The organism is Herbiconiux sp. FW305-C-125 (genome assembly GCF_058783455.1).
Genome location: NZ_JBYSYO010000007.1, coordinates 1 through 57,671, shown reverse-complemented (window position 1 = coordinate 57,671; position 57,671 = coordinate 1). Strand labels below are relative to the sequence as shown.

General features: G+C 70.4%; 47 protein-coding genes, 1 pseudogene and 2 riboswitches (1 of these 50 running past the window's edge). Of the genes and pseudogenes, 35 read left to right on the top strand and 13 right to left on the bottom strand.

The features are described 5' to 3' along the window. The 6 genes from AC3WLB_RS16930 to AC3WLB_RS16905 form a co-directional block, all read left to right on the top strand. A protein-coding gene (locus AC3WLB_RS16930; RefSeq protein WP_022897772.1) for a fatty acid desaturase crosses the window boundary here: on the top strand, window positions 1-429 show its 3' end. It extends 672 nt beyond the left edge of the window; 429 of the gene's 1,101 nt are visible here — the last part of the coding sequence; its start codon lies off the left edge, out of view; it ends in the stop codon at window positions 427-429. A 29-nt stretch (window positions 430-458) separates the two neighbouring features. Next, entirely contained in the window at window positions 459-1,193 is a 735-nt protein-coding gene (locus AC3WLB_RS16925) for a copper resistance CopC family protein (RefSeq protein ID WP_492507956.1), read from the top strand. 67 nt (window positions 1,194-1,260) lie between these two features. Beyond that, window positions 1,261-1,355, top strand: a riboswitch (glycine riboswitch). A 1-nt stretch (window position 1,356) separates the two neighbouring features. After that, a riboswitch (glycine riboswitch) is annotated at window positions 1,357-1,454 on the top strand. Window positions 1,455-1,486: 32 nt separating this feature from the next. Then, window positions 1,487-2,617: a glycine cleavage system aminomethyltransferase GcvT gene (gcvT, locus tag AC3WLB_RS16920; RefSeq protein WP_492507954.1), complete on the top strand. Its 1,131-nt coding sequence runs from the start codon at window positions 1,487-1,489 to the stop codon at window positions 2,615-2,617. Window positions 2,618-2,622: 5 nt separating this feature from the next. Further along, window positions 2,623-2,994, top strand: coding sequence for a glycine cleavage system protein GcvH (gene gcvH / locus AC3WLB_RS16915; protein WP_022896427.1), 372 nt, complete (start codon window positions 2,623-2,625; stop codon window positions 2,992-2,994). A gap of 7 nt (window positions 2,995-3,001) precedes the next feature. Continuing rightward, a complete protein-coding gene (gene gcvP / locus AC3WLB_RS16910) occupies window positions 3,002-5,887 on the top strand; it encodes an aminomethyl-transferring glycine dehydrogenase (protein WP_492507952.1) in 2,886 nt (961 codons plus the stop codon). A 51-nt stretch (window positions 5,888-5,938) separates the two neighbouring features. Continuing rightward, window positions 5,939-6,700 carry a pentapeptide repeat-containing protein gene (locus AC3WLB_RS16905; RefSeq protein ID WP_022896425.1) on the top strand — a complete coding sequence of 254 codons (762 nt, stop codon included), beginning with the start codon at window positions 5,939-5,941 and terminating at the stop codon, window positions 6,698-6,700. 15 nt (window positions 6,701-6,715) lie between these two features. On the opposite strand, the gene AC3WLB_RS16900 is transcribed toward AC3WLB_RS16905, so the two are convergent. Further along, window positions 6,716-7,489: a CPBP family intramembrane glutamic endopeptidase gene (locus AC3WLB_RS16900; RefSeq protein WP_492507949.1), complete on the bottom strand. Its 774-nt coding sequence runs from the start codon at window positions 7,487-7,489 to the stop codon at window positions 6,716-6,718. 200 nt (window positions 7,490-7,689) lie between these two features. On the opposite strand from AC3WLB_RS16900, the gene AC3WLB_RS16895 reads away from it, so the two are divergent. From AC3WLB_RS16895 to typA, 5 genes are all read left to right on the top strand, one after another. Then, window positions 7,690-9,303, top strand: coding sequence for an ABC transporter substrate-binding protein (locus tag AC3WLB_RS16895; protein ID WP_022896424.1), 1,614 nt, complete (start codon window positions 7,690-7,692; stop codon window positions 9,301-9,303). A 104-nt stretch (window positions 9,304-9,407) separates the two neighbouring features. After that, a complete protein-coding gene (locus AC3WLB_RS16890) occupies window positions 9,408-10,337 on the top strand; it encodes an ABC transporter permease (RefSeq protein WP_022896423.1) in 930 nt (309 codons plus the stop codon). Next, window positions 10,327-11,274 carry an ABC transporter permease gene (locus AC3WLB_RS16885; RefSeq protein WP_022896422.1) on the top strand — a complete coding sequence of 316 codons (948 nt, stop codon included), beginning with the start codon at window positions 10,327-10,329 and terminating at the stop codon, window positions 11,272-11,274. The genes AC3WLB_RS16890 and AC3WLB_RS16885 overlap by 11 nt, the downstream gene beginning before the upstream one ends. Continuing rightward, window positions 11,271-13,046 carry an ABC transporter ATP-binding protein gene (locus AC3WLB_RS16880; protein ID WP_022896421.1) on the top strand — a complete coding sequence of 592 codons (1,776 nt, stop codon included), beginning with the start codon at window positions 11,271-11,273 and terminating at the stop codon, window positions 13,044-13,046. The genes AC3WLB_RS16885 and AC3WLB_RS16880 overlap by 4 nt, the downstream gene beginning before the upstream one ends. Window positions 13,047-13,098: 52 nt before the next feature. Next, complete coding sequence (gene typA / locus AC3WLB_RS16875; RefSeq protein ID WP_492507946.1) at window positions 13,099-15,009, top strand: translational GTPase TypA; 1,911 nt, start codon at window positions 13,099-13,101, stop codon at window positions 15,007-15,009. Here the strand turns inward: typA and AC3WLB_RS16870 are convergent. The 4 genes from AC3WLB_RS16870 to efeU are packed head-to-tail and all read right to left on the bottom strand — an operon-like array spanning window position 15,006 to window position 19,806. Beyond that, complete coding sequence (locus AC3WLB_RS16870; protein ID WP_492507944.1) at window positions 15,006-16,382, bottom strand: MFS transporter; 1,377 nt, start codon at window positions 16,380-16,382, stop codon at window positions 15,006-15,008. The two genes, typA and AC3WLB_RS16870, sit on opposite strands and share 4 nt — an antisense overlap. A 33-nt stretch (window positions 16,383-16,415) precedes the next feature. Then, window positions 16,416-17,720: an iron uptake transporter deferrochelatase/peroxidase subunit gene (efeB, locus tag AC3WLB_RS16865; RefSeq protein WP_492507942.1), complete on the bottom strand. Its 1,305-nt coding sequence runs from the start codon at window positions 17,718-17,720 to the stop codon at window positions 16,416-16,418. A gap of 18 nt (window positions 17,721-17,738) precedes the next feature. Beyond that, complete coding sequence (gene efeO / locus AC3WLB_RS16860) at window positions 17,739-18,932, bottom strand: iron uptake system protein EfeO (protein WP_492507940.1); 1,194 nt, start codon at window positions 18,930-18,932, stop codon at window positions 17,739-17,741. A gap of 7 nt (window positions 18,933-18,939) precedes the next feature. Next, window positions 18,940-19,806 carry an iron uptake transporter permease EfeU gene (gene efeU, locus AC3WLB_RS16855; protein ID WP_492508193.1) on the bottom strand — a complete coding sequence of 289 codons (867 nt, stop codon included), beginning with the start codon at window positions 19,804-19,806 and terminating at the stop codon, window positions 18,940-18,942. 120 nt (window positions 19,807-19,926) lie between these two features. Between efeU and AC3WLB_RS16850 the strand changes: the two genes are divergently transcribed. The 5 genes from AC3WLB_RS16850 to AC3WLB_RS16830 all read left to right on the top strand — a co-directional run bounded on the left by AC3WLB_RS16850 (window position 19,927) and on the right by AC3WLB_RS16830 (window position 25,255). Continuing rightward, window positions 19,927-21,726 carry a helicase HerA-like domain-containing protein gene (locus AC3WLB_RS16850; protein WP_492507938.1) on the top strand — a complete coding sequence of 600 codons (1,800 nt, stop codon included), beginning with the start codon at window positions 19,927-19,929 and terminating at the stop codon, window positions 21,724-21,726. A 30-nt stretch (window positions 21,727-21,756) separates the two neighbouring features. Beyond that, a complete protein-coding gene (locus tag AC3WLB_RS16845) occupies window positions 21,757-22,272 on the top strand; it encodes a hypothetical protein (RefSeq protein ID WP_492507936.1) in 516 nt (171 codons plus the stop codon). A 37-nt stretch (window positions 22,273-22,309) separates the two neighbouring features. Continuing rightward, entirely contained in the window at window positions 22,310-22,633 is a 324-nt protein-coding gene (gene fdxA / locus AC3WLB_RS16840) for a ferredoxin (protein WP_022896413.1), read from the top strand. Window positions 22,634-22,649: 16 nt separating this feature from the next. Then, window positions 22,650-23,765, top strand: a complete 1,116-nt coding sequence (gene dapC, locus AC3WLB_RS16835) for a succinyldiaminopimelate transaminase (RefSeq protein ID WP_492507933.1) — start codon at window positions 22,650-22,652, stop codon at window positions 23,763-23,765. A gap of 197 nt (window positions 23,766-23,962) precedes the next feature. Next, a complete protein-coding gene (locus tag AC3WLB_RS16830) occupies window positions 23,963-25,255 on the top strand; it encodes a citrate synthase (protein ID WP_492508191.1) in 1,293 nt (430 codons plus the stop codon). 83 nt (window positions 25,256-25,338) lie between these two features. Here AC3WLB_RS16830 and dapD read toward each other — a convergent pair whose 3' ends face one another. Further along, a complete protein-coding gene (dapD, locus tag AC3WLB_RS16825) occupies window positions 25,339-26,298 on the bottom strand; it encodes a 2,3,4,5-tetrahydropyridine-2,6-dicarboxylate N-succinyltransferase (protein WP_492507931.1) in 960 nt (319 codons plus the stop codon). A 39-nt stretch (window positions 26,299-26,337) separates the two neighbouring features. Between dapD and dapE the strand changes: the two genes are divergently transcribed. From dapE to AC3WLB_RS16810, 3 genes are read left to right on the top strand one after another with little or no spacing between them, the layout of a single operon-like run. Then, entirely contained in the window at window positions 26,338-27,459 is a 1,122-nt protein-coding gene (dapE, locus tag AC3WLB_RS16820) for a succinyl-diaminopimelate desuccinylase (RefSeq protein WP_022897334.1), read from the top strand. An 8-nt stretch (window positions 27,460-27,467) separates the two neighbouring features. Further along, on the top strand, window positions 27,468-28,736 hold the full coding sequence (locus AC3WLB_RS16815; RefSeq protein WP_492507929.1) for a mannosyltransferase family protein: 1,269 nt from the start codon (window positions 27,468-27,470) through the stop codon (window positions 28,734-28,736). A gap of 46 nt (window positions 28,737-28,782) precedes the next feature. Beyond that, window positions 28,783-28,956 (top strand): DUF3117 domain-containing protein, encoded by a 174-nt coding sequence (locus AC3WLB_RS16810; RefSeq protein WP_022897336.1) that lies wholly within the window; start codon window positions 28,783-28,785, stop codon window positions 28,954-28,956. Window positions 28,957-29,035: 79 nt separating this feature from the next. Here AC3WLB_RS16810 and AC3WLB_RS16805 read toward each other — a convergent pair whose 3' ends face one another. Continuing rightward, window positions 29,036-29,668, bottom strand: coding sequence for an O-methyltransferase (locus tag AC3WLB_RS16805; RefSeq protein ID WP_492507926.1), 633 nt, complete (start codon window positions 29,666-29,668; stop codon window positions 29,036-29,038). 94 nt (window positions 29,669-29,762) lie between these two features. Here AC3WLB_RS16805 and AC3WLB_RS16800 point away from each other — a divergent pair. After that, window positions 29,763-30,062: pseudogene (locus tag AC3WLB_RS16800) on the top strand (twin-arginine translocase TatA/TatE family subunit); the annotation flags it as partial. A 277-nt stretch (window positions 30,063-30,339) separates the two neighbouring features. Here the strand turns inward: AC3WLB_RS16800 and AC3WLB_RS16795 are convergent. From AC3WLB_RS16795 to AC3WLB_RS16780, 4 genes are read right to left on the bottom strand one after another with little or no spacing between them, the layout of a single operon-like run. Further along, window positions 30,340-31,302, bottom strand: a complete 963-nt coding sequence (locus AC3WLB_RS16795; RefSeq protein ID WP_492507924.1) for a hypothetical protein — start codon at window positions 31,300-31,302, stop codon at window positions 30,340-30,342. Beyond that, window positions 31,299-32,468, bottom strand: coding sequence for a P-loop NTPase (locus AC3WLB_RS16790; RefSeq protein WP_492507922.1), 1,170 nt, complete (start codon window positions 32,466-32,468; stop codon window positions 31,299-31,301). The genes AC3WLB_RS16795 and AC3WLB_RS16790 overlap by 4 nt, the downstream gene beginning before the upstream one ends. Then, entirely contained in the window at window positions 32,465-32,995 is a 531-nt protein-coding gene (locus tag AC3WLB_RS16785; protein ID WP_022895587.1) for a DUF1003 domain-containing protein, read from the bottom strand. Before AC3WLB_RS16785 ends, AC3WLB_RS16790 begins: the two co-directional genes overlap by 4 nt. Beyond that, window positions 32,982-34,322, bottom strand: coding sequence for a magnesium transporter MgtE N-terminal domain-containing protein (locus AC3WLB_RS16780; RefSeq protein WP_492507919.1), 1,341 nt, complete (start codon window positions 34,320-34,322; stop codon window positions 32,982-32,984). Before AC3WLB_RS16780 ends, AC3WLB_RS16785 begins: the two co-directional genes overlap by 14 nt. Before the next feature lie 113 nt (window positions 34,323-34,435). On the opposite strand from AC3WLB_RS16780, the gene AC3WLB_RS16775 reads away from it, so the two are divergent. From AC3WLB_RS16775 to AC3WLB_RS16715, 13 genes are all read left to right on the top strand, one after another. Continuing rightward, window positions 34,436-34,933: a general stress protein gene (locus AC3WLB_RS16775; protein ID WP_022895585.1), complete on the top strand. Its 498-nt coding sequence runs from the start codon at window positions 34,436-34,438 to the stop codon at window positions 34,931-34,933. A gap of 131 nt (window positions 34,934-35,064) precedes the next feature. Further along, on the top strand, window positions 35,065-36,450 hold the full coding sequence (locus AC3WLB_RS16770) for a type 2 periplasmic-binding domain-containing protein (protein WP_492507917.1): 1,386 nt from the start codon (window positions 35,065-35,067) through the stop codon (window positions 36,448-36,450). A gap of 6 nt (window positions 36,451-36,456) precedes the next feature. After that, window positions 36,457-37,467, top strand: a complete 1,011-nt coding sequence (locus AC3WLB_RS16765) for an ABC transporter permease subunit (protein WP_022895583.1) — start codon at window positions 36,457-36,459, stop codon at window positions 37,465-37,467. Continuing rightward, on the top strand, window positions 37,464-38,372 hold the full coding sequence (locus AC3WLB_RS16760) for a carbohydrate ABC transporter permease (protein ID WP_492507915.1): 909 nt from the start codon (window positions 37,464-37,466) through the stop codon (window positions 38,370-38,372). Before AC3WLB_RS16765 ends, AC3WLB_RS16760 begins: the two co-directional genes overlap by 4 nt. Then, on the top strand, window positions 38,369-39,511 hold the full coding sequence (locus tag AC3WLB_RS16755; protein ID WP_492507913.1) for an N-acetylglucosamine kinase: 1,143 nt from the start codon (window positions 38,369-38,371) through the stop codon (window positions 39,509-39,511). Before AC3WLB_RS16760 ends, AC3WLB_RS16755 begins: the two co-directional genes overlap by 4 nt. After that, complete coding sequence (locus tag AC3WLB_RS16750) at window positions 39,508-40,776, top strand: 6-phospho-beta-glucosidase (RefSeq protein ID WP_492507911.1); 1,269 nt, start codon at window positions 39,508-39,510, stop codon at window positions 40,774-40,776. Before AC3WLB_RS16755 ends, AC3WLB_RS16750 begins: the two co-directional genes overlap by 4 nt. After that, window positions 40,773-42,623, top strand: a complete 1,851-nt coding sequence (locus tag AC3WLB_RS16745; protein ID WP_492507909.1) for a hypothetical protein — start codon at window positions 40,773-40,775, stop codon at window positions 42,621-42,623. The genes AC3WLB_RS16750 and AC3WLB_RS16745 overlap by 4 nt, the downstream gene beginning before the upstream one ends. Beyond that, window positions 42,620-44,533: an MBL fold metallo-hydrolase gene (locus tag AC3WLB_RS16740; RefSeq protein ID WP_492507907.1), complete on the top strand. Its 1,914-nt coding sequence runs from the start codon at window positions 42,620-42,622 to the stop codon at window positions 44,531-44,533. Before AC3WLB_RS16745 ends, AC3WLB_RS16740 begins: the two co-directional genes overlap by 4 nt. A gap of 25 nt (window positions 44,534-44,558) precedes the next feature. Beyond that, window positions 44,559-45,605 (top strand): LacI family DNA-binding transcriptional regulator, encoded by a 1,047-nt coding sequence (locus tag AC3WLB_RS16735; protein ID WP_492507905.1) that lies wholly within the window; start codon window positions 44,559-44,561, stop codon window positions 45,603-45,605. 141 nt (window positions 45,606-45,746) lie between these two features. Continuing rightward, window positions 45,747-46,793 carry an ROK family protein gene (locus tag AC3WLB_RS16730; RefSeq protein ID WP_492507903.1) on the top strand — a complete coding sequence of 349 codons (1,047 nt, stop codon included), beginning with the start codon at window positions 45,747-45,749 and terminating at the stop codon, window positions 46,791-46,793. Next, window positions 46,786-47,382, top strand: a complete 597-nt coding sequence (locus AC3WLB_RS16725; RefSeq protein WP_492507901.1) for a D-sedoheptulose-7-phosphate isomerase — start codon at window positions 46,786-46,788, stop codon at window positions 47,380-47,382. The genes AC3WLB_RS16730 and AC3WLB_RS16725 overlap by 8 nt, the downstream gene beginning before the upstream one ends. Then, window positions 47,379-50,030 carry an alpha-mannosidase gene (locus tag AC3WLB_RS16720; RefSeq protein WP_492507899.1) on the top strand — a complete coding sequence of 884 codons (2,652 nt, stop codon included), beginning with the start codon at window positions 47,379-47,381 and terminating at the stop codon, window positions 50,028-50,030. Before AC3WLB_RS16725 ends, AC3WLB_RS16720 begins: the two co-directional genes overlap by 4 nt. Before the next feature lie 23 nt (window positions 50,031-50,053). Then, window positions 50,054-52,072, top strand: coding sequence for a hypothetical protein (locus AC3WLB_RS16715; RefSeq protein WP_492507897.1), 2,019 nt, complete (start codon window positions 50,054-50,056; stop codon window positions 52,070-52,072). An 81-nt stretch (window positions 52,073-52,153) separates the two neighbouring features. Here AC3WLB_RS16715 and AC3WLB_RS16710 read toward each other — a convergent pair whose 3' ends face one another. Next, window positions 52,154-53,680: an aminopeptidase P family protein gene (locus tag AC3WLB_RS16710; protein WP_492507895.1), complete on the bottom strand. Its 1,527-nt coding sequence runs from the start codon at window positions 53,678-53,680 to the stop codon at window positions 52,154-52,156. Window positions 53,681-53,764: 84 nt separating this feature from the next. On the opposite strand from AC3WLB_RS16710, the gene AC3WLB_RS16705 reads away from it, so the two are divergent. Beyond that, window positions 53,765-54,634 (top strand): PHP domain-containing protein, encoded by an 870-nt coding sequence (locus AC3WLB_RS16705; RefSeq protein ID WP_492507893.1) that lies wholly within the window; start codon window positions 53,765-53,767, stop codon window positions 54,632-54,634. A gap of 434 nt (window positions 54,635-55,068) precedes the next feature. Here AC3WLB_RS16705 and AC3WLB_RS16700 read toward each other — a convergent pair whose 3' ends face one another. After that, entirely contained in the window at window positions 55,069-56,613 is a 1,545-nt protein-coding gene (locus AC3WLB_RS16700; protein WP_492507891.1) for a DEAD/DEAH box helicase, read from the bottom strand. A gap of 229 nt (window positions 56,614-56,842) precedes the next feature. On the opposite strand from AC3WLB_RS16700, the gene AC3WLB_RS16695 reads away from it, so the two are divergent. Beyond that, entirely contained in the window at window positions 56,843-57,559 is a 717-nt protein-coding gene (locus AC3WLB_RS16695) for a ferritin-like fold-containing protein (protein ID WP_492507889.1), read from the top strand. Window positions 57,560-57,671: the final 112 nt, after the last annotated feature.

The following is a 57,671-nucleotide window of genomic DNA, read 5'->3' as shown; positions in this document are numbered from 1 at the left end:
CTGCCGCTCGGCATGGCCTTCGCCTTCATCGGTGTGCAGCTGGCCGTGTTCGGCCTCTACATGGGGGCGTCGTTCGCCCCGAACCACGTCGGCATGACCGTGTTCCCGGCGGGCTCCCGCATCGACTTCCTCAGCAAGCAGGTGCTCTCCTCCCGCAACATCGCGGGCGGCTGGGGCATGACCGTGTTCATGGGCGGGCTCAACCTCCAGGTCGAGCACCACCTCTTCCCGAACATGGCCCGCCCGAACCTCCTGAAGGCGCGGCCCATCGTGCAGGAGTACTGCGCCACCCACAAGATCCCCTACACCCAGACGTCGCTGCTCGAGGCGCACGCCGCTGTCGTGGCGTACATGAACCGGGTGGGCAAGGCTGCGCCCGATCCCTTCGACTGCCCGGTCGTGAACCAGTACCGTCTGCGCCGCAGCTGACCCGAGCACCGACCCCGTATCGTTGTCGGGTGAGCATCTCGAGCAGCCGACCGCGATCCGTTCTCCGACTCGTCGCCCTCGGTGCCGCAGCGATCGGGATCGGCGCTCTGCTGCTGGCCGGTCCCGCCGCCGCCCAGGCGCACGACGCGCTCGAGTCGTCCTCACCCGCCGCGGGCGACTCGGTCACCACCGACCCGGGCACCGTCTCGCTCACCTTCTCGGACGCGCTCATCACCATCGGCGACGACACCAGCGGATTCGCGGTGCAGGTCGTCGACAGCGAGGGCCTGCACTACGAGTCCGGATGCGTGTCGATCGAGGGCACCTCGGTCGCCGCCCCTGTCGCGCTCGGTCTCGCAGGGGGCTACGTCGTGCTCTGGCAGGTGGTCTCCTCCGATGGGCACCCCACCTCCGGCCAGTACGACTTCGACTACGAACCCGCCTCGCAGGACGGCGCGCACGACGGACTGACCGACCCGCCCGTCTGCGGCGAGGCCTGGTCGGGGGAGCCCGACGGCGGCCCGACGGCCACCGCCACTCCGCCGGCGACGGCGGGGTCACCCGCCGCGACCGCGACCGCCGCACCCGCACCACTCGCGACGGCGGCTGCGGAGAGCGCCCCGGCGACGGATGCCCCGAACGAACCCGCCCCCGCGCTGCCCTGGCCGGTCGTCGTGCTGATCGCGCTGGCCGGGCTCGGTGTCATCGCCGCGATCGTGGTGCTCGTGCTGCGCCGGAACCAGGGCGGAACCGGCGCGGAGTGAGCCGCGCGACACCCGGGCGCGCTATGCTCGGTGGCGTAGCACCATCCAACTGAATACCGCCGGTCATTAGTCCGACGCGGGAGAGCCGAACCCTTCGTGGAACGGCACCGAAGGAGCAATCCTCCCCGATAATCTCTCAGGTCCTCGTACCGCCTCGAACTGGCCACTCTGGAAAGCAGTCCGCAGCATTGCCAGCGGCTCGCCCACGGTGAAAGCGTCGTCCCGCGACGTGAAACTCTCAGGCACGATGACAGAGGGGGAGTTCTCAGAGCAATCGCCTACCCGGAGAACTCATGCCCCCATCGACGGATTCCCCTACCCGCTATTCACCGCTGCACGCCGTGCACGTCGCGGCCGGCGCCACCTTCACCGACTTCGCCGGCTGGCAGATGCCGGTGCGCTATTCGAGCGACCTCGCCGAGCATCACGCGGTGCGCCAGGCGGCCGGCCTGTTCGATCTCTCCCACATGGCCGAGTTCCAGGTGTCCGGAACAGACGCGGGTGCCTTCCTCGACCACGCGCTGGCCGGCCTGCTCTCCGCCATCGAGATCGGGCAGGCGAAGTACTCGCTCCTGCTGGCTCCGGCCGGCGGCATCATCGACGACGTCGTGGTCTACCGCACGGGCGAGAGCGACTACCTCGTGGTCGCCAACGCGTCGAACCACGATCCCGTCGCGGCGGCGCTGGCCGAGCGGATCGACGGATTCGACGCGCAGCTGCGCGACGTCAGCGACGAGACGGCACTGATCGCCGTACAGGGGCCGGCCGCCCGGTCGATCCTGGAGCAGACGGGCGGGTTCTCCGCCCCGGGCCTTGACGGCCTGCGCTACTACCGAGCCATCGAGGGCGAGTTCCAGGGCGAGCGCGTGCTCGTGGCACGCACGGGCTACACGGGCGAGGACGGGTTCGAGCTCTACGTGCATCCGCGGTTCGCCGAAGCGCTCTGGCAGGCGGTGGCCGAGGCCGGCGCCGACGCCGGGCTCGTGCCCGCGGGTCTCGCCAGTCGCGACACCCTGCGCCTCGAAGCCGGCATGCCGCTCTACGGCCACGAGCTCTCGCTCGAGACTCTGCCGGCCCAGGCCGGCCTTGGCCGCGTGCCCGCCCTCGCCAAAGCCGAGTTCGTGGGGCGCGCCGCCGTCGAGCAGGGGCCGGCGGCGGATGCTCCGGTGCTGGTCGGTCTCACCGCCGACGGCCGGCGCGCCGCCCGCGCCGACTACCCGGTCTACGCCGACGCCGAATCCACCGAGTCGATCGGGGTGGTCACGAGCGGGGCGCTCTCGCCGACGCTCGGGCAGCCGATCGCCATGGCCTATGTCGACCCCGCCCTCGCCGAGCCGGGCACCGAGCTCAGCGTCGACATCCGCGGCACGCGTCTGGCGTACCGCACCACGACCCTCCCGTTCTACCGCCGGAAGAAGGATTGACAGACATGACTGACCAGAACGCACTCCGCTACACCGCCGAGCACGAATGGGTGCTCGTGGAGGGAAGCATCGCCACCGTCGGCATCACCGCGTACGCCGCGGCGCAGCTGGGCGACATCGTCTACCTCGACCTGCCCGCCGCCGGCACCGCCGTGGCCGGAGGCACGGTCGTGGGCGAGATCGAATCGACCAAGTCGGTGGGCGAGCTCTTCGCGCCGGTCGACGGCACCGTGGTGGAGAAGAACACCGCCGTCGAAGACGCTCCCGAACTCGTCAACAGCGATCCGCTGGGTGCCGGGTGGTTGCTCAAGGTGGAGTTCACCGAACTGCCCGAGCTGCTCACGCTCGAGCAGTACAACGCTCTGATCGGGGAATGACCGCGCGATGACGGAACAGCGTCCTTTCTCCGCCCGACACATCGGCACCGACGCGGCCGCCAAGGCCCGCATGCTCGAGACGGTGGGCTACGGCAGCCTCAGCGATCTGATGGCGGCGGCCGTGCCGAGCGCCATCCAGTTCGACCGGTCGCTCAGCGACTCGCTGGTGCCGCCCGCGGCCACCGAACGCGAGGCGGTCGACGAGCTGCGCGCCCTGGCCGGCCGCAACCGCGTCTCCACCTCCTACCTCGGGCTCGGCTACTACGACACCATCACGCCCGCCGTGATCAAGCGCAACGTGCTCGAGAACCCGAGCTGGTACACCGCGTACACGCCGTACCAGCCCGAGATCTCCCAGGGCCGGCTGGAGGCGTTGATCAACTTCCAGACCATGGTGGCCGACCTCACCGGGCTCGCCACCGCGAACGCCTCCATGCTCGACGAGTCGACCGCAGCGGTGGAGGGCATGCTGCTCGCGCGTCGTGCGAGCAAGTCGGCCTCGCACCGGTTCATCGTCGACGCGGATGCCTTCCCGCAGACGAAGGCGCTCCTGCGTTCGCGCGCGGAGGCTCTCGGCATCGAGATCGTGGAGACGGCGCTCGACGCGGTCGATCACCCCGCGCATCCGGCCACCGACGCGTTCGGCGTGTTCGTGCAGTACCCGGGGGCGTCTGGGCGGGTGTGGAACCCGGCCGACGTCATCGAGATCGTGCACCAGGCGGGCGGCATCGCCGTGGTCGGTGCCGACCTCCTCGCCCTCACCCTCCTCACCTCGCCCGGCGAGCTCGGTGCCGACGTGGCGATCGGCACCAGTCAGCGCTTCGGTGTGCCGATGGGCTTCGGTGGCCCGCACGCGGGCTACCTCGCGGTGCGCGCCGGGCTCGAGCGGCAGCTGCCGGGCCGCCTGGTCGGCGTGAGCGTGGATGCGGCCGGTCACCCCGCCTACCGGCTCAGCCTCCAGGCGCGCGAGCAGCACATCCGGCGCGAGAAGGCCACGTCGAACATCTGCACCGCGCAGGTGCTGCTGGCGGTGATGGCGGGCATGTACGCGGTCTACCACGGTCCCGATGGGCTCCGGGCCATCGCCGCCGAGGTGAACCGCGTGGCTCGCTCGCTCGCGGGGCAGCTCGCCGCGGCGGGCTACGAGGTCGTGCACGCCGACTTCTTCGACACGCTGCAGGTGCGGGTTCCGGGCCGGGCCCACGGCCTCGCCGAGCACGCGCACGGTCAGGGCATCCTGCTGCGCGTGGAGGACGACGACACGATCGGGATCGCGGTCGACGAGACCACCGGCGACGCCGAGCTGCTCGCGCTGGCGCGCGTGTTCGACGCCGCCGCGACCGAGGTGCCCGCCGTGGAGCCGGCCACGAGCATCCCGGCCGGTCTTCTGCGCACCAGCGAGTACCTCACGCATCCGGTGTTCAACACGCACCGCTCGGAGACGAGCATGATGCGCTACCTCAAGCGCCTGGCCGATCACGACTACGCGCTCGACCGGGGGATGATCCCGCTCGGCTCCTGCACGATGAAGCTCAATGCGGCCAGCGAGATGGAGGCGGTGACCTGGCGCGAGTTCGCGGGCATCCACCCGTTCGCGCCGAAGAGCGACGTCGAGGGCTACCTGGAGCTCATCCGCCAGCTCGAGCGATGGCTGGCCGACGTGACCGGCTACGATTCCGTGTCGTTGCAGCCGAACGCGGGGAGCCAGGGTGAACTGGCAGGCCTCCTCGCCATCCGCGGCTACCACCGTTCGCGCGGGGACCTCGAGCGCACCGTGTGCCTCATCCCGTCCAGCGCCCACGGCACCAACGCGGCCTCCGCCGTGCTCGCCGGCATGAAGGTCGTGGTCGTGGCCTGCGACGATCTCGGCAACGTCGATCTCGGCGATTTGCGCGCCAAGATCGAGCAGCACGCCGACGACCTGGCGGCGCTCATGATCACCTACCCGTCGACGCACGGCGTGTACGAGCACGAGGTGACCGAGATCTGCCGGCTGGTGCACGAGGCCGGCGGCCAGGTGTACGTCGACGGCGCGAACCTCAACGCCCTCCTCGGGTACGCGCGGTTCGGCGACTTCGGGGGCGACGTGTCGCACCTCAACCTGCACAAGACCTTCTGCATCCCGCACGGCGGCGGCGGCCCCGGCGTCGGGCCGGTCGCGGCGAAGGCGCACCTGGCTCCATTCCTGCCGGGGCATATGTTCGCGCAGGACGCCGAGCACCTCCAGGTCGACGGCACGTCGGTGGTGCACGGGGGCGGGGCGGTCTCGGCCGCGCCCTACGGCAGCCCGAGCATCCTGCCGATCAGCTGGGCCTACGTACGCATGATGGGGCTTCAAGGGCTCGCGGATGCGACGGCTTCGGCCGTGCTCGCCGCCAACTACGTCGCCGCGCGGCTGGCTCCGCACTACCCGGTGCTCTACACGGGGGAGAACGGGCTGGTCGCCCACGAGTGCATCCTCGATCTGCGCGCCATCACGGCCGAGTCCGGGGTGTCGGTGGATGACGTCGCCAAGCGCCTGATCGACTACGGCTTCCACGCGCCGACCATGAGCTTCCCGGTGCCGGGAACCTTGATGGTCGAGCCCACCGAGAGCGAAGACCTGGCGGAGATCGACCGGTTCATCGACGCGATGATCCTCATCAAGGCCGAGATCGACGCCGTCGCGGCGGGGGAGTGGCCGGCGGAGGACAACCCGCTGCGCAACGCCCCGCACACGGCGCAGGCCGCGATCGAAGGCGAGTGGACGCATCCGTACGACCGCGCGCGGGCTGTGTATCCCGTGCACTCGCTGGTGCGGGGCAAGTACTGGCCGCCGGTGCGCCGGATCGACCAGGCCTACGGCGACCGCAACCTCGTGTGCGCGTGCCCGCCGCCGGAGGCGTTCGAGTGACCGCGCCGGGTCGGCGTGGCGACGGCACCCCGCTTTGCTAGTGTTCTCGCCATGCCCGTCCCGCGCTCCGGTTCTGTTCGTCTGCTGGCCGGCCTGATCGCGGGTCTCGCGCTCGTGGCGGTGGGTGCTGCACCCGCGCAGGCCGCCGACCCGGTCTTCGCCGAGGGCGACTGCGTGGTGTACCGGCTGAGCGACAACGGCCCCGGCGGGGCGCAGTGCGCCGGCGTCGACCTCAGCGGAACACGGTTCGGCGAGGGCGACTTCCGCGGCGCGGTGCTGACGGGCGCGAGCTTCGCCGGCGGCGACATCCAGGGTGCGAAGTTCGACGGGGCGACGCTCGACGGTGCCGACTTCACCGGCACGCGGGTGGTGGGCGCCGACTTCACGAACGCGGGCATCCTGCCCGGCACGCTCGACGTGACGGCGGATGCGTCGGGGCAGGCCGTCGTCGAGTTCGCGGCCGACCTGCCCGCCGGGCTCACCCTCGACGGCTGCTCGATCGCGGGCGCGCCGGTGGAGTCGGGGCAGTCGTTCCCGCTCGGCACCTCGAACATCCTCTGCCGGTTCTCGACCACTTTCGCCGGGAACGACCCCGGTACCGCACAGGCGGTCGTCACCGTGAACGTGACGGCATCGGCGACCGCGACTCCGACGAGCGAACCCCTCTTCACCCCGGTGGCGCCGACCTCGGCTGCGCAGGGCGATGCGGGCAGCACCCCGAACTACCTGATGATCGGGGGCTTCATCGGCGGGGGCATCCTGGTCGCCCTCGGCATCGTCGCGTTCGTTCTGGCCAACCGCCGCAAGGCGTGACGCGGTCGAGTCGTCTCAGAACAAGCTGGGGAACGTCGCCAGAGCCCAGGCGTAGCCGACGAAAGAGGCGATGTCGATGATCCAGTGGGCGATCACGAGCGGCATCACCCGGCCCCAGCGCCAGTAGCACCAGCCGAACACCACGCCCATCACCACATTGCCGAAGAACGGCCCGATGCCCTGGTAAAGGTGGTAGCTGCCGCGCAGCACGGCGGCGGAGAGGATGATCTGCCACTTCCCCCAGCCGATCTGCCGCAGCCGGGTGAACAGGTAGCCCACCACGATCAGTTCCTCCTGAAGCGCGGCGCGGAGCGCGGAGAGGATGAGGATGGGCGTCGTCCACCAGTACGTGTCGAGGGGTGCCGGCACGACGTTCACCGTGAAGCCGAGGGCACGCCCCACGAAGTAGAGCGCGATGCCGGGAACCCCGATCACGAGCACGAGAAGCAGGCCCCGCCCGAGGTCGCTCACGGGCTTCTTCGCGTCGAACCCGATGCGCCGGAACGGGTTGCCGCCGGAGATCGCCAAGAGGTAGAAGGCCAGGGCGACGGGCACCAGATCGAAGAAGATCGCCAGCAGCTGGTAGGTCAGATCGAGCCACGCGCGGTCGCTCAGGGAGCCGTTGATGGTGGCGGTCTGATCGGCCAGAGCGGTCTCGGCCGTGAGGCGGCCGATGAGGTTCACGACCGAGTAGACGGCGGATGCCCCGAGCGAGACCCCGAGCACGATCGCGATCTCGGTGAAGAGGCGGCGGCGCCGAAAACGGGCCCAGTCGACGGCTCGGCTCATCGCTCTACTTTCTTGCGTCAGGCGCCTGAATTCCACGGAAACTGTGGGGAATCCACAATAAACCAGCGGAGATAGTTTCGTGTGTGTAACTTTTTTGGCCACCATTTTGCCGATGCCGGTACCCCCACTTAGGGTACTTCCTTAGGCTGCGCCCTCCATAAGGGGGTATCGCCTTGCCCGCATTTTGCACAGGAGGAAAATTGAAAATCAGACGGTTAGGCATCGGCGCGATCGCGCTTGCTGCCGCGAGTGCACTCGCACTGTCCGGCTGCGCCAGCGGCAGCTCGGACTCGTCCACGGGAAGCTCTTCCGCGGTCATCACGGCAAACGGTTCTGAACCTCAGAACCCGCTGATCCCCACCAACACGAACGAGACCGGTGGCGGACGCATCATCGACTCGATCTTCGCCGGCCTCGAGTACTACGACGCCACCGGAGCGCCGCAGCTCGACGTCGCCGAGTCGATCGAGACCGACGACTCGCAGACCTTCACGATCAAGATCAAGCCCGACCTGACCTTCACCAACGGTGACCCGGTCGACGCGCAGAGCTTCGTCGACGCCTGGCAGTACGGCGCCCTGCTCTCGAACGAGCAGTTGAACAGCTACTTCTTCGAGGACATCGAGGGCTTCAGCTACGACGAGGACAGCCCCCTCACCGGCCTCAAGGTCGTCGACCCCACCACCTTCACGGTCACGCTGAAGGAGCCGCGCGCGGACTTCCCGCTGCGCCTCGGCTACTCGGCCTTCTACCCGCTGCCCAAGTCGGCCTACGACGACATGGACGCCTTCGGCCAGAACCCGATCGGCAACGGCCCGTACAAGCTCGCCTCCGCCGACGCGTGGCAGCACAACGAGAAGATCGACCTCGTCGTGAACGACGAGTACAAGGGCGGCCGCAAGCCGGCCAACGGTGGCGTGACCTTCGTGTTCTACGCTTCGCAGGACGCCGCGTACGCCGACCTCCTCGGTGGCAACCTCGACGTGCTCGACGCCGTCCCGGACAGCGCCTTCGGCACCTACGAGTCGGACCTCGGCGACCGCGCCGTGAACCAGCCCGCCGCCGTGTTCCAGTCGTTCACCATCCCGGAGCGCCTCGCGCACTTCGGTAACGACGAGGAAGGCAAGCTCCGCCGCGCCGCCCTCTCGATGGCGATCAACCGCGACGAGATCACCGACGTCATCTTCCAGGGCACCCGCACCCCCGCCTCCGACTTCACCTCCCCGGTGATCGACGGCTGGAGCGACTCGCTCGAGGGCGCCGACGTGCTGAAGTACAACGCCGACGAGGCGAAGAAGCTGTGGGCTCAGGCCGACGCCATCTCGCCGTGGTCGGGCACCTTCCAGATCGCGTACAACGCCGACGGTGGCCACCAGGGCTGGGTCGACGCCGTGTCGAACAGCATCAAGAACACGCTGGGCATCGACGCGTCGGGCGCTCCGTACCCGACCTTCGCCGAGCAGCGGACGGCCATCACCGACCGCAGCATCCAGACGGCGTTCCGCACCGGCTGGCAGGCCGACTACCCGGGTCTGTTCAACTTCCTCGGCCCGCTCTACGCGACCAACGCATCGTCGAACGACGGGGACTACAGCAACCCCGACTTCGACGCCCTGCTGCAGGCCGGTTCGAAGACCACCGACACCGAAGAGGCGAACGGTGACTTCCAGAAGGCTCAGGAGATCCTGCTGAAGGACCTCCCGGCCATCCCGCTGTGGTACTCCAACGTCACCGGCGGCTACAGCGAGTCCGTGTCCGACGTGGACTTCGGGTGGAACTCGGTTCCGCTCTACTACGCGGTCACCAAGAGCTAGTACTCGCTCGATCGGGGGCGGCAGCATCGTGCTGCCGCCCCCGTATCATGTCTTACGTCCAGGTGGCGTCCCCGCCCATTAGCTCGATTGGTTCGGTCTGACCTTTGGCCGGTTACATCTTCAGGCGCATCCTCCAGGCGATCCCTGTCCTGTTGGGTACGACCTTCCTCATCTACTTCATGGTCTTCGCGATGCCCGGAGACCCGCTGCTGGCCCTGTTCGGCGACAAGACGCCGAACCCGGCGCTGCTCGAACGACTCCGTCAGGAATACCACCTCGACCAGCCGTTCATCGTGCAGTACTTCCTCTACCTCGGCGGCATCTTCCGCGGCGACTTCGGCACCTCGTTCTCGGGCGAGCCCGTCTCCGCGATCCTCGCCCGCACCTTCCCGGTCACCATCCGCCTCGCCATCATGGCGCTCTTCATCGAGTTCGTCGGCGGCGTGATCATCGGTCTGGTGTCGGGCCTCCGCAAGGGCAAGCTGTTCGACGCGTCGGCGCTCGTCATCAGCCTCATCTTCATCTCGCTGCCGATCTTCGTGATCGCCTTTGTCGCGCAATTCATCTTCGGCATCCAATTGGGCTGGGCCAGGACGACGGTGTCCACGGGTGCGCCCATCCAGGACCTGATCCTGCCGGCGTTCGTGCTGGCGAGCATCACGTTCGCACAGATCGTGCGCCTGACGCGCTCCTCGGTGATCGAGACGCAGTCGCTCGACTTCGTGCGCACCGCCTACAGCAAGGGCTTGAGCCGACGCCGCATCATCCCGGTGCACATCCTGCGCAACTCGCTCATCCCGGTGGTCACCTACGCGGCGACCGACTTCGGCGTGCTGCTCGTCGGTGCCACCGTCACGGAGGGCATCTTCAATGTGCCGGGTGTCGGCCGCACGCTCTACCAAGCCATCATCCGGGGCGAGGGACCGACGGTGGTCTCGTTCGTCACGGTCATGGTGCTCATCTACTTGGTGGTCAACCTCGTCGTCGACCTCCTGTACGGCCTTCTCGACCCGAGGATCCGCTATGTCAAATAACACCCCGAGCCCCAACCACTTCGTCGCGCCCCTGGAGGAGACCCCTCTCGTCGCGATCGACGCGGTCAAGGTGGGCGAACGCCCGAGCAACCTCTGGATCGACGCGTGGCGCGACATGCGCCGCCGGCCGATGTTCTGGATCTCGGCCGCGATCATCGTGCTCATCGTGATCGTCGCACTCTTCCCGACCCTCTTCACGCAGATCGACCCGCGTGAGTGCATCCTGTCCAGGAGCAACGGTGCACCCACGGCGACCAACATCCTCGGCTTCAACAAGCAGGGCTGCGACGTCTTCTCGCGCATCGTGCACGGAACCTCGACGTCGCTCTCGGTCGGCATCATCGTCATCATCCTGACGACGGTGCTCGGCGTGCTGTTCGGCATGTTCGCCGGCTACTACGGCGGCTGGCTCGACTCGGTGCTCTCCCGCGCGGGCGACATCTTCTTCTCGATCCCCTACATCCTGGCCGCCGTGGTCATCATGTCGGTCTTCTCGGCCTACCGGAACGTGTTCATCATCTCCTTGGCCATCGGTATCTTCGCGTGGCCGGCGACAGCACGTGTGCTGCGCGCCGAGATCCTGCGGGTGAAGAACGCCGACTTCGTGATGGCCGCTCAGGCGCTCGGTGTCTCGCGGTTCCGCATCCTGCTGCGCCACGTGCTGCCGAACTCGATCGCGCCCGTCATCGTGGTCACCACGATCTCGCTCGGCGCGGCGATCGTGGCGGAGGCGACGCTGTCGTTCCTCGGTGTCGGCCTGCCGAACTCCACCATGTCCTGGGGCAACGACATCAGCGCCGCGCAGACCGATCTCCGCACCGCGCCGCAGACGCTCATCTACCCGTCCATCGCGCTCTCGATCACCGTGCTGAGCTTCATCATGCTCGGCGAAGTCGTTCGAGACGCTCTCGACCCGAAGGCGAGGGCTCAGCGATGAGCGACCGCACCAGCCAGAACGCTCCCGGCACCGGGGGAGAGCAGCAGCCGCTGCTGCGCATCCGTGACCTCGAGGTCGGCTTCCAGACCACCGACGGCATCGTGCCGGCCGTGCGTGGCGTCGACCTCACCCTCATGCCGGGTCAGACCCTCGCCATCGTGGGGGAGTCGGGGTCGGGCAAGTCGACCACCGCGCACGCGATCATCAACCTCCTGCCCGGCCCCGGCCGGATCACCGGCGGCTCGATCGAGTTCGACGGCAAGGAGCTCACGAAGTACTCCGAGCGCGAGATGGAGGACATCCGCGGCAAGCTCATCGGCTTCGTGCCGCAGGACCCGATGTCGAACCTCAACCCGGTGTGGTCGATCGGCTTCCAGGTCGAGGAGACCATCCGCGCGAACGGCATCGCCACCGGCCGCAAGGACGTGCGAGCGCATGCCATCCAGGTGCTCCGCGAGGCGGGGCTGCAGGATGCGGACAAGCGGCTGAAGCAGTTCCCGCACCAGTTCTCGGGCGGCATGCGCCAGCGTGTGCTGATCGGCATCGGCCTGTCGTCGCGGCCGAAGCTCCTCATCGCGGACGAGCCCACCTCGGCGCTCGACGTCACCGTGCAGCGGCGCATCCTCGACCACCTCGAGACGCTCACCCGCGACATCGGCACCGCGGTGCTCTTCATCACCCACGACCTCGGCCTCGCGGCCGAGCGGGCCGAGCAGCTCGTCGTGATGTACAAGGGCAAGATCGTCGAGGCAGGGCCGTCGAAGGAGATCCTGCAGAACCCGATCCACCCGTACACCCAGCGTCTCGTGGCCGCGGCACCGAGCCTGGCCTCGCGCCGCATCCAGTCGGCCACGCACGAGTCGGCGTCGCACGCGCTCAGCGACCTCGACTACGCGCCCACCCAGGTCACCGAGGGGCTCGACCTCATCGCGGCCGCGGAGGAGCGGCTCGAGCACACCTCCCGCACCAAGCGGCCCGACGCGATCGTGGTCAAGGACCTCACGAAGGTCTACAAGATCCGCGGCCAGGGCAAGGGAGCGTCGGGCGAGCTCATCGCCTCCGACAAGGTGAACTTCACCGTGGAGAAGGGCACCACCACGGCGCTCGTGGGCGAGTCCGGCTCGGGCAAGTCGACCGTGGCGAAGATGATCCTGCGCCTGGAAGATCCGACCAGCGGCTCGATCCTCATCGACGGACAGGACGTGGCGCCGCTGAAGGGCAAGGGGTTGCTCGACCTGCGCCGTCGCATGCAGCCGGTGTTCCAGGACCCGTACGGTTCACTCGACCCGCTGCGCAACATCGGCAACACGATCGGCGAGCCGCTGCACACCCACAACGTGGGCGACCGTGCCTCCCGCAAGGCCCGGGTGCTCGAGCTCCTCGACCAGGTGGCGCTGCCGCAGACGCTCATCACGCGGTACCCGAACGAGCTCTCCGGCGGGCAGCGTCAGCGCGTGGCCATCGCGCGGGCGCTCGCGCTGAAGCCCGACATCGTGGTGCTCGACGAGGCGGTGTCGGCGCTCGACGTGCTGGTGCAGGCCCAGATCCTGAAATTGCTGGCCGATCTGCAGGCCGAACTCGAGCTCACCTACCTCTTCATCACGCACGACCTCGCGGTGGTGCGGGTCATCGCCGACAACGTCTGCGTGATGCAGAAGGGGCGCATCGTGGAGGCGGCTTCGACCGACCAGGTCTTCGACAACCCGCAGGAGCAGTACACTAAGGAGTTGCTGAACGCCATCCCGGGAGCCGGAATAGCCCTGGGGGTTTAGCCATTCGGGGCGTAGCCGCCCGCAACTTCCCCCTGTACTTGAGGACTTTCCCATGGCCAAAGCCACCCGTGACGACCTGCGCAACGTCGCAATCGTCGCCCACGTCGACCACGGCAAGACGACCCTCGTCGACGCCATGCTCACCCAGACCAACTCGTTCGACGCGCACTTCGAGGCCGACGACCGGATGATGGACTCCAACGACCTGGAACGTGAGAAAGGCATCACGATCCTGGCGAAGAACACCGCCATCACCTACAACGGCGTCCATGCGGGAGACAAGCCGATCACGATCAACGTGATCGACACGCCCGGTCACGCCGACTTCGGTGGTGAGGTCGAGCGCGGCCTCTCGATGGTCGACGGCGTGGTGCTGCTCGTGGATGCGAGCGAGGGCCCGTTGCCGCAGACCCGCTTCGTGCTCCGCAAGGCGCTCGAGGCGAAGCTGCCCGTGATCCTGCTGGTCAACAAGACCGACCGGCCGGATGCGCGGATCGACGAGGTCGTGGGCGAGTCGCAGGACCTGCTGCTCGGGCTGGCCTCCGACCTCGCCGACGACGTGCCCGACCTGGACCTCGATGCGATCCTCGACGTACCGGTGGTCTACGCCTCCGGCCGCAACGGTGCCGCGAGCCTCAACAAGCCGGAGAACGGCACGCTGCCCGACAACGACGACCTCGAGCCGCTGTTCGGCGCGATCCTGGAGCACATCCCGGCGCCGACCTACGATGACGAGGCGCCGCTGCAGGCGCACGTCACGAACCTCGACGCCTCGCCCTTCCTCGGCCGGCTGGCGCTCCTGCGCGTGTTCAACGGCACGATCAAGAAGGGTCAGCAGGTCGCCTGGGTCAGGCACGACGGTACCGTGCAGAACCAGCGCATCACCGAGCTCCTGAAGACGGTGGCGCTCACCCGCTTCCCGACCGAATCGGCCGGCCCGGGTGACATCGTCGCGATCGCGGGCATCGAGGACATCACGATCGGCGAGACCATCGCCGACCCCGACGACGTGCGGCCCCTGCCGGCCATCACGGTCGACGATCCCGCCATCTCGATGACGATCGGCACCAACACCTCGCCCCTCGTCGGCAAGGTGAAGGGTCACAAGCTCACCGCGCGCATGGTGAAGGACCGCCTCGACCGCGAACTCGTCGGCAACGTGTCGCTGCGCGTGGTCGACATCGGGAACCCCGCCGCCTGGGAGGTGCAGGGCCGAGGCGAACTCGCCCTGGCGATCCTGGTCGAGAACATGCGGCGCGAGGGCTACGAGCTCACCGTCGGCAAGCCCCAGGTGGTCACGAAGCAGGTCAACGGCAAGACCCACGAGCCGTACGAGCACCTCACGATCGACGCGCCCGAGGAGTACCTCGGCGCGATCACGCAGCTGCTCGCCGCCCGCAAGGGCCGGATGGAGGGGATGTCGAACCACGGCACCGGCTGGGTGCGCATGGAGTTCATCGTGCCCTCGCGCGGCCTCATCGGGTTCCGCACCGAGTTCCTCACCATCACGCGCGGCACGGGCATCGCGAACGCGATCTCGCACGGCTACGACGAGTGGGCCGGTTCGATCGTCACCCGCAACAACGGGTCGATCGTGGCCGACCGCGCCGGCGTGGTCACGCCGTTCGCCATCATCGCGCTCCAGGAGCGCATGACCTTCTTCGTGAATCCCACCGAGGAGGTCTACGAGGGCATGGTGATCGGTGAGAACTCGCGCGCCGACGACATGGACGTGAACATCACCAAGGAGAAGAAGCTGACGAACATGCGTCAGTCGACGGCCGACAACTTCGAGTCGATGACGCCCTCGCGTCAGCTCTCGCTCGAGGAGAGCCTCGAGTTCGCCCGTGAGGACGAGTGCGTCGAGGTGACGCCGGAGAAGGTGCGCATCCGCAAGGTCGAACTCGACCAGAACGCCCGCGCCCGCATGACCGCGAACCTCAAGCGAGCGAACAACTCCTAGGGGGCCAGGCTCGCCCCAGCCGGCTCCGACTGCCGCGCCCCGGTGCGCCCGCTCACCGCGAGCGCACCGAGGGCGACGGCCAGTGCGAGGGCGAACACGGCTGCGAACGCTCCCGTGGTCTGGAACAGCGCACCGGCGACCGAGAGCGCCATGGCCGGCCCGGTCGCATCCGCGATGTTGAGCGCGGCACTGTTGAAGCCCTGGTTGCCCGGCTCGGAGTAGCCGAGCACGAGCACCGACAGCCGCGGGTAGCACATGCCCATGCCGAAGCCCGAGACGGCCCAGCCGGCGATGGCGACCCAGGTGGGGAGCCCGAAGACCGCCGTGCCCACGACGGCGCCGATGGCCAGGCACACCGCCGCCGACCCGAGGCGGAGGCTCGTGCCGGCGGCGAGGCGGTCGGCGACCTGCCCCTGCAGCACCGACGACAGGCCCCAGGCCACACCCGCCACGGTGAGCGCCAGCCCGGCCAGCGCAGGACTCAAGCCGCGCGCGTCGGTGAGGAAGTACGGCAGGTAGATCTCGGCCGAGAAGTAGCCGCCGGCCAGGAGCATCCGCATCAGCACGACACTCGGCAGACCCCGTCCGGCCCGCAGCGCGCGGCGGGGCAGCAGCGGGCGGAGGGCGACGAGGGCGGCGACGAAGGCCACCCCACCGAGGAGGTAGACGGCGGCGCCCTCGAGCTCGGTCGCGACGCTCAGCACGAGAACGGCGGCCGCCAGCAGGAGCGACCACAGGATGCGCGGGACGCTCCACGACGGCCGGTCGCCCGCATCCGTGCTCACCCCGGTGACCGACCGCATCGCGGGCACCACCAGTGCCGCCGCGCCGACCGTGAGCACGGCCACGCCGAGGAACACCCACCGCCAGCCCACCGTCTGGCCGAGGACTCCCGCGACGAACGGGCCCACGAGCGCCGGAACGACCCAGGCGGCGGCGAACATGCCGAAGATCTTGGGTTGCAGGGCAGCCGGGTAGATCCGCCCCACCACGACGTAGAGCGAGACCGTCAGAGCGCCGCCGCCGAGGCCGTGCACGAGCCGGCCGGCCACGACGGCGCCCATGGCGGTGGCCGTGCCGGCGACCAGCAGCCCGATCACGAACAGGGCGACGGATGCGTACAACGGCACCCGCGGGCCGGACCGGTCGGCCCACATCCCCGCCACCACCATCCCGAGCACCGACACGGCGAGCGGCCCGGCGAACGCCACGGCGTAGAGCGAGGCGCCGTCGAGTTCGGCGCTGATCACGGGCATCACCGTGGTGACGGCGAGGTTCTCGAACGCCGCCACGAAGATGAGGGCGACGGCGCCGACGGTGACGAGGCGCAGCCGGGGCGAGAACACCCCGCCCGTCTCCGTCGTCGCACTCACTCTCTCGACCGTATTGCCTCCCGGTCGATCGGGCTAATCGAAGAGGGTCTCGCCGACGTAGCCGCCGTCGCGGGCGCCCGGGGGAACTGCGAAGATCGCCGACCCGACATGGCGGATGTACTCGTTCATCGCGTCGTTCTTGGCCAGGTTGAGCTGGATCGGGATGAACTGCTTGCGCGGGTCGCGCTGGTAGGCGATGAAGAACAGGCCCGCGTTCAGGCGCCCGAGGTCGTCGTTGCCGTCGACGAAGTTGTAGCCGCGGCGCAGCAGCTGGGCGCCGGAGTTCTGCTCGGGGTGGGCGAGTCGCACGTGCGAGTCCGCGGCGATGAGGGGTGCGCCGCCCTGGCCGGTGGCGGCGAAGTCGGGCTCCGAGAACTCGGTGCCGCCCGAGTACGGCGCACCCTCGCCCTTGGTGCGCCCGACGATGGCTTCCTGCTCACGGAGCGAGGTGCGGTCCCAGGTCTCGATGGTCATGCGGATCTTACGCGCGACGAGATACGAGCCACCGGCCATCCAGCCCGCACCGTCGTCGGCGGCGGCCCAGACCTGCTCGTTCACCACGCCGGTGTCCTCGGCCTTGATGTTGGCGGTGCCGTCCTTGAAGCCGAAGAGGTTGCGCGGCGTGTGCTGCGCCTTGGTGGTGGAACTCGTGCGGCCGAAGCCGAGCTGCGACCAGCGGATGCTCGCCCGCCCGAACGCGATGCGGGAGAGGTTGCGGATGGCGTGCACCGCCACCTGCGGGTCGTCGCTGCAGGCCTGGATGCAGAGGTCGCCGCCGGAGAGCGCATCCTGCAGCATGTCGGCGGGGAAGTGCGGCAGGTCGACCAGCGCCGCCGGCCGCTGCGCCGCGATCCCGAAGCGGTCGGTGCCGTCGGCGGCCTGGAAGAGGGTCGGCCCGAAGCCGATGGTGATGGTGAGCCCCGCGGCCGGGAGCCCGAGCGCCTCACCCGTGTCGTCGGGCGGGGCGTCGTACGGTCCGTTCACGGCGCCGTACGTCCCCGCCTGCTGACCCTGGGTCATCAGGGCCGCGGCGGCGCTCCAGTCCTGCAGCAGCTCCACCAGGTCGTCGCGGGAGAGTCCCTCGGCGACATCGAAGCTCGCGAAGTGCAGGCGGTCTTGCGCGGGGGTGACGATGCCGGCCTGGTGGTCGCCGAAGAACGGGTACACGGCTGCGTTCTCCTGCGCCGCGGCCGCCGGCGGGAGCACGAAGCGGTCGATCGCGGCACCGGCCCCCAGACCCACGGCGCCCGCCCCGGCCAGGCCGAGCCCGAGCAACCCCCTGCGGGAGATGCCGGTCCGGCCCGGTTCTGCCGGGGCGGGTGTCGTGGGGTCGGACATGATGCTTGACTCTCCGGGTCAGCCGACGAGGGTCGCCGTGAGCTGGCTGAGCGGCTCGCTGAGGGCGTTGACGCCGTCGGCCAGCTGCTTGACCTGCTCGGTGCTGAGCTCGTTGTAGTAGGTGAAGCCGGAGTCGAGGCTGCCGTACTCCGACAGGGTGTCCTGGAGCGAGGCTAAACGGTCGTCGATCGTCTTCACGAGATCGGGATCCTTCGTCTCCACGATGTCGCGCACGCCCTCGTAGGCGACCTTCGCGCCCTCGAGGTTGGCCTGGAAGTCCCAGAGGTCGGTGTGCGACCAGATCTCCTCTTCGCCCGTGATCTTGCCGGAGGCGACCTCTTCGAGCAGGCCGATGGCGCCGTTGGAGATGGCATCGATCGAGACCGTGTAGTCGGCGGCGTTCACCGCGTCATAGAGGGCCTGGGTGTCGGCGGTGAGCTTGTCGGCGTAGTCCTGGCGCTCCGCCTGGGTGAGCGACACATAGGTGACGCCGCCGTTCTCAGCCGGCGCCGGCGGGAACAGGTCCTTCTCGATGCGGTGCCAGCCGGTCCACTCGTCGCCCTCGGCGACATCGGCCTCGCGGAAGTCGATCTTCGGGTCGAGGTCGCCGAACGACTCCGCCACCGGCTCGATGCGCTCGTAGTTGGCGCGGGTGGTCGCGTAGAGGTCGCGGGCGGTCGCGTCGTCGCCGGCGAGGTAGGCGTCGAGGAAGGTCTGGGTGCCGGTGACCAGCTGACCGACCTGATCCTTCACATAGGCCACGTAGTTGACCGCGGCCTGGTCGACCTGGTCCTGCACGTCGCCCGCGAGCTGCACCTTGTCGCCGGTGACCGTGAAGGATGCCCGGCCGATGCCGTCGCCCACCATGCCCGGCTTGCAGACGGTGAAGTAGTCGCCGGGCTGCGCCTGCACCACGAGATCGCGCGAGATTCCGGGGCCCACGTTCTCGACCTCGCCGATGATGCGCAGACCGTCGTCGGCGAGGAGGTAGAACTCCGTCACCTGGTCGCCGGAGTTCGTGACCGAGAAGGTGAGCGTGCCGCTCGCGGCGGTGGTGGTGCTGACCGCGCATCCGTCGGCCGAGCTGTCGACGGTGATGGCGCCGGCCGCATCCGTCGACCCGGCGTTGTTCGGCACGCAGCCGGCCAGGGCCAGCACGGACAGGGCTGCGCCGGCAGCGATCAGCAGAGGGCGGGCGGGGGCGGATCTCATGGGTCTCCTAGCTGTGAGCGGTGGTGACGGCAGCGGGTGCAGGCGCCGCCTGACGGGTCGTCGTGGGCTTCGATCCGCGCGCCACCGCGCGGATGAACAGGGTCATGGTGGGAACGAAGTAGAGCAACCACACCGTGAGCTCGAGCCAGGTCGTGGCGGGGGAGAAGTTGACGGTGCCCTTCAGCAGGGTGCCGTACCAGCTGTCGGGCGGCACGATCGCCGTCACGTCGAAGGCGAGGCTGTTGAGGCCGGGCAGGATGCCGGCCTCCTGCAGGTCGTGCACGCCGTAGGAGAGCACCCCCGCGGCGACCAGGATGAGGAAGCCGCCCGACCAGGCGAAGAACCGTGCCAGGTTGATGCGCACCAGACCGCGGTAGATGAGGTAGCCGAGCACGACGGCACTGAGGATGCCGAGGGCGGCGCCCAGCAACGGCAACGTCGTCTCTCCGGTGGCCTGCACGGCGGCCCAGATGAACAGCGCGGTCTCGACGCCCTCCCGGCCCACGGCGAGGAATGCGACCAGCACGAGACCCCACCCGGCACCGATCAGCGCCTTGTCGATGTCGCTCTGCAACGTGCCTTTGAGGTTGCGGGAGGTGCGGAGCATCCAGAACACCATCCAGGTCACGAAACCGGTAGCGACGATGGAGAGGGAGCCGCCGAGCGCCTCCTGCGCCTCGAAGCTCAGGCCGTAGGCGCCGAAGGTGAGCACGGCGCCGACGGTCAGGGCGACGAGGACGGCGAGGCCGACGCCGATCCACAGCCGGAACAAGACGTCGCGGCGGCCGAGCTTGCGCACGTAGGCCACGAGGATGCCCACGACGAGCGCGGCCTCGAGGCCCTCACGCAGACCGATCAGATAGTTGGCGAGCACGGGAACCATTCCGGGATTTCGGGTAAGCGTAGCCTTACCAAAGTTCGAGCGTAATCTCGCGGCGGGTAATTGTCCACATGAAACGATCTCGATTCGTGCTCGGCCTTCTAGGCTGAGGTCATGACGGATGACGACGTTCGGCAGGCACAGGCCGATGCCGCCGCCGCGGTGGCGGCAGCGCGAGAGGCCCAGGCGGCTGCGGAAGCGGCCGTGAAACGCGCCGAGGAGGCGCTCGCCGCGGCGACGGCAGGTGCTGCAGCGGCGGCGGAGCCCGCCCCGCCGGCAGCGCCGCCGTCGCCCGCCCCTCCGGCACCGCTCGGCGCCGACGCGGTCGAAGCCATCCGCGCCGGCTACGCGTTCGACGGCCCGGCGCTCGAGATCGGCGCCCTCGTGAACGGTGAGGCGCGACCCGACGTGCAGGTGCGCATCCCCCTCGCCATGACCAACCGGCACGGTCTCATCGCCGGCGCCACCGGAACCGGCAAGACCCGCACTCTGCAGACCCTCGCCGAACAGTTCGCCGCCGCCGGGGTGCCCGTGTTCGCCGCCGACATGAAGGGCGACCTCTCGGGGGTCGCCACGCCGGGCGAGCCGAGCGAGAAGCTGCTCGCCCGCACGGCCGCGATCGGCCAGGACTGGTCCCCACGGGCCAGCCGCACCGAGTACTTCAGCCTCGGCGGCATCGGCAAGGGAGTGCCGATCCGCGCCACCCTGGCGGGCTTCGGCCCGGTGCTGCTCAGCAAGGTGCTGGGGCTCAACGAGACGCAGGAGTCGAGCCTCGGCCTGGTCTTCCACTACGCCGAGCAGGCGGGGCTGCCGCTGCTCGACCTCAGCGATCTCCGGGCGGTGCTCAGCTACCTGACGAGCGCCGAGGGCAAGGGTGAGCTGAAGTCGCTCGGCGGGCTCTCGAACGCCACGGTCGGCGTCATCCTGCGCGAGCTCATCGCCTTCGCCGCTCAGGGCGCGGAGGCGTTCTTCGGCGAGCCCGAGATCGACACCGCCGTGTTCCTCCGCACCGCCGACGACGGCACCGGCATCATCAGCCTGCTCGAGCTGCCCCGGGTCGCCGACCGGCCGGCCCTGTTCTCCACATTCCTGATGTGGCTGCTCGCCGATCTCTACAACGACCTGCCCGAGGTGGGCGACCTCGACAAACCCAAGCTCGTTTTCTTCTTCGACGAGGCGCACCTGCTGTTCCGCGACGCGTCGAAGGATTTCGTGCAGCAGATCGTGCAGACCGTGCGGCTCATCCGCTCGAAGGGCGTCGGCATCTTCTTCGTCACCCAGACGCCGAAGGACGTGCCGGCCGACGTCCTCGGCCAGCTCGGCTCGCGCGTGCAGCACGCCCTCCGCGCCTTCACCCCTGACGACGCGAAGGCGCTGCGTGCGACGGTCTCGACCTACCCCACCTCCGCCTACGACCTCGACCAGGTGCTGCAGAGCCTCGGCACCGGCGAGGCGATCGTGACGGTGATGAACGAGAAGGGCGCGCCGAGCCCGGTCGCCTGGACGAGGGTTCGGGCCCCGCAGGGCTCGATGGCGCCGACACCGGATGCGCAGATCGACCAGACCGTGGCCTCATCTCCGCTCCTACCGCTCTACGGCAGCCCCGTCGACCGCGAATCCGCTCGGGAGCTGCTCGCGGCGAAGCTGAACGCCGCAGCGGCCGCGGCCTCCGCGCAGGAGGCTGCCGACGAGTACGCCCGGCAGCAGGCCGAGTTCGAGAAGCAGGTGCAGCGCGAGGCGAAGGCGCAGGCCGAGAAGGATGCGCGGCGCGCGCCGGCCCCGCGCTCCACGCCGCGCAGCCGCACCACCAAACCGCAGCCCGACCTCCTCGGCGACGTGCTCGGCTCCAAGGCGACCCAGACCATCCTGAGAGGTGTCATCGAAGGCGTCTTCGGAACGCGTCGCCGGCGCTGATCCGGGCGGGTGACGCCGTAGGCTGGGCCGGTGGACAACGAGTCGCGCAGCCCAGAGCCGGCCTACGGCATCCGCACCACGGGTGCCGGGACACCGGGCGGGTCGCCCTACGCATTCCCGCCCGCCGAGGCCCACGCCGGGCCCGACGCGGAGCCCGTCGGCACGTCGCTCGTCACCCGGCTGCTTGGCTACCTCGTCGCCCTGCTGCTCGGTGCTCTGTTCGGTGTGCTCGGCACCATCGTGCACCAGATCACGTTCAGCGTGGCCGGCCTGTTCGACCTGCCGATCGGCCTCGCCATCGCGCTGCCCGCAGAACTGCTGCTGCTCATCGGGCTCCGCATGAGCTTCCTCACGCGGCTCCCGGCCGTCCTCGCCGGGGTGGGTCTCGTGGGGATGACGGCGCTGCTGGCGCTCCCGAGCCCCGGCGGCTCCGTGCTCATCCCCGAAGGGGTGCTCGGCTACTGCTGGCTGCTCGGATCGACCCTGGTCGCCGTCGTCGTGCTCGCCTGGCCGCGGCTGGGCGGAGCACGGTCCGCGACGAAGTAGACTCGAATCCCCGGTCATCGAAGGGACCTGAAGCACTGTGACCTATGTCATCGCCCTCCCGTGCGTGGATGTCAAAGACCGCGCGTGTATCGACGAATGCCCCGTCGACTGCATCTACGAAGGCGAACGCTCGCTCTACATCCACCCCGACGAATGCGTCGACTGCGGCGCCTGCGAGCCGGTGTGCCCGGTCGAGGCCATCTACTACGAAGACGACCTCCCCGAGGAGTGGGCCGACTACTACAAGGCCAACGTCGAGTTCTTCGACGAGATCGGCTCGCCCGGTGGCGCCGCCAAGGTCGGCGTGATCAAGCACGACCACCCGCTCGTCGCCGCACTGCCCCCGCAGGGCGAGCACTGAGCACCCGGGCCTGAGCATGGCCCTCGGCGAGCTGCCCGACTACCCCTGGGACGAGATGGCGCCGTTCGCGGCCCGCGCCCGCGCGCACCCCGACGGCATCGTCGACCTCTCGATCGGGTCACCCGTCGACCCCACGCCGGAGGTGGTGCGCTCGGCGCTGGCCGAGGCGACGGATGCGCACGCCTACCCGCAGACCGCCGGCACCGTGCGGCTGCGCGAGGCCATCGTGGCCTGGTACGAGCGGCGGCGAGGCGTCACCGGCTTGACCGAGGCGAACGTGCTGCCCACCATCGGCTCGAAGGAGTTCGTGGCGTGGCTGCCGTTCATGCTGGGGCTCGGCGAGGGCAACGTGGTGGTGCATCCGCGCGCCGCGTACCCCACCTATGCCATCGGGGCGCAGATCGCGGGCGCCACCGCCTTCGCGTCGGACGACCCCGACGAGTGGCCGGCGAACACGCGCCTGGTCTGGACGAACAGTCCGGGCAACCCGGATGGCCGGGTGCTCGACCTGGCCGCCCTGCAGCGGGCGGTCGCCCGGGCGCGCTCGCTCGGCGCGGTGATCGCGGGCGACGAGTGCTACGCCGAGCTCGGCTGGGACGGACCGTGGGCGAGCGAGCCGGTGCCGAGCATCCTGGATGCGCGGGTCACCGGGGGAGACCTCACCGGGGTGATCGCGGCGTACTCGCTGAGCAAGCAGTCGAACCTCGCCGGGTACCGTGCGGCGTTCGCCGCCGGCGACCCCGCGCTGGTGGCGCGGCTCGTGACGGTGCGCAAGCACGCCGGCATGATCCCGCCCGGCCCGGTGCAGACCGCGATGGTGGCGGCGCTCGGCGACGACCTGCACGTGGCGGAGCAGAAGGAACGGTACCGGGCGCGACGTGACGTGCTGCGGCCGGCGCTCGAGCGAGCGGGGTTGCGGATCGACGAGAGTGCGGCCGGGCTCTACCTCTGGGCCACCGAGGGGCGGGACGCCTGGTCGACCATCGAGGCGCTGGCGACGCGGGGCATCCTGGCCGGGCCCGGTCATTTCTACGGGCCGTACTTCCCCGAGCACGTGCGGTTCTCGCTCACCGCGAGCGACGAGCGAATCGCCGCCGCGGCGTCGCGACTGGCGGCGTCGGGGCTTCGTTAGTCGCATTCCTCCAACGCCGCCGGGCAAGCGTGATCGAATGCAACAGTAGGGTTCGGGTCACATTAGGCTGTATGAGGGTCAACGCGGTCACGGTTCACAAACACCTCACTGCGTCCCGCCACTGACACGCAGGCAGGATCACTCAGGGAGGCGCCGTGACGGACGTCGGTCAAGAAACCACCAGCTCGATCGAGGAGATCGACGAGGTCGAGGTTCCGACCGCGACCCTCAGCTATCCCGGGGGCACCGCCGAGTTCCCGGTGCTGCAGAGCGTCGACGGGGCGTCGTCGATCGACCTCTCCACGCTGACCAAGCAGACGGGTCTGACCACCCTCGACTACGGCTTCGTGAACACCGCGGCCACGCGGTCGGAGATCACCTACATCGACGGCGACCAGGGCATCCTGCGCTACCGCGGGTATCCGATCGAGCAGGTCGCCCAGAATCTCACCTACCTCGAGGTGGCGTGGTTGCTCATCTACGGGGAGCTGCCGTCGGTCTCCGAGCTCGCAGAGTTCGACGAGAAGATCCGCCGCCACACGCTGCTGCACGAAGACCTCAAGCGGTTCTTCGACGCGCTGCCGCACAACGCGCATCCGATGTCGGTGCTGTCGTCGGGTGTGTCGGCACTGTCGACGTACTACCAGGACTCGATCAACCCGCACAAGCCCGAAGACGTCGAGATCTCGACCATCCGGTTGCTCGCCAAGCTCCCGGTGATGGCGGCCTACGCGCACAAGAAGAGCCTCGGGCAGGCGTTTCTCTACCCCGACAACTCGCTGTCGTTCGTCGACAACTTCCTGCGGCTGAACTTCGGCACCATGGCCGAGCCGTACGAGATCAACCCGGTGCTGTCGAAGGCGCTCGAGCGACTGCTCATCCTGCACGAAGACCACGAGCAGAACGCATCGACCTCGACCGTGCGGCTCGTCGGCTCCACCGAGGCCAACATGTTCGCCTCGATCTCGGCGGGCATCAACGCGCTGTTCGGGCCGCTGCACGGCGGGGCGAACGAGGCGGTGCTGACCATGCTGGCGCAGATCCGCGACTCGGGTGAGGGCGTGGACAAGTTCGTGGAGCGGGTGAAGAACAAGGAGGCGGGCATCCGTCTCATGGGCTTCGGGCATCGCGTCTACAAGAACTACGACCCGCGGGCCAAGCTCGTGAAGGAGAGCGCCGACGAGGTGCTCACCGCGCTGGGCGTGCAGGACCCGCTGCTCGACATCGCGAAGGAGCTCGAGCAGGTCGCGCTGTCGGACGAGTACTTCATCTCGCGGCGGCTGTACCCGAACGTCGACTTCTACACCGGCGTGATCTACAAGGCGATGGGCTTCCCGACTCGCATGTTCACGGTGCTGTTCGCGATCGGGCGCCTGCCCGGCTGGATCGCGCACTGGCGGGAGATGGCGACCGACCCGGCCACGAAGATCGGCCGCCCGCAGCAGCTCTACGTCGGCGCCCCCGCCCGCGACCTCCCGCCCCGCCCCTGACCCCGGCGGCCGTTTTCAGGAGAAGCGCCCGTACTCAGGCCACTGTGACCTGAGTACGGGCGCTTCGCTGTAGTTCGCCTGAATCAGGCGTGGAGGGTGGGGTTGAGGGTGACGCCCGCGCCGGTGCGGGAGACGGCCTCGACGGCGCCGGTGAGGGAGTTGCGGCGGAAGAGGAGGTTCGGCACGCCCGAGAGGTCGACCGCCTTCACGATGCGGTTCTCCTCGTCGGAGCCCGACGCGTCGATCAGCACCACCTTCGTGCCCGCCGTGACGTAGAGCCCGGCCTCCACCACCGAGTCGTCGCCGATCGAGATGCCGATGCCCGAGTTCGCGCCGAGCAGCGCCCGGCGCCCGATCGACACCCGCTGGGTACCGCCCCCGGAGAGGGTGCCCATGATGGAGGCGCCGCCGCCGATGTCCGACCCGTCGCCCACGACGACGCCCTGCGAGATGCGCCCCTCGACCATCGAGGTGCCGAGCGTGCCGGCGTTGAAGTTCACGAAGCCCTCGTGCATCACCGTGGTGCCGGGTGCGAGGTGGGCGCCGAGCCGCACCCGCGACGCATCCGCGATGCGCACCTTCGCGGGCGTGACGTAGTCGAGCAGGCGCGGGAACTTGTCGACGCCGTAGGCCTGGATGCCCGCACGCTGGAGCGACGGGCGCAACCGGTCGAAGTCGTCCGGATGCACGGGGCCCGCGTTCGTCCACACCACGATCGGCAGGTGCGCGAAGATCCCGTCGAGGTTCACCGTGTTCGGGGCGACGAGGAGGTGCGAGAGCAGGTGCAGGCGCAGGTAGGCGTCGGGTGTCGACTGCGGCGGAGCGGCGAGCTCGATCTCGACCGTGGCGATGTCGAAGGTGACGCCCCGCCGCGCATCCGGATTCGCGTAGGCGACGAGCTCCTCGGGGTGCTGCAGCCCCTCCGGCGCGCGGCCGAGCGCCGGCGCGGGGAACCAGGTGTCGAGGGCGGTGCCGTCGCCGGCGAGGGTGATGAGTCCGTTGCCCCAGGCGTGCGTGGGAGCTGTCAGTACTTCGTCAGGCATGACTCAAGCGTATTGGGCCCGGAACCCTAAACTTGTGGAATGCCTGCTTTCGACCCCGCGCATCCGGTTCTCGACCTCAGCGAATCGTCGGTGGTGCTGACGCAACAGATCTGCGACGTCGAGAGCGTCTCGGGCAACGAGACACTGCTGGCGGATGCGATCGTCGCCGCCCTCGAGCAACAGGCGCCGCATCTCGAGATCGTGCGCGACGGCGACACCGTCGTGGCCCGCACGAACCTCGGCCGGGCGCAGCGTGTGGCGATCGCCGGGCACATCGACACCGTGCCCCTGAACGACAACCTGCCGACCCGCTACGAGACGATCGACGGGGTCGAGTACCTCTGGGGCCGTGGAACCGTCGACATGAAAGCCGGCACCGCCGTGCAACTGAAGCTCGCCGCCGAGCTCGTGAACCCCGAGGTCGACATCACCTGGATGTGGTACGACCACGAGGAGGTCTCGAACGACCTCAACGGCCTCACCCGGCTCGCCGCGAACCGTCCCGAGTTGTTCGCTGCCGACTTCGCCATCCTCGGCGAGCCGAGCAACTCGCAGATCGAGGGCGGCTGCAACGGCAACCTGCGCGCCGAGATCCGCGCCTACGGGCTGCGGGCGCACTCCGCGCGAGGGTGGGTGGGCGACAACGCCATCCACAAGGCGGCCACCATCCTCGACACCCTCGCGCACTACCAGGCGCGCGAGGTCGAGGTCGACGGGCTGGTCTACCGCGAAGGCCTGAACGCGGTCGGCATCACGGGCGGGGTGGCCGGCAACGTCATCCCGGACGAGGTGATGGTGCACGTGAACTACCGCTTCGCGCCGAGCCGTAGCGGCGAGGAGGCGGTCGCGCACATCCACGAGCTCTTCCCGGGCTTCGACATCCGCATCGTTGACCTCGCCGAAGGCGCGCGCCCCGGGCTCGACGCACCGCTGGCCCAGCGCTTCCTCGCCGCGGTCGGCGGGGAGCCCAAGCCGAAGTACGGCTGGACCGACGTGGCCCGCTTCTCGGCGATGGGCGTCCCCGCCGTCAACTACGGGCCGGGCGACCCGCTCAAGGCGCACGCCGACGACGAGCGGGTGAGCCTGCAGCAGATCCGCGACTGCGAGGCGGGGCTGCGCGCCTGGCTGAGCGGCGGCGACAGCCCGGCCGCCGCCGGCTGAGCTCGCCCGTGTCACAGCAGCTGGCCGACGCATCCGGTGCGCGGTCGTCGAACCTCGGAGCTTCGAGCTCCGAGGTGCCGCGCCGGCGGCCGTCGCGCCTGCTGCTGCGTTACCGGATGACGCCGTGGTGGCTCCGCGTCATTGCGGTGTTCGCCCTCTCCCGGGTCGTGACGACGGTGATCGTGCTGCTCTTCGCGCGGGCGCAGGGCGCGAATCCGTGGACCGGGCCGAACCCGCCGTACCTCAGCTACGCCGCCATCTGGGACGGCAACTGGTACAAGATCATCTCGTTCTACGGCTACCCCGCGCAGCTGCCGATCACCGCCGACGGGCACGTGGGAGAAAACGCCTGGGCGTTCATGCCGGGCTACCCGTTCCTGGTGGAGGGCATCCGCTTCGTCACGGGCGCGCGCTGGGAGCTGATCGCGGTGACGGTCTCGGTGGCCTGTGCACTCGGTGCCGCGCTGGTGTTCTACCGGCTGATGCGGCACGTGCTGAACGACTCGAACGCCGCCCTGTTCAGCGTGGTGCTGTTCTGTGTGGCGCCGCTGTCGCCCCTGTTCCAATTCGCGTACGCGGAGTCGATGTCGCTGCTGCTGCTTGTGAGCGCCCTCTACCTCGTGGTCACCCGGCGCTACGGCTGGGTGTTCCCGATCGTCGTGGTGATGGCTCTCACGCGACCGTCCGGGCTCGCCTTCGCCCTGTTCGTGGGGCTTCATCTCGTGCATCGCTTCGTGGTGCGGCGGAGCGACCCGTTCCCGGTGCGCGACCGGGTGGTGAGTGTCGCCCTCGCCGCGTTCAGCGCCTTCATGGGTGTCGTCTGGCCGCTCGCGGCCTGGATCGGCACCGGGTCGATGACCGCGTACACCGACACCGAGCTGGCCTGGCGGGCGGCCTACATCGGCTACGGCGAACTCGTGCCGTTCACGGCGTGGTTCCAGGGCGGCAACTGGTGGCTCGGTGAGCCGTGGGGTGCGATCGTCGTGATCCTGCTCATCCTGGGCTTCACGGTGTTCCTGTTCCTCCGGCCCGTGAAACGTCTCGGCGTCGATCTGCGGCTGTGGCTGGCCAGCTACGCCCTCTACCTCCTCGCCGTGTTCTTCCCGCAGTCGAGCACCTTCCGGTTGCTCATGCCGCTGTTCCCGGCGCTCGGCGCCCTCGCCCTGCCGCGCTCGAAGGTGTACCGGGTCGCGGTGGTGCTCGTGTGCATCGCGGGCCAGGTGGGCTGGCTGGCCATCGCCTGGGGGGTCGACGGCCGCGACTGGACACCCCCGTGACGCCCGACCTGCGATAATGGAGAGGACACCACGAAAGGGGAGCCGAATGGCCGCCATGAAACCCAGGACCGGAGACGGACCGATGGAGGCAGTGAAAGAAGGACGCCTCATCATCGTGCGAGTGCCACTGGAGGGCGGGGGCCGCCTCGTCGTCTCCGTGAACGACGCGGAGGCGAAAGAACTTCACGACGCACTCGCCGGGGTGGTCAACCCCGCTTAGGCGAGTCGCTCTCGACGACCTCGGTGCCCGGCACCGGGGTCGTCGGCGTTAAGCACTCGAGCGGCTGTTGCCGCGGCTCTCAGCTGACGATCTTGGTGACCTGCAGCAGGCCGTCGCCGGCGGGGGAGAGCGCCACGAGCACCGCGTCCGACGCCGAGAGTTCACTGATGAGGGTGCGGAAGTCGCCCACGGTGTCGCCGCGCTGGGCGGGATCGGCCACCTTGTCCTTCCAGAGCGCGTGCGGCACGAGCACGGTGCCGCCCCGGCGCACGAGCCGCAGGGCGTGCTCGACGTACTCGATCACCGACGCCGCGTCGGCGTCGACCAGCACGAGGTCGTAGGAGTTCTCGTTGAGCCGCGGGAGCACCTCGCCCGCCCGGCCGGTGATGAGACGGATGCGGTTGGCCGGCACCTTCGCCTCGAGCAGAGCCGCGCGCGCCACCTGCTGGTGCTCGAGCTCGGTGTCGATGGACGTGATGGTGGCCTCGGGTGCGCCCCGGAGCATCCAGAGCGCCGACACGCCGAGGCCGGTGCCGATCTCGACGATCGATCGCGCCGCGGTGGCGGCGGCGATCACGGCGAGCTGGCTGCCGATGGCGGGCGCGACCGACTCCACCCCGACCTCGGCCGCGTGCGCGCGCGCCGCGACGATCTGCGGGGTCTCGACGACGATGTCGTCGGCGTACTTCCAACTGGATTCTTTGCGTGACACGGTGGGCCTCCGCAGCCAGCTTAGGCATCCGCCGCCCCGAGGCCGGGAGCCACGCCCCACAGCCGGCTCTCGGCGACGGCTGTATGATTTCAGGGTGTTCGGGTTGACCTTTGAGAAGCTCCTGTTGATCGGTGTGATCGCGGTCTTCGTTCTGGGGCCCGAACGGTTGCCCGGGTACGCCGCCAAGCTGGCACAGCTGGTGCGCACGGTCCGTGACATGGCCAACGGGGCCAAGGAGCGGATGAAGGACGAGATGGGCCCCGACTTCGACGACGTCGACTGGAAGAAGCTCGATCCGCGTCAGTACGACCCGCGCCGAATCATCCGTGAGGCGCTGCTCGACGACGAACCGGCCACCCCCGCCGTGCGGCCGGTCACCCGGGAGCCCGGCGCCACCCGGCCGGAGCCGGCGTACCTGCAGCACAAGGCGAAGTCGGCGGGCGGGCCGGTGCCCGTGGCGGGCAGCGAGGCCGCCGGGGCCGCCGCGGCGGGTGCTGCTGGCGCAGCGGCCGCCGGCGTTGCGGGCGCGGCTGGAGCAGGCGCAGCAAGCGCGGAAGGCTACGTCGAGGGCGTGGCGGCAGGCGTCTCAGCAGACGCCCCGGCACCCGCAGAGGCTGTCGCGGGCTACGACTCCGAGGCCACCTGAGCCCGGTCGCGTGCGCGGCACCCGGTCACGGGGCCGTGGCGAAGCCGCAGTGCGCGGCGATGAAGTCGTAGAGCGCGAGGCGAAGCGCAGCGCTCGGCGACACCGAGACCGTGCCGCTCGGCCCGCCAGCCACGCCGACCACCACCGGGAGCACCGTTCCCCGCTTGTCCTCGGCGATCGCGTGCGGATCGCAGCGGGCCGGCACGGCGTCGAGCACGAACTCCCGCGCCGGATCGCCGCCGGACACGGTCGCGTCGAGGGGCCAGGTGGTGCCCTGTACCGGCTGGAGCAGGATGGTGAACCGCACCTCGTCGAGGTCGAGCGTGCCGGTGCCACCGGTGGGCTCGACGTGGAGCCGCAGGTGCGCCACCGAGTCGCCGCCCGTGCCCGTCACCTCGAGATCGTCGTCGAGCCGCAGCGTCGCCACGGCGGCCACGGCCTCGTCGACGCAGTCCTCCCCGGCGATCCGCGGCAGCACGCCGAACGGATCGGCCGGCTCGCCCGTCACCTCCCGTCGAGCCCCGGATGCGTCGGTGACGGTGATCGTGACGCTCGGCGTCGCCCCGGCCGGCAGCGGGCACACGGCCGCGGGCAACGGCACGGGGAGCTGTCGCGTGAGCCCGGCCGGCACCTCGACCGACGTCGTCTTCGTGTAGTCGGCCGGGGCGGCGAACTGTGGTGACTCGAACCGTGCACCGACGACCGTGATCGGCGTCGTGGTCTCGTTCGTCACCGACAGCTGGAGCACCCGGGTGGCGTAGTCGGGCCGATTCTGCAGCACCGCTAATCCGAGGCCGTCGACGACCATGGGTGCGGCGGGGGTGGAACTCGGCGAGGGGGCCGACGGATGCGGTGACACCGAGTTCGCGGGTGCGGGCGACTCGACCCCCGTGCATCCGGCGAGGTCGAGGACCACGACGACGGCGACGACGGCGGCCAGGGCGGCGACGGACCCGCGAGCCCGAGCCCACCGCCGCGACGTGGTCATCGCGGCGAGAGGCCGAGCTTGCGGCCGGCCAGGTCGCGGCCGCGGTGCGCCAGCCGGCCGGCGACCGCACGGATGGCCGCACTCGCCGGGTCGGCAGGATCGGCCAGCACCACCGGCGCGCCGGCGTCGCCGCCCGAGCGCAGCGCGACGCTGATCGGCACCGATGCCAGCAGCGGCACCTCGGTGCCCTGGCGGGCAGTGAGTCGCTCCGCGACATCCGCTCCACCGCCCGCTCCGAAGATGTCGAGCACGCTGCCGTCGGGGGCGACGAAGCCCGCCATGTTCTCGATCACGCCGTACACGTGCTGGCCGGTCTGCATGGCCACGAGGCCCGAGCGCTCCGCGACGTCGGCGGCCGCGGCCTGCGGAGTGGTGAGCACGATCACCTCGGCGTTCGGCAGCAGCTGCCCGATCGAGATGGCCACGTCGCCCGTGCCCGGCGGCAGATCGAGCAGCAGCACGTCGAGGTCGCCGAAGTACACGTCGGTGAGGAACTGGTTGATCGTGCGGTGCAGCATCGGACCACGCCAGGCGACGGCGCCGCCGGTGCTCGAGGCCTGCTCGGGGTCGATGAACATGCCGATGGAGATGACCTTCACCCCGAACGCCACCGGCGGCAGGATCATGTCGTCGACGCGGGTGGGGCGGGCGGCCACGCCGTTCTCGTCGACGAGCCCCAGGATGCCCGGGATCGAGAACCCGTACACGTCGGCGTCGATGAGCCCCACCGACAGGCCTTCGGCGGCCAGCGCCACCGCGAGGTTCGCGGTGAGGGTCGACTTGCCGACGCCGCCCTTGCCGCTCGTCACGGCGTAGACCCGGGTCAGCGAGCCGGGCCCGAACGGCATGGTGCGCTGCCCAGGGCCCCGCAGTCTCGCGGTCAGCTCGGCGCGCTCCTCCTTCGTCATCACCGAGACGTCGACCCGCACGCCCGCGACGCCCGGCACCGCCGCAGCGGCCGCCCGGACGTCGCCTTCGATGGTGGCGGCGGCCGGGCATCCGACGATCGTGAGCTTCAGGCCGATCTCGGCCTCACCGGCCTCGGTCACCTCGACCCGGCCCACCATGTCGAGCTCGGTGATGGGCTTGCGGATCTCGGGGTCGATCACCCGGCCCAGCGCGCCGCGCACGGCGTCGGCGAGACCCGCTGACGGCACGACGGTCACTCGCCTGGCTTGCCCGGCGCGGGCCGGTCTCGGTCGAGCTCCTCGAGCAGGGAACGCAGCTCGGCCCGGATGAACTCCTTGCTCGCCATGTCCTGCAGCGCCAGGCGGAGTGCCACGACCTCCCGCGCGAGGTACTCGGTGTCGGCGAGGTTGCGCTCGGCGCGCTGCCGGTCCTGCTCGAACTGCACCCGGTCGCGGTCGTCCTGCCGGTTCTGCGCGAGCAGGATGAGCGGGGCCGCGTAGGAGGCCTGGAGCGAGAGGATGAGGGTGAGCGCCGTGAAGCCGATCGCCGCGGAGTCGAAGCGCCAGGCCTCGGGGCCGAAGGTGTTGAAGATCATCCAGACCACCACGAACAGCGTGAGCCCGAAGAGGAACCAGGGCGTGCCCATCGCGCGGGCGATGGCCTCGGTGAGGCGGCCGAAGCGGTCGCGGCTCGGCGCGGCCACCGACCGCCGGGGGAGCACTCCGGTGCGGCGGCCCTTGGGGGCGTCGAGCGCGTTGTCCTGGGCGTTGTTACGACGTGCCATTGCTGGTCCTCCTTCCGCGGTTCATCAGTCGCGGCGCTCCGGTCTGCGCTCGCGTCGGCGTGCGATTCGGCGCCGGTCGGGGCGCGTCGTCATCGCTGTCGTTACTTCGCCAGTCGTCAGGCAGGAGGTAGTCGAGGACATCGTCAATGGTCACCACCCCGACCAGTCGGTGGTTGTCGTCGACAACCGGCACGGAGACGAGGTTGTAGCTGGCCAGGATGCGCGACACCTCGGCCGCGCTCGTGTCGGCCGTGACGGGCTCGAGGCCCTGGTCGAGGATGGTGCCGAGCCGCTCGTGCGGCGGGTAGCGGAGCATCCGCTGGAAGTGCACCATGCCGAGGAATCGGCCGGTCGGCGGCTCGTAGGGCGGCAGCGTGACGCAGATCGCGGCGCCCAGAGCGGGTGCCAGCTCGTGCCGGCGGATGAGGGCGAGACCCTCGGCCACGGTGGCGTCGGCCGACACGATGATGGGCTCGGTCGTCATCAGGCCACCGGCGGTGTCGGGGGCGTAGGCGAGCAGCATGCGCACGTCGTCGGCCTCCTCGGGCTGCATCAGCTCGAGGAGGTGCTCGCCGCGCTCCTCCGAGAGCTGCGCGATGAGGTCGGCCGCGTCGTCGGGCTGCATCTGGTCGAGCACGTCGGCCGCGCGGTCGTCGTCGAGCTGGGCGAGGATCTCGACCTGCTCGCTCTCGGGCATCTCCTCGAGCACGTCGGCCAGCCGGTCGTCGGGCAGCTCTTCGGCCACCTCGAGCATGCGGGCCTGGGGGAGATCGAGCAGGGTGTTGGCGAGGTCGGCGGGCTTCAGGTCGCTGTAGGTGGCGATCAGCTGCTCGGCCGACTGCGCCTGACCCACCGCGGTCTTCTCGCGCACGTCGCTCCAGTTGGCGAACACGGTCGCGCCCTTCGCGAAGGGGGAGGAACTCGTCTTGGGCCGGCGCACGAACAGCTGGGCCACCGCCCACTCGCCCGGGCCGAACTCCTCGATCGCCACGTCTTCGATGGTGGCCTGCCCGGAGCCGTCGGCGAACACGACGGTGCGGCCGAGCAGCTCGGCGATGACCCGCACCTCGCCGCCCCGCTGCTCGAAGCGTCGCACGTTGATGAGGCCGGTCGTGATGATCTGCCCGCTCGAGATGCTCGTGACGCGCCCGATCGACACGAACACGCGGCGCCGCCCCGGGATCTCGACGATGAGCCCGACGACGCGCGGCGGATCGCTCTTGCGGTACACCACGAGCACGTCGCGCACCTTGCCGAGCCGGTCGCCGGCGGGGTCGAAGACGGTGCACCCCGCCAATCGGGCGACGAAGACTCTGGTGGCACTCACATGACTAACTTAGACCTTCGAGGAGGGTGGAAGCCGGGGCGCCACCCCCGGCGGTGCCAGGCCTGCTCCCGGCCGCCCAGGCGCCGTCGAGGTGCCCGTGGGAGAATGAGCGGATGACCGACCGACCGCCGTTCGCCCGTCGCGGTCTGCCGCGCGAGCCCGCCATCCCACGTGGCGAAGTCGTGGCCACCTTCGACAGCTACCAGCAGGCGCAGGCGGCCGTCGACCGGCTGGCGCGGGAGGAGTTCCCGCTGAAGGAGGTCTCGATCGTCGGCAGCGACCTCCGGAGCGTCGAGCGGGTGACCGGCAAGCTGAGCTACGGCCGGGCGGCCCTTGCTGGCGCTCTCTCGGGGCTGTGGATCGGGCTGTTCTTCGGGTTGCTGCTCGTGCTGCTGTCGCCGGGCGGTGCGACGCCACTGTTCATCGGTGCCGCGGCCCTCATCGGTGCCGGGTTCGGCATGTTCTTCAACATCGCCGTCTACGGCCTCGGTCGTCGTCGGCGCGACTTCACCTCGGTGATGCAGGTGATCGCCACCTCCTACTCGGTGATCGTGGGCCCCGAGCACGCCAACCGGGCACGCAACCTGCTCGACGCCCCACCGGCGCCCTGATCGGGCGCCCCTCGGGCTCTGGTATCGATTCCACAGCGATTGCGGGTTGACGTTGGGAACAAGTGTGGGTACGTTCTCACATAGCACCTGACAGCGTCGGCTGGTCGACGCACGACACCGGGAGACATTCAATGAAGAAGCACCTTGCGCCGTGGGCCGTCCTGGCCGTCGCCGCAGCGCTCACCCTCAGTTCCTGTGCCACCGGCACCGGTTCGAAGGGCGACGCCGACGTGACCTACGACCCGAACGCCACGCTGAGCGGTGATCTGCAGGTCATGGGCTTCGGCGCCACCGACGAGATCGCGACCACCCGGCTCGACCGCACGGAGCAGGCGCTCGGGGACGGCGTCAAGGTGTCGCTCATCGAGGGCGACCTCGACATCCAGCAGTTCCTCTCCGCCGTCGCTTCGGGCAAGCCGCCGGAGCTGCTCTACGTCGACCGCAACAAGCTGGGCTCGCTCGCGGCGCGCGGAGCGATCATCCCCCTCGACAAGTGCATCGAGGGCGAGGGCATCGACACCTCGCAGTTCGTGGAGTCGGCGCTCGACCAGGTGACGCTCGACGGCACGGTCTACGGCATCCCCGAGTTCAACACGGTGCAGCTCACCATGGCCGACAAGTCGCTGCTGGACGCCGCGGGGCTCACGATCGACGACGTCAACGGCTCGAACTGGGATGCCATGGCGGCGGCGAACACGGCACTGATGAAGACCGACGGCGGAAAGCTGTCGGTGATCGGCGTCGACAGCAAGCTGCCCGAGTTCCTCCCGCTGTGGGCCAAGGCGAACGGCGCCGACCTCATCTCGGCCGACGGCAAGACGGCCCAGCTGAACTCACCCGAGGTGGTGCAGGCACTCGAGTACGCCGTGGGCATCTACGACGCGCAGGGCGGCTTCAGCGCCGTCAAGGCCTTCCGTGACTCGGCCGACTTCTTCGGAGCCGGCAACCAGTACGCCACGAACCAGCTCGGCGCGATGCCGATGGAGCAGTGGTACCTCAACGTGCTGAACGACGTGTCGCCCGAGGCGACGGTGGAGTTCGACACCTTCCGCGACACCTCCGGCGAGCCGCTCGCGTTCTCGACCGGGCAGGCCTGGGCCATCCCCTCGGGCACCAAGAACCCGGCCGCGGCGTGCCGCTTCGCCAAGACCATGACCGACGTGGACAGCTGGGTCGCCGCTGCACAGGCCCGGGTCGACGCCCGCGCGGCCGACGGCAAGGCGTTCACCGGCCTCCTCACCGCCAACTCGGCCGCCGACGCGAAGGTCAAGGAGCTCGTCACCTCGAGCGGTGACGCGAAGTGGGACGACGGGGTCGCCGCCATGTACGAGGCGAACGACCACACCTTCAGCCTCCCCGCGAACCCCGCCGACCAGGAGTTCACCACCGCGTGGCAGGACGCCGTCAACCGCGTGCTGAACGGGCAGGCCGACCCGCAGTCCTCACTCGACCAGGCGCAGGACGAGGCGCAGAAGGCACTCGACAAGGCCTGGGCCGACCTGCAGGGCGAGGGCTGATCGCCCTTGGCCACCACGACCGGCCTCGCCGCGGTCACCGCGACCGGCCCCGGCGCCTCCGAGGGGCGCCGGGGCCGGGGCGCGCGCCCGGAGCCGCCGCTGACGCCGGGCCGACGCCGGGCCCGACGGCGCAACACGATCGCGGCCATCCTGTTCATCAGCCCGTGGATCGTCGGCTTCCTCGTCTTCACGCTGTGGCCCATGATCTACAGCGCCTACCTGTCGCTCACCGACTACGACGTCATCAACGACCCGGACTTCGTGGGCTTCGACAACTACGTGCAGCTGTTCCAAGACCCGAAGATCGCCCTGTCGCTCGGCAACACGCTGTTCTACACGGTCATCCAGGTGCCGCTGCACGTGCTGGTGGCGCTCGGCCTCGCGGTGCTCCTCAACCAGGCCGGGCGCCGGTCGTCAGGCTTCTTCCGCACGGTGTTCTTCCTCCCCAGGATGACGCCGCCGGTCGCCGTCGGCGTACTCTTCCTGCTGCTGTTCAACGGGCAGACCGGACTCATCAACACGGTGCTCGGCTGGGTGGGCATCCAAGGGCCGGCCTGGACGACCGATCCGGCCTGGGTGAAGCCGGGCCTCATTCTGATGAGCCTCTGGGCCGTCGGCTCGTCGGTCATCATCCTCTTGGCCGCCCTCCGCAACGTGCCGAACGAACTGTACGAGTCGGCCCGGATCGACGGCGCCGGATTCTGGCAGCAGACCCGCCGCATCACCGTGCCGTTGATCAGTCCGACGATCTTCTTCGTGGTGATCGTGAACACCATCGCGGCGTTCCAGACCTTCGACGAGGCCTACACGGCGTTCTTCGGCGCGGGCAACACGACCTACAGCAACGACGCCGCGCTGTTCTACGTGATCTACCTCTTCCAGCAGGGCTTCCAGTTCCTGCACATGGGGTACGCGTCGGCGATGGCCTGGGTGCTCTTCGTCATCATCATGGCGATCACGGGCATCCAGGTGCTCGTGTCGCGCCGCTTCGTCTACTACGAGGGGGACCAGTCGTGACGACCACGATCCCGGCCACGAGCCCGACTCCGACCGCGGTGCCGGCTCCGGCTCCCGCCCAGGGCCGCGCCCGCAAGCGCGTGCGCGTGGGCCGCATCGTCTCGGTGGCCCTGCTGGCGGTCTTCGCGGTGGTGTTCATCTACCCGTTCGTGTGGCTGATCAGCGCGTCGTTCAAGCCGCGCACGGATGTGTTCGACAACCTGCTCATCCCGAAGGACATCACCTTCCAGAACTACATCGACGTCTGGCAGACGGCGCCGATGGGGTTGTGGCTGGCGAACTCCGCCTTCGTGGCGATCCTGGCGGCGGGCACGGTCACGATCTCGAGCGCGATGGTGGCGTGGGGGTTCTCCTACTTCCGGTTCCGGGGCCGAAACGTGCTGTTCGGTCTCGTGATCGCCACGATGATGCTGCCGGGGGCGGTGACCCTCATCCCCACCTTCCTGATCTGGAACGGGCTCGGACAGGTGGGCACCCTCACCCCGCTCTGGGCGCAGAACCTCTTCGGCAGCGCGTTCTACATCTTCTTGCTGCGGCAGTTCTTCCTCGGGCTCCCGCGGGACCTGTTCGAGGCGGCGCGGATCGACGGCGCAGGCAACTGGCGCATCTTCACCCGCATCGCCATGCCGTTGTGCAAACCGGCCCTGATCGTGACGTTGCTGTTCGAGGTGCAGGCGTCATGGACCGACCTCATGCGCGGTCTCATCTACCTGCGCGACACGAACAGCTTCACCGTTCCCCGTGGTCTGAAGTCCTTGGTCGACGCGTTCGGCTTCGGCGGCGAGTGGCACTGGGAGATCATCGTCACCGCCAGCGTGATCACCACCATCCCGATGATCATCATCTTCTTCCTCGGCCAGAAGCACTTCGTGGAGGGGATCGCGACCACCGGTTCGAAGGGATGACGGGCAGCCATCTCGCGGTCGACGGCGGCAACTCCAAGACCGACGCCGTGCTGTTCGACTCGGCCGGCCGGCTGCTCGGCCGCGCCGTCGGCCCGGGCAGCGGCGGGGGAGCAGAGCACGTCGCCGCGGTGGTCGCGGAGCTCGCCGACGGGCTGCGGCGGATGCCCGTGCCGCACGCCGCGGCGCCCGCCACGGTCGTGTGCGCGGTCGCCGGGCTCGACTTCGCCGAGGACGCCGGTGCCTTCGAAGGCGCGCTCGCGGCCGTGTTCCCGGGGGCACGCGTCCGTGCCCTGAACGACGTCGAGGCGCTGCTGGGCGTGCTGGCTGCGCAGGGCGGCGGCGGAGACCGGGACGGGACCGGGCTCGTGCTCGTGAGTGGTGCCGGCGTCAACGCCGCCGCGCACGGACCGGGCGGCGTCGCGCGCGTGCCGGCTCTCGACTGGATCAGCGGCGACTGGGGCGGCGGCGATGCCATCGGCCGGGAGGCCGTGCGGGTCGCGAACCGCTCGGCCGACGGGCGCGGCCCGACGACGACGCTCGAGCCCGCCGTGCTCGACTGGTTCGGCGCCCCCGATTTCGTCGCGCTCGCGCGCGCCCTCCGTTACGACGCCCGCACGGCGGGGCGGGTGCCGGAGCTCGCCCGCGTGGTCTTCGAGCACGCGGCCGCCGGCGACGCGGTGGCCGGCGGAATCGTCGACCGGGCCGTCGATGAGCTGGTCGACCTCGCGGACGTCGTCACCCGGCGGGCGTGGGCGGGCGGACCCGTCCCTCCCGGAACGCCTGCGCTGCTCGCCGGCGGCACCTTCGGTGCCGACGTGCTTCGGGTCCCGGTCGTGGCGCGGCTCGCCGCCGCGGGTTTCGCACCCCGGCGGCTCAGCACTGCGCCGGTGCTCGGACCGGTGCAGAAGGCCGTCGATCTGGCCGGTCTCGACCGCGCGGTGCTGCCCGTGCTCGCCCGGGCGCTCGCCGCCGCGCCGGTCACGTCCGCACCTGGTCGAGCGGCCGGCCCGAGCGCCACATCGGGCCGGCCCTCGCCGTCCGGGCGGCCCTCGCCGACCGCCGCGCCCTCGCCATCCGGTTCGCCCGGCCCGGCCGACCGTTCCCACTCCACCCACCCGAAAGGCGTCAGTACTCCATGAAGATCACCGTGATCGGCGGCGGCTCGACCTACACACCCGAACTCGTCTCCGGCCTCTGGAACCAGCGCGATCGCCTCCGGGTCGACGAGCTGTGGCTGATGGACACCGACGCGGACCGCCTGGCGGTGGTCGGCGGGATGGTGCGCCGGATGCTCGCCCGCCAGGTCGCGCACGTCGCCGTCACGCTCACCGGCGACCGCGCCGCAGCCCTGGACGGCGCCGACCTCGTGCTCGTGCAGTTGCGGGTCGGCGGCCAGGCGGCGCGTCTGCGCGACGAGACCTTCCCGCTCGCCTGCGGCTGTGTCGGTCAGGAGACGACCGGCGCGGGTGGCCTGGCCAAGGCGCTCCGCACCGTGCCGGTCGTGCTCGACATCGCCGACGAGGCACGGCGGCGGGGAGCGCCGGAGGTGCGCGTCGTGGACTTCACCAACCCGGTCGGGATCGTCACCCGGGCCCTGCGGTCCGAGGGTCACGACGCCCTCGGTCTCTGCAACGTGTCGATCGGCATCCAGCGCTGGATCGCGAGCGAGCGCGGCATCGACCCGGCGCGGGTGGAGATCGACCCGATCGGCCTGAACCACCTGTCCTGGGTGCGGCAGATCCGCGTCGACGGGAGGGACGTGCTGCCCGAGATGATCGCCGAGCGCTCCGACGAGCTCGGCCGCCGGGGCGGCGTGCCGGGGGAGCTGATCCGGGATCTCGGTGTCCTGCCCTCGTACTACCTGAAGTACTACTACGCGCACGACGCGACCGTGCGGGAGCAGCGCCAGGCGCCACCGCGCGCCGAGGTGGTGGCGGGTGTGGAGGCGGAGCTGCTCGAGCTCTACCGCGACCCGGCCGTCGACACCAAGCCGCCGCAGTTGGCGCAGCGCGGCGGCGCCTACTACAGCGAGGCGGCCACGGCGCTGCTCGCGTCGCTGGTGGCCGGCACCGGCGACCTCCACGTTCTCGACGTTCCGAATGCCGGGACGATCGCCGGCCTCGCCGACGACGACGTGATCGAGACGCTGTGCCGGGTCGACGCCGACGGCGCGCACCCGCTGCCCCAGGCGCCGGTCGCGCCGGAGCTGCTGGGGCTGATCCAGGCCGTCAGCGCCTACGAGCGACTCGCGGTGCGGGCCGCGGTGAGCGGCGACCGGTCGCTCGTGCGCAAGGCGCTGCTCGCGCATCCGCTGATCGGCCAGTGGGAGCGGGTGGCCGCGCTCGAGGCGGGTCTGTTCGAGACCGGCGCCGCCCACCTCCACCGGTTCGCGGGCGCCGCGTGAGCGCCGGCACGAGCGAGGCGGTGGTGCTCACCGAGACGGCGGAGCGCATCCGCATCGAGGCGCCCGCCTACACGCTCGAGATCGCCGACCGCGACGAGCGCTTCGCCGAGACCCCGGTCGCGGTGCTGCGCGGCGCCGACGGGAGGGAATGGAGCACCCTCTCGTTGCTCAGCTCGGTGCACACCGTGGCCGCCGCCGATGAGACCCTCGAGGTGGCACCTCCCGAGGCGCGGCGGGAGCCCGACGGCGCGGTGCGCCTGGTCGTGCGCACCCGCAGCGCGGCGTGGGCGGAGCGCCGCATCGAGTTGCGCTGCACGCCCGACGCGATCGAGGTGGTGCTGCACGCCCGGACGCATCCGGATGCCCCCGCCCGTCTGACCGAGGTCACCGTGCTCGGTGGTGCCGCGTCGCTCCCGAGCGGTGCGAACGGGATGTTCCGCTCCTCGATCGGGTTCGCGAGCGTCTTCGTGCCGACCCCGACCGAGCCGGTGGCGTTCACCCGGCCGGCGCGCGCGGCCGCGGTGCTCGGTGTGGTGGGGGACGCCGACGCGGGCCGACTCAACGCCATCTTCACGCCCCCGCCGCTCGTCTTCGGTCTCGGTCGGACGGCTCCGGGTGGCGCCGCTGCTGCTCCGCGCGGGCAGCACCTCGGTGTCGGTCTGCGCGCGCCCGTCGACGAACTGCGGTTTCCCGCCCTGCACTACCGGCCCCTCGATGCCGGGTGGTCGCTCGCGTTCGACTACGAGGGCCACACGCGCGTCGCCGGCGACTGGTCGTCGCCGGTGATCGTGTTGCGCCCCGCCGACGACGGGTGGCGGGTGCTCGACGACCACCGCGCCGACCTCGACGCGCACGGGCTCGTGCCCGGGGCGCCGGCGCCAGCCGCCGAGTGGTGGACCGAGCCGCTGTTCTGCGGCTGGGGGGCGCAGTGCGCGCGTGCTGCCCGCGCGGCGCACGAGGCAGCCCTCGCCGGCGAGGAGACCGCGGTGGTCGCGGCGGCACCGGCCTTCGCGCGGCAGGGCGTCTACGACGACTTCCTGGCCCGTCTCACCGAGCATGACCTCGTGCCGGGCACGATCGTGATCGACGACCGGTGGCAGCGCGAGTACGGTCTCGGCACCGTCGACGAGGAGCACTGGCCCGACCTGGCCGGCTGGATCGCCGACCGCCACGCGGCCGGCCAGAAGGTGCTGCTGTGGTGGAAGGCGTGGGACCCGGAGGGGGTGCCGCCCGAGGAGTGCGTGACGGATGCGGCGGGTCGACCCGTGTGCGTCGACCCTGCGAACCCGGCCTACCGCGACCGGCTCACCGGCATCCTGCACCGGCTGCTCTCTCCCGGCGGCCTGAACGCCGACGGACTGAAGGTCGACTTCACGCAGCGCGGCCCGAGCGGGCGGTCGCTGCGGGCGCACGACGGGCCGTGGGGGATGGCGTCGCTGCACCTCCTGCTCGCGACGATCCACGGCGCGGCCCACGCGGCCAAGGGTGACGCGCTCGTCATCACGCACGCCATGCATCCGTCGTTCGGCGATGTGAGCGACATGGTGCGCCTCAACGACGTGCTGGCCTTCGACGCCGCCGGCGACCGGGTGCCGGTGGCCGAGCAGCTGCGGATGCGGCACGCCATCGTCTCCCGCGCCCTCCCCGGCCGGCCGATCGACACCGACCAATGGCCGATGCCCGATCGCGCGGAATGGCTGGAGTACGTGCGCGCCCAGGAGACGCTGGGCGTGCCGGCGCTGTACTATCTCGAGACCATGGACCGCTCCGACGAGGCGATCGGCGATGCCGACCTGGCGGAGGTGCGCGCCGGCTGGGCTCGCTACCGTGCGGGGCGGCGGCGATGAGCGGCCGGAGTGACGACGCCGGCGGGCCGGTCAGGGAGGTCGCCCGGGGGGTGTACCGCATCAGCGACAGCTGCGCGGTGTACCTCATCGTCGCCGACCGGCCCGATGGTGTCGAGCGGCCTGGCGGTGCCGACCGGGGCGGCGAGCGCACGGCGGTGGCGGTCGACTTCGGCACCGGCCGGGTGCTGGAGCACCTCGCCGAACTCGGCGTCGACCGCATCACCGACGTCGTGATGACCCACCACCACCGCGATCAGGCCCAGGGGCTGCCGCTCGCGGTCGCGCACGGCGCGGCGGTGCACGTGCCGCCGGTCGAGATCGAGCTGTTCACCGAGGTCGAGCAGCTCTGGGCCGGGCGGCAGCTCGCCAACGACTACAACCTGCGGCAGGACCGCTTCTCGCTCCTCAGCTCGGTGCCGGTGGCCGGCACCGTGCCCGAATACCGTCCCGCGCGATACGGCGGTGTCACGCTCACCGCCCTGCCCACGCCCGGCCACACCGTCGGCTCGGTCACCTACCTGCTCGAGCGCGACGGTGACCGGTTGGCGTTCACCGGCGACCTCGTCTACGCCCCCGGCAAGGTGTGGTCGCTCGCGGCGACCCAGTGGTCGTACTCGCACCATGAAGGCGCCGCCATGACGGTGCTGAGTTGCCTGCTGCTCGGCGACGAGCATCCGTCGCTGCTCCTCCCGTCGCACGGCGAACCGATGGCGGATGCTCCCGCCGCGCTCTCGGCGCTCGCCGACGCGATGCAGCGCTACGTTGACTCCCGGCGCTGGCACCCGTGGGACCTCGAGGAGCGGCTGCGCACGCCGTGGGTGGCGCTCACCCCGCACCTGCTGCTCAACCGTTCCAGCCTGAGCTGCTCCTACGCGGTGCTCTCCGACACCGGCGAGGCGCTGCTGATCGACTACGGCTACGACGTCACCACCGGCCTCGCCACCGGCACCGAGCGCGCGGCCCGCCGCCCGTGGCTCGCCTCGCTGCCGGCGCTCAAGCAGCAGTTCGGCGTCACCCGCGTCGCGGTCGCACTGCCCACCCACTACCACGACGACCACGTGGCGGGACTGCCCTTGCTGCGCGAGGTGGAGGGCACCGAACTGTGGGTGCCGGCCAATGTGGCGCCGGTACTCGCCGACCCGATGCGCTACGACCTGCCCTGCCTCTGGTTCGACCCCATCGCGGCCGATCGGGTGCTGCCGCTCGGCGAGACGGTGCGCTGGCACGAGCACCAGATCCGCGTGCACGAGCAACCCGGGCACACGCTGTTCGCGGCGGCGTTCGAACTCGAGGTCGACGGGGTGCGTGTGCTCTTCACCGGTGACCAGCAGGAGAACCTCGGCGTGCCCGGGGAGCGCCGCGAGATCCTCAACTACCAATACCGCAACCGGTTCCGCATCGACGACTACGTCGACAGCGCCGAGCTGTACCGGCGGGTCGCGCCCGGCCTCCTGCTCTCCGGCCACTGGGAGCCGCGCGAGGTCGAGGCCGGGTACGTCGACTACCTGGCGGAGGAGGGACGCTTCACGGCGGGCATCCACCGCGAACTGCTGCCCCTGCAGGAGTACGACGCCGGAGCGGACGGCGTGATCGCCCGGATCGAGCCGTACCGCTCCGAGGGACGGCCCGGCGACACGCTGCCGCTCACCATGTGGCTGCGCAATCCGCTGCCGGAGGGTGCCGCTGCGACGGTTCGGCTGGTCGCTCCGCTAGGCTGGCGCGCGACACCCGAGGTCGTGACCCGGGAGCTCGGAGCCGGTGAGCAGACGGAGGTCGCCTTCGACCTGCTGGTCGGCGACGGCGCATCCGGACGACTGCCGATCGCGGTCGACATCACCCTCGGCGAGCGTCGTCTCGGTCAGCAGGCGGAGGCAGTGGTGCAGGTACTGACCGGCGGACGACCGGCGTAGCGGGACGGGAAAGGGGAGTGAGCGGATGGCCGACGACACGGCGCTTCCCCGGGCCACCATCCGCGACGTCGCCGAGGCGGCCGGCGTCTCCCGCTCGACCACGTCGCGCGCCCTGACCGGCACCGGCTACGTGGCCGACGACGTGCGCCAGCGCGTGCAGCAGGCCGCGCTCGAGCTCGGCTACGTGGTGGATGCGACGGCACGCAGTCTCAAGCAACGCCAGTCCCGGGTGATCGGTGTTCTGGTCTCGGAGCTGCGCAACCCGTTCTACGCCGACCTCGCATCCGGGGCGGGCCAGGCGGCGCGTGCCCAGGGCTACTCCATCATGCTCGTCGACGACGGCGGCCGCGTCGAGGAGGAGATCGAGGCCGCCAACGCCTTCGTCGCGCTTCGGGTCGCCGGTGTCGTCGGGACACCGGTGTCGCCGAACCTCACGGCCTTCCTGCAGCGGCAGCGCACGCCGGTGATCGAGGTCGACCGGCAGTTCGCCGAGGGCACGAGCGACGCCGTGGTGATCGACAACCGAACCGCCGCCTACAACACGACGAAGCATCTGGTCGAACTCGGCCACCGGCGCATCGCCCTGTTCATCGACGAGACCGCGTGGACGACCGGACGCGACCGGCACGCCGGCTACGCCGCGGCGCTCGCCGAGGCGGGCATCGAGCACGACTCCGGGCTGGTCATCCCCACCGGCTGGGACGTGGGGGCGGCGCGCGCCACCGCGCGCGACCTGCTCCGCACCTCGGCGCGACCCACCGCGATCTTCGCGGCGAACAACGTCCTGGCCGAGGGTGCCTGGCGCGCGGCCCGCGACCTGGCCCTCACCGTGCCCACCGACCTCAGCCTGGTCTCGTTCGACGACGCGCCGTGGATGAGCATGGTCACGCCCGGCATCACGGCGGTCGCGCAGGATGCGTTCGCGCTCGGCACGGCGTCGATCGCCGCGCTGCTGCAGCGCATCGCGGAGCCGGGCGGCGAACCGCGCACCGTCGTGCTGCCGGCGACGCTCACTCAGCGCGGTTCGACGGCACCGCCGCCCGTGGCACTCCCGGCACCCACGGCGGGCTGAGCCGCCGCGCTCGGTTGACCTCTGCCGAGCCGGACCATATGATCATGTGGGAACGATGCCACATTGGCGCGAGAGCGTGACGGAGCGTCGGAGGAACACCGGGGTTGTGCGCCGAGCGCAGCCGACACTCGAGAGGTTTGCATGGAAGCGGCACGACGCCCCGTTCTCGCATTGGACATCGGCGGCACCAAGCTCGCCGTGGCGATCGTCACCCCCGACGGGGTCTCGCACGGCTTCGCGGTGGAGCCCACCCGCCGCGAGGAGGGGCCCGACGCCGTGATCGCGCGGCTGTTCCGCATGGGTGACGAGGCCATCCGCGCCTGGTCCGATGGGCAGGACCCGCTCGCCGGCGCTCCAGCTGTGGCGGCCGGCGAGCGCGCGGCCGAGCGCAGCGTCGCGGCGGTCGGCATCTCCTGCGGCGGTCCGTTGGATGCTCGTCGCGGCGTGCTGATCAACCCGCTGCACCTGCCGGGCTGGCTCGACGTGCCCATCACCGAGCTCGCCGAGCGGCGGTTCGGGCTTCCGGCCGTGCTTGAGAACGATGCCACAGCGGCTGCACTCGCCGAGTACCGCTTCGGCGCAGGCGCGGGGTCGTCGACGCTGGTGTACCTCACGGTCTCCACCGGTGTGGGCGGGGGAGCCGTCATCAACGGGCGGCTGCACCGGGGTGCATCGAGCAACGGCGGGGAGTACGGCCACATCATGGTGCAGCCGGGCGGACGCCTCTGCCTGTGCGGCCGGCGCGGCTGCCTCGAGGCCTATGCGTCAGGCACCTCGATCGCCGAGCGCGCCCGGGAACTGCTGGAGCGCAGCGACCGGCCGAGCAGCCTCCGCGACCGTGCCGTGGTGCGAGCCGAAGACGTGTCGGCCGCCGCCGACGCCGGCGACGAGCTGGCCGGGGAGATCTGGGCCGAGACCCTCGAGCTGCTCGCGAGCGCGGTCACCGATCTGGTCAACATCCTCGAACCCGACATGGTGGTGCTGGGCGGCGGCGTCACCCGGGCGGGTGCCTCGCTGATCGAGCCCCTGCGGCACGCCGTGCTGCGCGATGCGATGCCACCCGCGTCCGCCGCGGTGCGCGTCGAGCTCGCCGCCCGGGGCGACGAGGTCGGCGTCATCGGCGCCGCGGCGCTCGCCTTCGACCTGCTGCGCAACGACTCGACCAACCAGGAGCCCGCCCGTGTCTGAACTCACCGCAGCCGCCTGGATGACCGACCAGCTCGACGACCACGTCGAGACCGCCCTGGCGATGCACCGCCTGATGCCCGCGGTGCGGGAAGTGGGCCGTCTGCTCTGCGACGCCTACGGCGCCGACCGCATCCTCTACACGTTCGGGAACGGCGGCAGTGCCGCCGACGCCCAGCACTTCACCGGCGAGATCATCGGCCACTACAAGCGTGACCGCCGGCCGTTGGCGGCGGTCACCTTGAGTACCGACCCGACGACGATGACCTGCATTGCCAACGACTACTCCTACGACGACGTGTTCTCCCGTCAGGTCGCGGCCCTCGCGCGGCCGGGGGACGTGGTGGCGGCGTTCACGACGAGCGGCACCTCGCCGAACGTCGTCGACGCCCTCCGCGTCGCGCGGCAGAACGGCGCCACGACGGTGCTCTTCGCCGGCCGCGACGGCGGGCGGGCGCGGGAGTTCGCCGACCACGCGCTGATCGTGCCCTCGGCGGTGACCCCGCGCATCCAGGAGATGCACACCTTCATGTTGCACGCGATCAGTGAGATGGTGGATGCCTGGGCGGCGGGGGAGGACGAGTACCGATGAGCACTCCGGAGCACCCGCACGGCACCACGCCCAGCGCGTCGTCGGTGCCCTTGGCGAACGCCCCCTCCGGCCCACAGCCCGCCGGCCTGCCGCGCGACGTGCGGCCGGCCGCGACGCCCGACCGCACGCTGCACATGATCGGCAACGCCCACCTCGACCCGGTGTGGCTCTGGCCGTGGCAGGAGGGTTACCAGGAGGCGCGCGCCACCTTCCGTTCGGCGATCGACCGGATGGACGAGTACCCCGATTTCGTGTTCACCTGCGACCAGGTCGTGCTGCTCAGCTGGGTGGAGGAGCAGGACCCGGAGCTGTTCGCCCGCATCCAGGAGCGCGTGGCGGAGGGCCGCTGGGTGAACGTCGGCGGCTGGTGGGTGGAACCCGACTGCAACATGCCGATGGGCGAGAGCTTCGCCCGCCAAGGCCTCTACGGTCAGCGCTACCTGCGCGCGAAGTTCGGCCGCACCGCCACCGTCGGCATGAACGCCGACCCGTTCGGGCACAACGCGATGATCCCGCAGATCCTGCGGTTGCAGGGCATGGACAGCTACCTGTTCCTCCGCCCGGGGCCGCACGAGAGCGATTTCGCCGACACCCTGTTCTGGTGGGAGGCGCCCGACGGCAGTCGAGTGCTGGCCTACCGGATCCCGTACGAGTACGGCAGCCCGGGCGGGTCGATCGACGGTCAGACCGACAAGTCGCTCGGCCAGCTCGACAAGTCCTTGGGCGACCTGATGGTGTTCTACGGGGTGGGCAACCACGGCGGCGGCCCGACGAAGGCCAACATCGAGTCGATCCACCGCTACGACCGCATGGGTTCTTTCGGGAGGATGACGATGTCGTCGCCACGCACGTACTTCGACGAGGTGCTCGGCCGGGGCACGGCTTTCCTGGACGGTCTCGCGGTGCGCCGCGACGATCTGCAGCATCACGCGCCGGGGTGCTACTCCTCGCACTCCGGCATCAAGGCGTGGCAGCGGCGTGCCCAGCACGCCGTGCTGGCGGCGGAGCGCTGGGCGGCGGTGGTGGCGGTCGGCGACGGGATCGAGTATCCGCGGGCCGACCTTGAGCGGGCCTGGAAGCAGATCCTGTTCAACCAGTTCCACGACATCCTGCCCGGCTCGGCGATCGAGCCCTCGTACGACGACGCGCGCGACCAGCTCGGTGAAGCGGTCGCCATCGCGAAGCGCATCGTGGCGCGCGCCCACAACGTGATCGCGTGGCAGGTCGACGTGCCCTTCGAAGACGCGACGCAGCCGGTGCTCGTGTTCAACCCGCATCCGTGGCCCGTGCGGGCGGATGTGCCGCTGCAGTACCACGCGCAGCCGCGCGGTGTGCACGTGGTCGACGCAGCCGGCGCGCCCGTGCTCGCGCAGAGCACGCAGTCGACGGCCACCACCGACGACCTGAGCCGTGGGGCGCTCGTGTTCGGGGCGGAACTGCCGGCGTTCGGGTACCGGCTGTACCGGCTGCGGCCGGGCGCTGCACCGGGCGCTGCGCCGGGCGGCGATGCGTCGCTGAGCGGGTCGTCCTTGCGCGTCACCGAGTCCGTGATCGAGAACGACCTGGTGCGGCTCGAACTCGACCCCGCGACCGGTTGGCTGTCGTCGTTCCTGGTCAAGGCGACCGGCATCGACGTCCTCTCCGGCGCCGACGGATCGACCCACACCCAGATCTGCGACGACCCCACCGACACCTGGGGGCACCGGGTGGTGTCCTACGCGTGGCCCGGCGAGTCGATGCGCGTGGACCGGGTACTCGTGCGGGAGAGCGGGCCGCTGCGCTCCCGGGTGCGGGTGGAGCGCTCGTGGGGCGCGTCGACCCTGGTCGAGGAGTTCGTTCTCGCGCACGACAGCGGGGTGCTGCGGGTCGACGTCACGATCGATTGGCGTGAGAAGGCGAAGCTGCTGAAGCTGCGCTTCCCCACCGGGTTGCAGGATGCACGGGCCACCTACGAGATCCCGTACGGCACCCTGGAGCGTCCGGTCGACGGCGCGGAGGAGCCGGCGCAGTCGTGGGTCGATCTGAGCGGGACCGTCGGCGGCGCGGCGGCCGGCCTCACGGTCATCACGACGACGAAGCATGCCTACGACGTGTCGCCGGGGTCGACCGGCGTGACCGGTGGTGCTGGTGGCGCCGACGGCGCGAGCATCGGGGTCACGGCGGTGCGGAGCCCCGTGTACTCCTGGCACGAGCCGCGCCTCCTCGACCCGGAGGGCAGCTACAGCTACCAGGACCAGGGGGTGCAGCACTTCAGCTACGAGTTGGCGGCGCACGAGGGCGATTGGCGCACCGCCGAGCCGACCCGGCGCGCAGCCGCGCTGGCCGCGCCGCCCCGTGCGATGCTCGAGTCGTTCCACGACGGAGCGCTGCCGGCTGAGCACTCATTCGCGTCCGACGCCGCGGGCCCGGTGCTCGTCACGGCGATCAAGGGAAGTGAGGATGCGACCGACGGCCCGGGCGGCGCCGACCTGATCGTGCGTGCGGTGGAGACCCGCGGCGAGCCGGCCTTCGCGCGCATCGATCTGCCGCTCGTCGGCCGCACGCTGCAGGAGGAGTTCGGTCCGAACCAGATCCGCACCTTCCGCGTGCCGGCCGACCCGGCGTCGCCGGTGATCGAGGTCGACCTGATCGAGTGGCCGCTCGAGTGACTGGTCCGGCATCGGCTGCCGGGGTGTCCGTTGCCTCCGGTTCCGGCGCGGACGCCGTGCGCTTGTGGGCGGAGATCGTGCTCGCTGACGGCACCGTCCTGCCCGTGCGCTGGGACGAGTCGATCAGCGCGCCCCCCGCGGGGGAGAGCCTCGGGCGCGCGGGCGGGTTCGAACTGACCGTGCACGCTGATCCCGAGGACAGCTCGGACGGCGGCGAGGGGAGCGGCCTGCGGCTGCTGCGCGTGCGTGTGCGGCGGGTCGACGGTGCGCCGGGGGGACCGGTTGAGGCGGGCATCCGGGTGGGTGCTTCGGTTCCAAGTACGACGGAGCCGTGGTGGCTGATTCCCGGAGCGTTCTACGGCGAGAACCGGCCGGCGCACAACGACCGCGTGTTCCCGCGCTTCGAGGTGGGGGCGGTGGGCGACGAGGCGGCCCGGCGGTTCGTCAGTTCGCGGTGGGAGTTCCGCTCCGACCGTGCAGCCACCCCGGCGGTGTTCGGGTGGAGCGGCCCCGGTCTCGGCGGCGTGGTGCTCGCAGCCCCGCCGACGACCGCGCTCGGGCTCACCGGGGTGGGATTCGCGCACGACGCCGCATCCGCGACGCTGCGGGTGCACGCGACGTTCCCGTTCCATGAAGGGCCGGTCACGTACTACGGCGACGATCTGCCACGACCGGCAGAGGTCGAGACGCATCGCTGGGAGATCGGGGAATCGCACGAGTTCGACCTGCAGGTCGGTGCGCTCGGCGCCGATCGGCACGGTTACGCTCCGATCCTGCGCGCTCTGCACGCCGTGTCGGCGACGGCTGCGCCGCTGCGCCCGTGGGTCGGGCTCGAGCACGCGGCCGAACTCGCCGCGGAGGGGCTGGTGCGGTGGCACTACGACCCCGACCCGGGCGTGCTGCTCGAGACGGTGGGCTTCGACCGCGAGGTGACGGGCCGTGACGGAAAGAGCGTCGACCGCCAGGCCATGCACGTCGGCTGGGTGAGCGGTGTGCCGTGGGCGTTCGCTCTGCTCGCGCACGGGCTGCGGGTGGGCGACGAGGTCGCAGCCGCGGCGGGGCGTTCGGTCATCGACTTCATCGCGAGCGCACTGTCGCCGTCGGGCACGTTCTGGGGTGTCTGGTACCGGGAGCACGGATGGTCGCAGAGCTGGACGCCGCTCGAGCACGGGCTGCACTCGCGCACGCTGGCGGAGGCCACGCTCTTCCTGGTGCGGGCGCTCGCACTCGAACCGGACCATCCGGCCTGGCACGCCGCCGTGCGCTCGAATCTCGATGTGATCGTGGCGCGTCAGCGAGCCGACGGGAACCTGGGCTCGGTGCACCACGCGCTGACGGGAGAGGTGTTGTCCTGGGAGGGCGCGTCGGGCCTCACCTGGGTCGCCGCGCTGCTCGAGGCGGCCGTGCTGCTGCCCGATGCGGCGTCCGGCTCCGCTGTGCAGTACCGTCGGGCAGCCGAACGCGCGGGGGAGTACTACGCCCGGTTCGTGCGGGACGAGTTCATCCATGGTGCGCCGGAGGACGTCGACCTGGCTCCCACCTCGGAAGACGGCTACGCCGCGGTGATGGCGTACGTCGCGCTGCATCGGGTCACCGGCGAGCAGCAGTGGCTCGAGCTCGCGCGACGGAGCGCCGACTGGATGCTCACCTTCCGCTACAGCTATGACGTGACCTTCGGGGAGCACACTCTGCTCGGCCGGTACGATTTCGGTACGCGCGGCGCCGATCAGGCTTCACCATCGAATCAGCACCTGCACGCGTACGGTCTGGTCTGCACGCGCGAGCTCGTGGAGCTGTCGGCTGCGCTCGGCGACGACCACTACCGCCTCCGTGCGGAGGAGACGCTGGCCTGCTTCCGTCAGTTCGTGGCGCGGGAGGACGGCGACTTCAACGCCTACCGCGGGATGGTCACCGAGCGCTTCTACCAGACCGCCTGTTTCCAGCCCAAGGGCATGCTGCTCACCCTCTCGCACGCCTGGAGCGCCGGAGTGCTCCTCCTCGGCTGCGAGCAGGCCATCGAACTGCGCGCAGCTGCCGCCTGACCGACCGACTCTCCGGCCGGCTGCTTAACGGCCGTGCACGTCCCGGCTGTTGGGCCCGCCGCGCCGCCGGCCGGTGACCCGTCAGGCGGCGTGCGGGTCTTCCGGTGGCACGACTGCCGCCGAGACCGAACCGGCGCTCGGCGGGTTGAGTCGCGCGTACCACGCCTCCACGTCGTCGGCCGTGCGCGGGATCGCCGCGGAGAGGTTCTCGGCGCCGTCGGCGGTGACGAGGATGTCGTCCTCGATGCGCACACCGATGCCCCGCAACTCCTCCGGCACCGTGAGGTCGTCGGGCTGGAAGTAGAGGCCCGGCTCGATGGTGAACACCATGCCCTCCTTGAGCTCACCGTCGAGGTACAGCTCGCGCCGGGCTTTCGCGCAGTCGTGCACGTCGATGCCGAGGTGGTGGCTGGTGCCGTGCACCATGTAGCGGCGGTGCTGCTGATTGTCGGCCTCGAGGGCCTCCTCGGCGCTCACCGGGAGCAGGCCCCACTCGGCGGTACGCTCGGCGATCACCGCCATCGCGGTCTGGTGGATCTCCCGGAACCGGATACCGGGCCGCACGATCGCGAAGGCCGCATCGGCCGCCTCGCGCACCGCCTCGTAGATGCGCCGCTGGGCATCGCTGAACCGCCCGCTGACCGGAATGGTGCGCGTGATGTCGGCGGTGTAGTAGCTGTCGAGCTCGATCCCCGCGTCGATCAGGATCAGGTCACCGGGAAGGACCGGCCCGTCGTTCCGCGTCCAGTGCAGGATGCACGCGTGCGGACCGGACGCCGCGATGGTGTCGTAGCCGACGGTGTTGCCGTCAAGACGCGCGCGCGTGTTGAAGACGCCTTCGACCAGTCGCTCACCGCGTTCGTGCTGCGAACTCCGCGAGAAGTCGGCGATCACGTCATCGAAACCGCGGGCCGTCGCGGCTACCGCCGCGCGCATCTGCTCGATCTCGTAGGCGTCTTTGACGAGCCGCTCCTCGGAGAGAAAACGTGCGAGCGCCGAATCACCCTCCTCGCCGGCCGACGCGGGCAGGCCGGCGTCGGCCTCGCGCAGCACGAGGGTCGACTCGTCGAAGGCCACGGCGTCGAACTCCGCGATGCCGCGGGTGGCGAGGCCCAGGTCGCTCGCTACCTGGGCGAGGGACGGGCGCGGACCGATCCAGAACTCGCCGATCTCGGGATTGGCGTAGAACTCGTCGGAGTCGCGCCCGGCCCGCTCACGGAAGTACAACGTGAAATCGTGCCCGCCCGCCGTCGGTTCGCCCACGAGGAACGCTCCGGGTTCGGAATCGGAACCCCACCCCGTGAGGTACGAAAAGGCCGAGTGCGCCCGGTAGGGAAAATCGGTGTCGTTGGAGCGCTGCTTGGCCGCGCCCGACGGGACCACGAGCCGCTTGCCCGGGAACTGCTCCGAGAGTCGTTGCCGGCGCTCTGCCGCGAACGGCGCCTGCTCGCGGGTGGGCGGCAGCACGTCGGCCCGCTCGGCCCAGTTGCTGCCGATGTAGTCGCGGAATGCATCCGACGCGGGCGTCGTCGAACGATTGCTCGTCGCCCTCGGTTTCGGTGCTTCGGTGACCGGGTGCCCGGTGGTGTGTGTGGTCGTCTCTGCCATGCATCCATTGTCCCACTCGGAGCCGGACGGCAGCGGGGAGGGGCGCTGTCTGTGGAGAACTCGGGGACTGGTTACGATTGTGGAATGTCACCCGATCGGCTCTTCCGCGCGCCGATCGACTTGCACACCCACAGCAGGGTCTCCGACGGCACGGAATCACCCGCGCAGCTGCTGCGAGCCGCGGCCGACGCGGGTCTCGGCACCGTCGCGCTCACCGACCACGACTCCACCGCCGGCTGGGCCGAGGCGTCGACCGCGGCGGTCGATGTGGGCGTCACACTCATCCCGGGCATGGAGCTGAGCACGCGGGTCGAGTGGGCGAGCGTGCATATGCTGGCGTACCTCTTCGACCCGAACAACGCGAAGCTGGTGGCCGAGACCGCGCGCATCCGGGACGCACGCCTGCACCGCGCCGAGGAGATGGTGGCGCGCATCGGCCGCGACTACGACATCGACTGGGACGACGTCGTCGCCCAGACCGAGCCGGGCACCACCGTCGGGCGGCCGCACATCGCCGACGCGCTGGTGGCGCGGGGGCTGGTCGGTACGAGGAGTGAGGCGTTCGCGGGCATCCTGCACTGGCGGGCCGGGTACTACCAACCCCACTACGCGCCGGACCCGCTCCGGGCGATCGAGCTCGTCGTCGCGGCGGGCGGAGTGCCGGTGATGGCGCATCCGGCCACCCGGAGCCGCACCGACCTCGAGCTGGCGGGGCGGATGCGCAGCTTCGTCGACGCGGGCCTGTTCGGCCTCGAGATCGATCACCGCGAGAACACGCCCGAGGGCAAGGAGCGACTGCGCGCACTGGCGGCGAAGTACGGGCTCGCCCTCACCGGCTCGAGCGACTACCACGGCGCCGGCAAGCCCAACCGCCTCGGCGAGAACACGACGCCCCCTGAGGTGGTCGACGCCCTGATCGCCCGCGCCACGGGCGCCACCCCGGTCTACGCCTGACGACCGTCGGCGCCGTCGTGGCGGCGCAATGGCACCCGAACGACGGAGAATTCTGCCATTCCACGGGAACGACGGATGCGTGCGCGCGTTTCGCGGCGGACCTCCGTCGTTGCCGCATGCGACCCGGTGTCCCGTGTGACACGTGACTGCCGTGGCGCCGTGCGATGGCGCCGGAACGACGGAGATTTCTGGCGATACACGGGAACGACGGATGCAGGCGCGATCTTCGTCGCCGACTTCCGTCATTGCCGGATCTGACCCCGCTGTCCGCGGCGATGGTGCCGCAGTGGCGCGCGGCCGGAATGACAGAGCTTCTCGGCAATGCGCGGGGACGACACAAGCGGGTGCGCGTTTGGGCGCCGGCTTCCGTCGTTGCAGGTGCCGGTGCGCCGTGCGGCACCAGGGAGGTGCGGTGCGGGGTGCCGTCGGGTGCGCTACTCGGTGGGGCGGGGAGCGCGGCGGCGGTTGCGGGAGCGGCGCCGGGGGGCGCTGTTGCCGTCGTGGTGCTCGGAGCCGGCCCCGGCCGACGTCGATTCGGTGGACACAGAGGTGGCGCCCGAACCTCCGGAGGCGCCGGCTGCCGTCGCCACGGCGGTGTCGGTGCCGGATGCGCCGGCCGCGCCATTCGCCGACCCGCCGGAGCGCGTGCGGTTGCGGCTGCGGCTGCGCGGCGGACGCCCGCCCTCGCCGCCGTCCGACGAACGCGGACCGGACGAGCCCGACCCGCCGCGGCCGCCGCGGCCTCGGTCGCCCGAGGCCGAACCCGAGCCCGAACTCGACTCCGCGGACCGCGACGTCGGCTTCAGCCGCCCCCGCGTGCCCTCGGGGATGTCGAGGTCGGTGAACAGGTGGGGCGAGGACGAGTAGGTCTCCACCGGCTCCGGCTGCCCGAACTCGAGCGCGCGGTTGATGAGTGCCCACTTGTGCAGGTCGTCCCAGTCGACGAACGTCACCGCGATGCCGGTCTTGCCGGCGCGGCCGGTGCGCCCGGCACGGTGCAGGTACGTCTTGTCGTCGTCGGGGATGGTGTGGTTGATCACGTGGGTGACGTCGTCGACGTCGATGCCGCGCGCCGCGACATCCGTGGCGATCAGGATGTCCTTCTTGCCCGCCTTGAAGGCGGCCATGGCGCGCTCGCGCTGCTCCTGGTTGAGGTCGCCGTGCACGGCCGCAGCGTTGAACCCGCGGTCGTTGAGCTCTTCGACGAGCTTCGCCGCGGCACGCTTGGTGCGGGTGAAGATGACGGTCTTGCCCCGCCCCTCGGCCTGCAGGATGCGGGCGATCACCTCGTCCTTGTCGAGCGAGTGCGCGCGGTAGACCAGGTGCTTGATGTTCGCTTGGGTCAGCCCCTCGTCGGGGTCGGTGGCGCGGATGTGGATGGGCCGGTTCATGAAGCGGCGCGCGAGCGCCACGATCGGGCCGGGCATGGTGGCGGAGAACAGCATGGTGTGGCGGGTCGCCGGAGTCTGCGCGAACAGCTTCTCGATGTCGGCCAGGAAGCCGAGATCGAGCATCTTGTCGGCCTCGTCGAGCACCATCTCGCGCACCGCGCCGAGGTTCAGCAGGCGCTGCCCGGCGAGGTCGAGGAGGCGGCCCGGCGTGCCGACGACGATCTGCGCACCGGCCTTGATCTGCTCGATCTGGCCCTCGTAGGCCTTGCCGCCGTAGATCGACACGATCTTCGTGGGCCGGTTGGAGGCCGCGAGATCGAGGTCTTCGGTGACCTGCACGCAGAGTTCACGGGTGGGGACGACGACCAGGGCCTTCACGCCCGGCTCGGGGTCCGGCCCGAGCCGCTGGATGAGGGGGAGGCCGAAACCGAAGGTCTTCCCGGTTCCCGTCTTGGCCTGGCCGATGATGTCCTGCCCGTCCATGGCGAGCGGGATCGTCTGCTCCTGGATGGGGAACGGCTCGAGGATGCCCTTGCCGGCGAGCGCGTCGACCATGTCCTGGTCGATGTTGAGATCTCTGAAATTCACTGGATACCTGTCGTGGATGCGAGGCCGCCGTGGTGGGATCGGTGCTGCGCGTGAGTCGCGCTGCGACATCCGACGATGGCGTCGGGCGGCGGCGATTGCCCCGAGTTTCGTCAGGGCCCGGGACGAGTTTAGTCGACCGGGGGCATCGGGGCGGCGAAACGGCGCGCCACGCGCGGATCGCGGCGGATCGCGCCCCGACCGGATCGTGGTGCCCCGCTAGGATTGGCGGGTGTTCGGATTCCTCCGCCGCCCGAAGGTGCGCATCGACATTCCGCGGTTGAAGCCCCGCGTCGACACGTCCAGCTACCCCAAGGTGAATCTGGCCGAGCTGACCCCCGAGGTGCTCCCGTACCTCGGGCAGGTCGCCTATGTGCAGCTCGCGGTGTTCGAAGAGGTGTCGGATGCGATCGCCGCCGCCCCCACGGTGGCCGCCAAACAGGTCCTCGCCCCGGCTGCGAGCCGCGCCCTCGAGAAGCACGAGCAGCTGGTGGCCGAGATCCACCGCCGCGCCGACGCGCCGGCCGAGGTGATCGCGCCGTTCACCGCGGGCATCGACCGTTACCGCGCCCTGGTGAAAGGGTCGGACTGGTACGAGCAGCTGGCCAGCGTCTATCTGACGGCCGGCATCCTCGACGATTTCTTCGCGCTGCTGGCGGCGGGACTGCCGGGCGACATCGGCCAGCGCTGCATCGCCATCCTCGAGGCCGAGACCGGGCGGCGCGCCATCGTCGAGGTGCTGTCGACCGCGATCTCGGCCGATCCGGTGCTGGGTTCGCGCCTGGCGATGTGGGGGCGCCGCGTCGTCGGCGACACCCTCCTGGTGGCCCGGTCGGCCATCCATCTCACCGGAAACCCGGAGTCGGACGAGCAGCGCATCGAGCCGGTGTTCACCGAGATGATCGCGGCGCACACCCGGCGCATGGACGAACTCGGCCTCACGGCCTGAGCCGAGCGGATGCGCGGGAGCGGGTCTCCGCTAGCTGTACTGCCCAGGCAGGTTAGTTAGCCGGCTGATGGGTGGTTTTGCTCCGATGGCGGTGTGGGGCCTGTGGTGATTG

Coding starts and splice junctions, on each gene's coding strand:
- gcvT (WP_492507954.1), top strand. CDS start 1,487: ATGCCCCCATCGACGGATTCCCCTACCCGCTATTCACCGCTGCACGCC.
- gcvH (WP_022896427.1), top strand. CDS start 2,623: ATGACTGACCAGAACGCACTCCGCTACACCGCCGAGCACGAATGGGTG.
- gcvP (WP_492507952.1), top strand. CDS start 3,002: ATGACGGAACAGCGTCCTTTCTCCGCCCGACACATCGGCACCGACGCG.
- AC3WLB_RS16905 (WP_022896425.1), top strand. CDS start 5,939: ATGCCCGTCCCGCGCTCCGGTTCTGTTCGTCTGCTGGCCGGCCTGATC.
- AC3WLB_RS16900 (WP_492507949.1), bottom strand. CDS start 7,489: ATGAGCCGAGCCGTCGACTGGGCCCGTTTTCGGCGCCGCCGCCTCTTC.
- AC3WLB_RS16885 (WP_022896422.1), top strand. CDS start 10,327: ATGTCAAATAACACCCCGAGCCCCAACCACTTCGTCGCGCCCCTGGAG.
- AC3WLB_RS16880 (WP_022896421.1), top strand. CDS start 11,271: ATGAGCGACCGCACCAGCCAGAACGCTCCCGGCACCGGGGGAGAGCAG.
- typA (WP_492507946.1), top strand. CDS start 13,099: ATGGCCAAAGCCACCCGTGACGACCTGCGCAACGTCGCAATCGTCGCC.
- efeB (WP_492507942.1), bottom strand. CDS start 17,720: ATGTCCGACCCCACGACACCCGCCCCGGCAGAACCGGGCCGGACCGGC.
- efeO (WP_492507940.1), bottom strand. CDS start 18,932: ATGAGATCCGCCCCCGCCCGCCCTCTGCTGATCGCTGCCGGCGCAGCC.
- AC3WLB_RS16850 (WP_492507938.1), top strand. CDS start 19,927: ATGACGGATGACGACGTTCGGCAGGCACAGGCCGATGCCGCCGCCGCG.
- dapC (WP_492507933.1), top strand. CDS start 22,650: ATGGCCCTCGGCGAGCTGCCCGACTACCCCTGGGACGAGATGGCGCCG.
- dapD (WP_492507931.1), bottom strand. CDS start 26,298: ATGCCTGACGAAGTACTGACAGCTCCCACGCACGCCTGGGGCAACGGA.
- dapE (WP_022897334.1), top strand. CDS start 26,338: ATGCCTGCTTTCGACCCCGCGCATCCGGTTCTCGACCTCAGCGAATCG.
- AC3WLB_RS16810 (WP_022897336.1), top strand. CDS start 28,783: ATGGCCGCCATGAAACCCAGGACCGGAGACGGACCGATGGAGGCAGTG.
- AC3WLB_RS16795 (WP_492507924.1), bottom strand. CDS start 31,302: ATGACCACGTCGCGGCGGTGGGCTCGGGCTCGCGGGTCCGTCGCCGCC.
- AC3WLB_RS16785 (WP_022895587.1), bottom strand. CDS start 32,995: ATGGCACGTCGTAACAACGCCCAGGACAACGCGCTCGACGCCCCCAAG.
- AC3WLB_RS16775 (WP_022895585.1), top strand. CDS start 34,436: ATGACCGACCGACCGCCGTTCGCCCGTCGCGGTCTGCCGCGCGAGCCC.
- AC3WLB_RS16770 (WP_492507917.1), top strand. CDS start 35,065: ATGAAGAAGCACCTTGCGCCGTGGGCCGTCCTGGCCGTCGCCGCAGCG.
- AC3WLB_RS16755 (WP_492507913.1), top strand. CDS start 38,369: ATGACGGGCAGCCATCTCGCGGTCGACGGCGGCAACTCCAAGACCGAC.
- AC3WLB_RS16750 (WP_492507911.1), top strand. CDS start 39,508: ATGAAGATCACCGTGATCGGCGGCGGCTCGACCTACACACCCGAACTC.
- AC3WLB_RS16740 (WP_492507907.1), top strand. CDS start 42,620: ATGAGCGGCCGGAGTGACGACGCCGGCGGGCCGGTCAGGGAGGTCGCC.
- AC3WLB_RS16735 (WP_492507905.1), top strand. CDS start 44,559: ATGGCCGACGACACGGCGCTTCCCCGGGCCACCATCCGCGACGTCGCC.
- AC3WLB_RS16730 (WP_492507903.1), top strand. CDS start 45,747: ATGGAAGCGGCACGACGCCCCGTTCTCGCATTGGACATCGGCGGCACC.
- AC3WLB_RS16720 (WP_492507899.1), top strand. CDS start 47,379: ATGAGCACTCCGGAGCACCCGCACGGCACCACGCCCAGCGCGTCGTCG.
- AC3WLB_RS16710 (WP_492507895.1), bottom strand. CDS start 53,680: ATGGCAGAGACGACCACACACACCACCGGGCACCCGGTCACCGAAGCA.
- AC3WLB_RS16705 (WP_492507893.1), top strand. CDS start 53,765: ATGTCACCCGATCGGCTCTTCCGCGCGCCGATCGACTTGCACACCCAC.